54 protein-coding genes (1 of these 54 only partly in view) are annotated in these 52,015 nt (G+C 60.3%); 39 read left to right on the forward strand and 15 right to left on the reverse strand.

What is annotated here, in order from left to right; genetic code table 11:
- The 4 genes from PMI16_RS04795 to PMI16_RS04810 form a co-directional block, all read right to left on the reverse strand.
- A protein-coding gene (locus PMI16_RS04795; protein ID WP_007876920.1) for a sulfite reductase flavoprotein subunit alpha crosses the window boundary here: on the reverse strand, positions 1-1,774 show its 5' portion. The gene continues 863 nt to the left of window position 1, outside the view; the window shows 1,774 of its 2,637 coding nt (coding positions 1-1,774); it begins with the start codon at positions 1,772-1,774; its stop codon lies beyond the left edge, outside the window.
- A gap of 131 nt (positions 1,775-1,905) precedes the next feature.
- Positions 1,906-3,063: an MFS transporter gene (locus PMI16_RS04800; protein WP_007876921.1), complete on the reverse strand. Its 1,158-nt coding sequence runs from the start codon at positions 3,061-3,063 to the stop codon at positions 1,906-1,908.
- A gap of 191 nt (positions 3,064-3,254) precedes the next feature.
- A complete protein-coding gene (locus PMI16_RS04805) occupies positions 3,255-4,118 on the reverse strand; it encodes an alpha/beta hydrolase (protein ID WP_007876922.1) in 864 nt (287 codons plus the stop codon).
- A gap of 19 nt (positions 4,119-4,137) precedes the next feature.
- Complete coding sequence (locus PMI16_RS04810) at positions 4,138-5,049, reverse strand: LysR family transcriptional regulator (RefSeq protein ID WP_034379143.1); 912 nt, start codon at positions 5,047-5,049, stop codon at positions 4,138-4,140.
- A 152-nt stretch (positions 5,050-5,201) separates the two neighbouring features.
- On the opposite strand from PMI16_RS04810, the gene PMI16_RS04815 reads away from it, so the two are divergent.
- From PMI16_RS04815 to PMI16_RS04835, 5 genes are all read left to right on the forward strand, one after another.
- Positions 5,202-6,518: an MFS transporter gene (locus PMI16_RS04815; protein WP_007876926.1), complete on the forward strand. Its 1,317-nt coding sequence runs from the start codon at positions 5,202-5,204 to the stop codon at positions 6,516-6,518.
- Positions 6,519-6,549: 31 nt separating this feature from the next.
- Positions 6,550-7,902 (forward strand): homogentisate 1,2-dioxygenase, encoded by a 1,353-nt coding sequence (hmgA, locus tag PMI16_RS04820; RefSeq protein WP_007876928.1) that lies wholly within the window; start codon positions 6,550-6,552, stop codon positions 7,900-7,902.
- Complete coding sequence (gene fahA / locus PMI16_RS04825) at positions 7,899-9,233, forward strand: fumarylacetoacetase (RefSeq protein ID WP_007876930.1); 1,335 nt, start codon at positions 7,899-7,901, stop codon at positions 9,231-9,233. The genes hmgA and fahA overlap by 4 nt, the downstream gene beginning before the upstream one ends.
- 36 nt (positions 9,234-9,269) lie before the next feature.
- A complete protein-coding gene (maiA, locus tag PMI16_RS04830; protein WP_007876932.1) occupies positions 9,270-9,920 on the forward strand; it encodes a maleylacetoacetate isomerase in 651 nt (216 codons plus the stop codon).
- 473 nt (positions 9,921-10,393) lie between these two features.
- Positions 10,394-12,313: a putative bifunctional diguanylate cyclase/phosphodiesterase gene (locus PMI16_RS04835; RefSeq protein ID WP_034379145.1), complete on the forward strand. Its 1,920-nt coding sequence runs from the start codon at positions 10,394-10,396 to the stop codon at positions 12,311-12,313.
- Here the strand turns inward: PMI16_RS04835 and PMI16_RS04840 are convergent.
- Positions 12,310-12,777, reverse strand: coding sequence for a MaoC family dehydratase (locus PMI16_RS04840; RefSeq protein WP_007876936.1), 468 nt, complete (start codon positions 12,775-12,777; stop codon positions 12,310-12,312). The genes PMI16_RS04835 and PMI16_RS04840 overlap by 4 nt on opposite strands.
- Before the next feature lie 91 nt (positions 12,778-12,868).
- On the opposite strand from PMI16_RS04840, the gene PMI16_RS04845 reads away from it, so the two are divergent.
- The 3 genes from PMI16_RS04845 (at position 12,869) to PMI16_RS04855 (ending at position 15,452) form a co-directional block, all read left to right on the forward strand.
- On the forward strand, positions 12,869-13,465 hold the full coding sequence (locus PMI16_RS04845; protein WP_007876938.1) for a winged helix-turn-helix transcriptional regulator: 597 nt from the start codon (positions 12,869-12,871) through the stop codon (positions 13,463-13,465).
- Positions 13,466-13,619: 154 nt separating this feature from the next.
- Positions 13,620-14,054 (forward strand): MarR family winged helix-turn-helix transcriptional regulator, encoded by a 435-nt coding sequence (locus PMI16_RS04850; RefSeq protein WP_007876940.1) that lies wholly within the window; start codon positions 13,620-13,622, stop codon positions 14,052-14,054.
- A gap of 99 nt (positions 14,055-14,153) precedes the next feature.
- Positions 14,154-15,452: an MFS transporter gene (locus tag PMI16_RS04855; protein ID WP_007876942.1), complete on the forward strand. Its 1,299-nt coding sequence runs from the start codon at positions 14,154-14,156 to the stop codon at positions 15,450-15,452.
- 81 nt (positions 15,453-15,533) lie between these two features.
- Here PMI16_RS04855 and PMI16_RS04860 read toward each other — a convergent pair whose 3' ends face one another.
- Both PMI16_RS04860 and dkgB read right to left on the reverse strand, forming a co-directional pair.
- Entirely contained in the window at positions 15,534-16,559 is a 1,026-nt protein-coding gene (locus PMI16_RS04860) for an alpha/beta hydrolase (protein WP_007876944.1), read from the reverse strand.
- 341 nt (positions 16,560-16,900) lie between these two features.
- A complete protein-coding gene (gene dkgB / locus PMI16_RS04865) occupies positions 16,901-17,704 on the reverse strand; it encodes a 2,5-didehydrogluconate reductase DkgB (protein ID WP_007876946.1) in 804 nt (267 codons plus the stop codon).
- Between the two features lie 345 nt (positions 17,705-18,049).
- Here dkgB and PMI16_RS04870 point away from each other — a divergent pair, with 345 nt between their 5' ends.
- The 12 genes from PMI16_RS04870 to PMI16_RS04920 all read left to right on the forward strand — a co-directional run bounded on the left by PMI16_RS04870 (position 18,050) and on the right by PMI16_RS04920 (position 28,542).
- Complete coding sequence (locus PMI16_RS04870) at positions 18,050-18,703, forward strand: hydrolase (RefSeq protein ID WP_007876948.1); 654 nt, start codon at positions 18,050-18,052, stop codon at positions 18,701-18,703.
- Positions 18,704-18,805: 102 nt separating this feature from the next.
- Entirely contained in the window at positions 18,806-20,665 is a 1,860-nt protein-coding gene (locus tag PMI16_RS04875) for an amidohydrolase (RefSeq protein WP_007876950.1), read from the forward strand.
- 10 nt (positions 20,666-20,675) lie between these two features.
- Positions 20,676-20,873 carry a DUF1427 family protein gene (locus tag PMI16_RS04880; RefSeq protein WP_007876952.1) on the forward strand — a complete coding sequence of 66 codons (198 nt, stop codon included), beginning with the start codon at positions 20,676-20,678 and terminating at the stop codon, positions 20,871-20,873.
- Positions 20,870-21,037, forward strand: a complete 168-nt coding sequence (locus tag PMI16_RS04885) for a DUF1427 family protein (protein ID WP_007876954.1) — start codon at positions 20,870-20,872, stop codon at positions 21,035-21,037. The genes PMI16_RS04880 and PMI16_RS04885 overlap by 4 nt, the downstream gene beginning before the upstream one ends.
- Before the next feature lie 285 nt (positions 21,038-21,322).
- Complete coding sequence (locus PMI16_RS04890) at positions 21,323-22,078, forward strand: IclR family transcriptional regulator (protein ID WP_007876956.1); 756 nt, start codon at positions 21,323-21,325, stop codon at positions 22,076-22,078.
- A 168-nt stretch (positions 22,079-22,246) separates the two neighbouring features.
- Positions 22,247-23,401 carry an MFS transporter gene (locus tag PMI16_RS04895; RefSeq protein WP_443134885.1) on the forward strand — a complete coding sequence of 385 codons (1,155 nt, stop codon included), beginning with the start codon at positions 22,247-22,249 and terminating at the stop codon, positions 23,399-23,401.
- 34 nt (positions 23,402-23,435) lie between these two features.
- Positions 23,436-24,461, forward strand: a complete 1,026-nt coding sequence (locus tag PMI16_RS04900) for an amidohydrolase family protein (RefSeq protein ID WP_007876966.1) — start codon at positions 23,436-23,438, stop codon at positions 24,459-24,461.
- Between the two features lie 17 nt (positions 24,462-24,478).
- Positions 24,479-25,162: a 4-carboxy-4-hydroxy-2-oxoadipate aldolase/oxaloacetate decarboxylase gene (gene ligK / locus PMI16_RS04905; RefSeq protein WP_034379269.1), complete on the forward strand. Its 684-nt coding sequence runs from the start codon at positions 24,479-24,481 to the stop codon at positions 25,160-25,162.
- A 311-nt stretch (positions 25,163-25,473) separates the two neighbouring features.
- Positions 25,474-25,818 carry a hypothetical protein gene (locus PMI16_RS25720; protein ID WP_157212522.1) on the forward strand — a complete coding sequence of 115 codons (345 nt, stop codon included), beginning with the start codon at positions 25,474-25,476 and terminating at the stop codon, positions 25,816-25,818.
- Between the two features lie 28 nt (positions 25,819-25,846).
- Entirely contained in the window at positions 25,847-26,557 is a 711-nt protein-coding gene (locus PMI16_RS04910; RefSeq protein ID WP_051994581.1) for a YoaK family protein, read from the forward strand.
- An 85-nt stretch (positions 26,558-26,642) separates the two neighbouring features.
- Entirely contained in the window at positions 26,643-27,566 is a 924-nt protein-coding gene (locus tag PMI16_RS04915; protein WP_007876975.1) for a DedA family protein/thiosulfate sulfurtransferase GlpE, read from the forward strand.
- Between the two features lie 49 nt (positions 27,567-27,615).
- A complete protein-coding gene (locus PMI16_RS04920; RefSeq protein ID WP_007876977.1) occupies positions 27,616-28,542 on the forward strand; it encodes a LysR substrate-binding domain-containing protein in 927 nt (308 codons plus the stop codon).
- A 94-nt stretch (positions 28,543-28,636) separates the two neighbouring features.
- Here PMI16_RS04920 and PMI16_RS04925 read toward each other — a convergent pair whose 3' ends face one another.
- From PMI16_RS04925 to xseA, 5 genes are all read right to left on the reverse strand, one after another.
- Positions 28,637-29,251: an FMN-dependent NADH-azoreductase gene (locus PMI16_RS04925; RefSeq protein ID WP_007876979.1), complete on the reverse strand. Its 615-nt coding sequence runs from the start codon at positions 29,249-29,251 to the stop codon at positions 28,637-28,639.
- 88 nt (positions 29,252-29,339) lie between these two features.
- Positions 29,340-30,041: a pirin family protein gene (locus tag PMI16_RS04930; RefSeq protein WP_007876981.1), complete on the reverse strand. Its 702-nt coding sequence runs from the start codon at positions 30,039-30,041 to the stop codon at positions 29,340-29,342.
- A gap of 274 nt (positions 30,042-30,315) precedes the next feature.
- Positions 30,316-30,702 carry an OsmC family protein gene (locus PMI16_RS04935; RefSeq protein ID WP_007876982.1) on the reverse strand — a complete coding sequence of 129 codons (387 nt, stop codon included), beginning with the start codon at positions 30,700-30,702 and terminating at the stop codon, positions 30,316-30,318.
- 126 nt (positions 30,703-30,828) lie between these two features.
- A complete protein-coding gene (sodB, locus tag PMI16_RS04940; RefSeq protein ID WP_007876983.1) occupies positions 30,829-31,407 on the reverse strand; it encodes a superoxide dismutase [Fe] in 579 nt (192 codons plus the stop codon).
- A gap of 167 nt (positions 31,408-31,574) precedes the next feature.
- The gene (xseA, locus tag PMI16_RS04945) at positions 31,575-32,957 is read right to left on the reverse strand and encodes an exodeoxyribonuclease VII large subunit (protein WP_007876984.1); all 1,383 of its coding nucleotides are present in this window, start codon (positions 32,955-32,957) and stop codon (positions 31,575-31,577) included.
- A gap of 336 nt (positions 32,958-33,293) precedes the next feature.
- Between xseA and PMI16_RS04950 the strand changes: the two genes are divergently transcribed.
- The 17 genes from PMI16_RS04950 (at position 33,294) to PMI16_RS05030 (ending at position 48,559) form a co-directional block, all read left to right on the forward strand.
- Positions 33,294-33,899 carry a MotA/TolQ/ExbB proton channel family protein gene (locus PMI16_RS04950; RefSeq protein ID WP_007876985.1) on the forward strand — a complete coding sequence of 202 codons (606 nt, stop codon included), beginning with the start codon at positions 33,294-33,296 and terminating at the stop codon, positions 33,897-33,899.
- A 12-nt stretch (positions 33,900-33,911) separates the two neighbouring features.
- Entirely contained in the window at positions 33,912-34,364 is a 453-nt protein-coding gene (locus PMI16_RS04955) for an ExbD/TolR family protein (protein ID WP_007876986.1), read from the forward strand.
- A 53-nt stretch (positions 34,365-34,417) separates the two neighbouring features.
- Complete coding sequence (gene lpxK / locus PMI16_RS04960; RefSeq protein WP_007876990.1) at positions 34,418-35,449, forward strand: tetraacyldisaccharide 4'-kinase; 1,032 nt, start codon at positions 34,418-34,420, stop codon at positions 35,447-35,449.
- The gene (locus tag PMI16_RS04965) at positions 35,430-35,639 is read left to right on the forward strand and encodes a Trm112 family protein (protein WP_007876991.1); all 210 of its coding nucleotides are present in this window, start codon (positions 35,430-35,432) and stop codon (positions 35,637-35,639) included. The genes lpxK and PMI16_RS04965 overlap by 20 nt, the downstream gene beginning before the upstream one ends.
- 57 nt (positions 35,640-35,696) lie before the next feature.
- Complete coding sequence (gene kdsB, locus PMI16_RS04970) at positions 35,697-36,500, forward strand: 3-deoxy-manno-octulosonate cytidylyltransferase (protein WP_007876992.1); 804 nt, start codon at positions 35,697-35,699, stop codon at positions 36,498-36,500.
- Between the two features lie 288 nt (positions 36,501-36,788).
- Positions 36,789-37,445, forward strand: coding sequence for an adenylate kinase (gene adk / locus PMI16_RS04975; protein ID WP_007876994.1), 657 nt, complete (start codon positions 36,789-36,791; stop codon positions 37,443-37,445).
- Between the two features lie 235 nt (positions 37,446-37,680).
- Positions 37,681-39,798, forward strand: coding sequence for a sodium-translocating pyrophosphatase (locus PMI16_RS04980; protein WP_034379273.1), 2,118 nt, complete (start codon positions 37,681-37,683; stop codon positions 39,796-39,798).
- 80 nt (positions 39,799-39,878) lie between these two features.
- Positions 39,879-40,637 (forward strand): 3-hydroxyacyl-CoA dehydrogenase, encoded by a 759-nt coding sequence (locus PMI16_RS04985; protein ID WP_007876998.1) that lies wholly within the window; start codon positions 39,879-39,881, stop codon positions 40,635-40,637.
- 99 nt (positions 40,638-40,736) lie between these two features.
- On the forward strand, positions 40,737-41,933 hold the full coding sequence (locus PMI16_RS04990; protein WP_007877000.1) for a patatin-like phospholipase family protein: 1,197 nt from the start codon (positions 40,737-40,739) through the stop codon (positions 41,931-41,933).
- A 124-nt stretch (positions 41,934-42,057) separates the two neighbouring features.
- Positions 42,058-42,438 carry a ribonuclease domain-containing protein gene (locus tag PMI16_RS04995; RefSeq protein ID WP_007877002.1) on the forward strand — a complete coding sequence of 127 codons (381 nt, stop codon included), beginning with the start codon at positions 42,058-42,060 and terminating at the stop codon, positions 42,436-42,438.
- Complete coding sequence (locus tag PMI16_RS05000) at positions 42,417-42,884, forward strand: barstar family protein (RefSeq protein ID WP_443134886.1); 468 nt, start codon at positions 42,417-42,419, stop codon at positions 42,882-42,884. Before PMI16_RS04995 ends, PMI16_RS05000 begins: the two co-directional genes overlap by 22 nt.
- A 75-nt stretch (positions 42,885-42,959) precedes the next feature.
- On the forward strand, positions 42,960-43,580 hold the full coding sequence (gene purN / locus PMI16_RS05005; RefSeq protein ID WP_034379275.1) for a phosphoribosylglycinamide formyltransferase: 621 nt from the start codon (positions 42,960-42,962) through the stop codon (positions 43,578-43,580).
- A 23-nt stretch (positions 43,581-43,603) separates the two neighbouring features.
- Positions 43,604-44,860 carry an RsmB/NOP family class I SAM-dependent RNA methyltransferase gene (locus PMI16_RS05010; protein WP_007877017.1) on the forward strand — a complete coding sequence of 419 codons (1,257 nt, stop codon included), beginning with the start codon at positions 43,604-43,606 and terminating at the stop codon, positions 44,858-44,860.
- A gap of 11 nt (positions 44,861-44,871) precedes the next feature.
- Positions 44,872-45,441 (forward strand): phospholipase D family nuclease, encoded by a 570-nt coding sequence (locus PMI16_RS05015; RefSeq protein ID WP_007877018.1) that lies wholly within the window; start codon positions 44,872-44,874, stop codon positions 45,439-45,441.
- Between the two features lie 38 nt (positions 45,442-45,479).
- Positions 45,480-46,817: a mechanosensitive ion channel family protein gene (locus PMI16_RS05020; RefSeq protein ID WP_007877019.1), complete on the forward strand. Its 1,338-nt coding sequence runs from the start codon at positions 45,480-45,482 to the stop codon at positions 46,815-46,817.
- Positions 46,818-46,965: 148 nt separating this feature from the next.
- Positions 46,966-48,162: a DesA family fatty acid desaturase gene (locus PMI16_RS05025; protein ID WP_007877020.1), complete on the forward strand. Its 1,197-nt coding sequence runs from the start codon at positions 46,966-46,968 to the stop codon at positions 48,160-48,162.
- A gap of 16 nt (positions 48,163-48,178) precedes the next feature.
- A complete protein-coding gene (locus PMI16_RS05030) occupies positions 48,179-48,559 on the forward strand; it encodes an MliC family protein (RefSeq protein WP_007877022.1) in 381 nt (126 codons plus the stop codon).
- Between the two features lie 138 nt (positions 48,560-48,697).
- Here the strand turns inward: PMI16_RS05030 and rpmG are convergent, their stop codons facing one another.
- From rpmG to radC, 3 genes are all read right to left on the reverse strand, one after another.
- Positions 48,698-48,865, reverse strand: a complete 168-nt coding sequence (rpmG, locus tag PMI16_RS05035) for a 50S ribosomal protein L33 (RefSeq protein ID WP_007877024.1) — start codon at positions 48,863-48,865, stop codon at positions 48,698-48,700.
- Between the two features lie 24 nt (positions 48,866-48,889).
- Positions 48,890-49,126 (reverse strand): 50S ribosomal protein L28, encoded by a 237-nt coding sequence (rpmB, locus tag PMI16_RS05040; RefSeq protein WP_007877026.1) that lies wholly within the window; start codon positions 49,124-49,126, stop codon positions 48,890-48,892.
- A 160-nt stretch (positions 49,127-49,286) separates the two neighbouring features.
- On the reverse strand, positions 49,287-49,961 hold the full coding sequence (gene radC, locus PMI16_RS05045) for a RadC family protein (protein ID WP_007877028.1): 675 nt from the start codon (positions 49,959-49,961) through the stop codon (positions 49,287-49,289).
- Positions 49,962-50,059: 98 nt separating this feature from the next.
- Here radC and PMI16_RS05050 point away from each other — a divergent pair, with 98 nt between their 5' ends.
- Both PMI16_RS05050 and ispH read left to right on the forward strand, forming a co-directional pair.
- A complete protein-coding gene (locus tag PMI16_RS05050; RefSeq protein ID WP_007877030.1) occupies positions 50,060-50,515 on the forward strand; it encodes an FKBP-type peptidyl-prolyl cis-trans isomerase in 456 nt (151 codons plus the stop codon).
- A gap of 10 nt (positions 50,516-50,525) precedes the next feature.
- The gene (gene ispH / locus PMI16_RS05055) at positions 50,526-51,488 is read left to right on the forward strand and encodes a 4-hydroxy-3-methylbut-2-enyl diphosphate reductase (protein WP_007877031.1); all 963 of its coding nucleotides are present in this window, start codon (positions 50,526-50,528) and stop codon (positions 51,486-51,488) included.
- The last annotated feature ends 527 nt before the right edge of the window (positions 51,489-52,015 follow it).

Raw genomic sequence — 52,015 nt, forward strand, 5'->3', positions numbered from 1 at the left:
CGTGGCCGCAGCTGCCGGCGTTGAGCAGCGTGCGTGTGCGCAGCGTCCAGGCGCCGTAGGCGGCATCCGTTGCCGGTGCGGCGATTTCCTCTTCCAGCGGCGCGCCGCCGGTCAGTGCGCTCAACTCGTGCTGCCACTTGGCCATGCCGGCTGCGGCGTTGTCGTCGACTTCGATCATCGGGAAGAACGCCTCGGCGCCCTGGTTGCGCAGCCAGTGATCGAGCGTGTGGCCGAAGCCGCAGAATTTTTCATAGTGACGATCGCCCAGCGCCAGCATGCCGTATCTGACATGGCCCAGGGTGCTGCCTTGCTGGTGCGCCAGTTGTTTGGCAAAGCGGCGCGCACTGTCGGGCGGTTCGCCTTCGCCGAAGGTACTGACCACGAACAGCACGCGGTGGAAATGGCGCAGCCGTTCGGGGTCCAGCGTCGCCAGCGATTGCACGACGACGGCGACGCCGGCTTTTTGCAATGCGGCTGCCGTGTGCAGGGCGATGCGTTCGGCCTGGCCGGCTTGCGTGGCGTAGGCCAGCAGGACGGCTTCCTTGTTGTCGTTTTGCGCACCGGTTGAAGCGGCAGTCTTGCTCTGGTCGAGCAGCGCGCGTTCGGCGCGGACGGCGCGCTTTTTGCGGCGGCGGTCGAGGTATAGCATCCAGCCGGTGATGCCGAACAGCGGCATGATCAGCGCGGCGATCGTCATGACGATGCGGCCCGGCAAGCCGAAGTAGGTGCCCATGTGCAGCGGATAGATCGCGCCGATGAAGAGGCCGCCCGTACTCTTGTCGGCGAAGCGCTCGTTGAGCTTGATCTCGCCGGTCTGCGGCAATACGTTCAGGCGATTGCGCGCGCGTTCGTGCGAGGCGTCGGGCAACAGGTAGTTGAACTGGACCGGCTGCGTGGCTTTTTCAGGCAGACGCATGCTGACCAGCGTGTAGTTGCCGGCTTCGCCCAGGAAGGTGGTCCAGGCCAGCGTAACGTCGAGCGGTGCAGATTCGCTCTTTTCGGCCTGGTCTTTTTCCTTGTCCTTCTCCATGTTCATGCCCATGCCTTTGGGCTTGTCGCGTTTGGCGCCTTTGGGTTGCTGCGCACGCACCGGCGTCTCCTGTCCGGCCAGGCTGTTGACGCCGGACTTGAACCAGTCGAACGCCCAATACATGCCGGTGGTCGTGAAGATCACGTACATCACCAGCGCCCAGGTGCCGATTACCGAGTGCAGGTTCCACAGGAAAGAGCGGCCGGTGAGGCCGAAATCGAGCCTGAACCAGGCGCGCCAGTTCAGCGCGCGGCGCGGCCAGCGCATGTACAGGCCCGACAGCGCCAGCACCAGCAGGCACATCGACAGACTGCCGGCGACGATCTTGCCGTTGTCGACCGGCAGCAGCAGCCAGCGGTGGAAGCGTTCGATGAACTCGAAGAAATCGTTGCCCGACAACGGCGGCAGCAAGGCGCCGGTATAAGGATCGGCGTAACGCATTTCGCCGCGGCGCACGCCCGGCGGCGGTGCAAAGTTGATGCGGGCGGAAGCGCCCGGTTCGGTGAACAGCGTCAGGTTGGCGACGCGCTCATGCGGGACGTCGGCGCGCAGGCGTTCCAGAATCTGTTGCGGCGCCAGCACCGCTTGCTGACGTACGGCAACATGGACGATGCCGGGATTGAGCCAGTCGGTAATTTCTTCACGGAAAGACAGGATGGCGCCGGACACGCCGATCGCCATCAGAACAGTACCGGCGGTAATGCCGATGAACCAGTGCACCTGGAACCAGATTTTCTTGAACATGTTTTTTCTCTTATTGGCCGGCAGCGAGGAAACCAGCGAGCGGAAGGCGTTTTGCTAAAGCGCTCTATTATAAATGATCAAGGGAATGAGAATTATTCCTGAATGTATCCGGTAGGTTGCAAATGGCCGTTTCAGGCGCGTGCCGTGTCTTTTTGCAACACCATGCTGGCCAGAATCATGGCGGCGACCAGCAAAGCCACCGGCAGCAGCCCGTCATGCAGGAGGAAGCCGGCGATCTGCGTGCCGATGCCCGACAGCGTCAACGCGAGGAACATCAGGAATCCCGACGCCAGGCTGGTCAGCGACTTCGGCACCGACAGCGCACGCGTGACGGTCGAGGGGCCGCGCAGGCCGAGACCGCCGCAGAACAGCATCCAGCACGCGATCAGCGGAGCGACGTGGCGCACGTCCAGCAGGCCCAGCGCGATCAGTCCGGCCACCGAGAACAGTTGGACGATGGCGCCCGCTTTCATCAGTTTGTAGGTGCCGCAACGATGCGCCATGGCGCCGGCGCGCGAGGCGGCGACGATGAAGGACGAGACGCCGCAGACTTGCATCAATGCAAAGATGGCGGGACCGCGTCCGCTCCATTGTTCGATCAGATGCGGCGCGCTGGCGACGAAGGTCACCAGCGCGCCGAAGGTCAGCCCGTAGACCGTGGCGTCGCGCAGGAAGGCGCGGTTTTGCAACAGGGCGGGGTAGCTGACGGTTTCATCGGGCGCATGCAGCACTTGCCGCCCCGGCACCAGCGCCAGGATGAACGGCAGCAGGATCAGCGCCAGCACCGCCACCAGCCAGAAGTTGCCGCGCCAGCCCGACACCAGCAGGATGCCGGTGCCGATGACCGGCGCAATCGCCGGGATGATGGACTCTGCAATGCTGACCCACGAAATCGCGCGCACCGCGTCGGCGTCGGTGAAGCGCCGCCGCAACAACACCGGCACCACCACCGTCGCCGCGCCTGCGCCGACACCCTGGATGGTGCGATAGACGATCAGCGCGTCGACATCCGCAGCCAAGGCGCAGGCCACGCCGGTCGCCGCCAGCAAGGCGATTCCGGCCAGCAGGGTATTGCGCATGCCGAGTTTGTCGGCGACGGCGCCCCAGAACAATTGCGACAAGGCCAGCGCGATCATGAAAGAAGAAATCGTCGCCTGCACGGTCGGCACGTCGCTGCCGAGATCGTGGGCGAGATGCGGCAGTGCAGGGAGGTACAGGTCGGTCGCGAGCATGCCGACGCCGGTCAGCGCGGCCAGAGGGATGATTTGCAGCAAGGGAGGACGGGACATCAATGAAACTCAATCAGGCATCAGGCTCTTGGCATGGAAACATGCAGAGCGCATAACAAGGTGAAAAAAGCGGAGTGCGGTCCCTGATCGTGCAAGTGTTTTGCCATGACAGGCGGATATTGCGGGAGACGCGACTCGAAGAAGGCAGATGATACCACCTGCCTTCTTTTACTCTTGCCGTTCGGGAGGACTCACTTGCCGATCATGGCGATGATGGTGCGCGCCAGATCGCAGTTGCCGTCGGCCAGCTTGTCGATGACATCCAAGTGATGGCCGTCCGCCAGCTTCACTTGCTGCACCGGAAAACCGGCGGCGTGCAGGGCCAGCGCGTAGGCGTTTTTTTGCCGGTGGAACTCCGCCGATTCCGCGCCTCCCGCCGTCAGGATCACGCGCATCGGCGCCGTCGGCAAATGGTGCAGCGGACTGTACTGGCCGACCTGTGTCGCATCCAGCTGCAGGGTCTCGTTGAGATAACACAGGCGTATCGGTTCCAGGTCGTAAAGACCGCTGACGCCGCACAGGCCTTTGATCGCGTCCGCGGGAAGACCGGCGCGGTGCCAGTCGGTGCTTGCCAGCTCCGCCGCCAGGTGGCCGCCGGCGGAATGCCCCACCACGTGAATGCGCTCGGCATCGAAGCCGAACGCCGCCGCTTGCCGGTACAGCCAGCCGAAGGCCGCACGCACGTCGGCGACGATTTCAGGGATGTCGACTTCCGGCGCCAGGCGATAGTTGATCATGGCCACGGCGATGCCGGCTTGCCGGTAAGCCTCGGCGAGATGGCTGAAGTCGTTCTTGTCGAGCGAGCGCCAGTAGCCGCCGTGCACGAAAACGAGCAGCGGCGCATCGGCCTCGGCGACCGGGAAATAATCCAGGGTTTGCAGCCGGTGCGTGCCGTAGTGCAGATTGCTGCGCATGGGCGGCAGGCGGCTCAGTTGTCGGCGATAGTCGCCTGCCTGCTGGTTCCAGCGGTCGAAGATGTCCTGAAAACGCGGTATGCCGGCGCGCACATTGTATTGACGGTCGAGTTGTTCGCGGTCGTAGTGGAGGTAATGCATCGTTGCGTCTCCTATATTCTCATTCGGCAAAATGCTCCGAGATGAAGCCGCGCAGCCATTGATTGCCTTCGTCCTGATTGAAGCGGCGGTGCCAGAAGATGTTGGTTTGCAAGGACGGCAGTCGCAGCGGCGGACGAATGTATTGTAGGTTGAACGGCTGCGCGGCGCTTTCGGCCAGCTTTTGCGGGACAGTGACGATCAGGTCGGTGGTGCTGACGATGTAAGGCACGGCGGTGAAGTGCGGCACGCGAAAGTGCACGTTCGGTCGGATGCCGGCTTTTTCCAGGTTCTGGTTGATGCGGTCGTAGGGACTTTCCAGCGAGGACACCACCAGATGCCGTGCCGCCAGGAATTCCCTGATGGTGGTTTTTTTGTCTGCCAGCGGATGCCCTTGCCGAAACATGCTGACGTAGTTCTGGCGAAACAGGCGGCGCTGATACAAGGCGCCGGACACATTGTCGAAAGCGCCGATGGCGAGATCGACGCGACCCGATTCCATCTCGGTCTTCAGGTCGATCGCGCCGGCGCGCACCGTGCTGATCTGGATGCCCGGCGCCAGGCGGCTGCATTGTTCGATCAGCACCGGCATGAAGTACACCTCGCCGACGTCGGTCATGGCGATCGTGAAATGGCGCTCGCTGGTCTCCGGCGAAAAGGCTTCCTGCCGGTTCAGCGCCTTGGACACATGGATCAGCGCCGACGCCACCGGCTCGGCCAGTTGCTGGGCGAACGGCGTCGGCTGCATGCCTTGCGCCGTGCGTACGAAGAGTGCATCGCCGAAGGTGCGGCGCAGGCGCGCCAGCGCATTGCTGACCGCCGGCTGCGACAGGTTGAGGCGGCGCGCCACGGAAGAGATCTGGCGGTCCTGGAAGACTTCCTGAAACACCACCAGCAAATTGAGGTCGATATCTTTGGGCTCGATCATGCTCATCCAACCATTATTCATATTATCAATGAGCTACATTTTCCCATTTATATCGTAAAAGTCGGATCATTGCATCATTCATAAAAAACGCGGCGTCGCTCGACAAGTTGTCATGCCGGCAAGCCGCGTAAATCCACAACCAATCAGGAGGAGCACAGATGCAATCTGACGTGATCAATGTCGACCAGGTCGTCGAGCAGAGCCGTTTCGGCACGTTTCAATTCGGGCTGTTGCTGTTGTGCGGCCTGTGCCTGATCATCGACGGTTTCGATATCCAGGCCATGGGCTATGTCGCGCCGGCCATCATCGGCGACTGGCATGTCAACAAGGCCAGCCTCGGTCCGGTGTTCGGCGCGGGTCTGTTCGGCATGTTGCTCGGCTCGCTGGTGCTCACGCCCGTGGGCGACAAGTACGGGCGCCGTCCTGTCCTGATCGTTTCCACTTTCTTCTTTGCCATCTGCATGCTGCTGACCACGCGCGTGCAGAGCATCGACGAGTTGCTGGTGCTGCGCTTCATCACCGGCTTCGGCCTCGGCAGCATCATGCCCAATGCGATGGCGCTGGTCGGCGAGTTCAGTCCCAACAGCAAACGCGTGACGCGCATGATGCTGGTGTCGTGCGGATTCACGGTCGGCGCGGCGGTGGGCGGCTTCGTCAGTGCAGCGCTGATCCCGGCTTTCGGCTGGCGCTCGGTGTTTCTGGTCGGCGGCCTGATTCCGGCGGCGCTCGGCGTGGCGATGCTGCTCTGGTTGCCGGAATCGATACAGTTCCTGGTGCTGCGCAAACGGCCGATGTCGCAGGTCGCGCGCTGGCTCAACAAGGTACAGCCGGGTTTGCACGTCAATGACGCCAGCACCGTGGTGGTCAAGGAAACCAGGAACGACGGCATGCCGGTGGCGGAGCTGTTCCGCGATGGCCGCGCCGGCGTCACCGTGCTGCTGTGGCTGATCAGCTTCATGAATCTGATCAACCTGTATTTTTTGTCCAACTGGCTGCCGACGCTGATCAAGGATGCGGGTTATTCGACCGGCACCGCGGTGCTGATCGGTACTTCGCTGCAAGTCGGCGGCATCGTCGGCACGCTGACGCTGGGCTGGTTCATCAATCGCTTCGGTTTTACCAAAGTGCTGGGCAGCTGCTTCGTTGTCGCCTGCGTGTTCATTGCATTGATCGGCCATGTGGCGACGATGCCGGTGCTGCTGTTCGTCAGCGTGGTGGTGGCCGGTTTCTGCGTGGTGGGCGGTCAGCCGGCGGTCAATGCGCTGGCCGGGACTTTCTATCCGACCCAGTTGCGCTCGACCGGCATCGGCTGGGCGCTGGGTATCGGTCGCATCGGTTCGGTGCTGGGACCGGTGATCGGCGGCCAACTGATTGCCATGCAATGGGCCAACAGTTCCTTGTTCGTGGCGGCAGCCGTGCCGGCGATCATTTCGGCGCTGATGGTGGCGCGCCTGCATTGGTATCGGCCGCAGTAATTTTCAGATTTTGTTTTGAGAAGGGCTCATCATGAATACGCTTGCAGAATCTTCCCTCGCCAAAGCGGCCGTCAATACGGTGCGCTATCAGTCCGGCTTCGGCAACGAGTTTGCAACGGAGGCGTTGCCGGGCGCCTTGCCGGTCAATCAGAATTCGCCGCAGCAAGTTGCTTATGGTTTGTACGCCGAGCAGCTTTCCGGCACGGCCTTCACGGCGCCGCGCGGACACAACCGCCGCTCGTGGCTGTACCGGATTCGCCCGGCGGCGATGCATGAGCCGTTCGCGCGCATCGACAACGGCCTGGTCGCGCGCTTCGACGATGTCGAGACGCCGCCGGATCAGCTGCGCTGGGATCCTCATCCTATGCCCTTGCCTGCGGTGCCGACCGATTTCGTCGCGGGGCTGATCACCATGGCCGGCAACGGTTCGCCCGATGCGCAGACCGGTTGCGCGATTCATTTGTACGCCGCGAATCAGTCGATGACGGACAACTTTTTCTACTCGGCGGACGGCGAGCTGCTGATCGTGCCGCAGGCCGGTCGCCTGCAATTGTTGACCGAGCTGGGCGTGATCGATATCGAGCCGCAAGAGATCGCGGTGATTCCGCGCGGCGTGCGGTTTCAGGTGAAGCTGCCGGACGGCCAGGCGCAAGGCTATGTCTGCGAGAACTTCGGCGCGCTGTTGCGCTTGCCTGACCTCGGGCCGCTCGGTTCCAACGGCCTTGCCAATCCGCGCGACTTCCTCACGCCGCATGCCCGGTATGAAGACCGCGAGGGCGATTTTCGCCTGATTGCGAAATTCGGCGGCAACCTGTGGCAGGCGAAGATCGGCCACTCGCCGCTGGACGTGGTGGCATGGCACGGCAACTACGCGCCGTACAAATACGATCTGCGCCGTTTCAACACGATCGGTTCGATCAGCTACGACCATCCCGATCCGTCGATCTTCCTCGTGCTGCAGGCGCAGAGCGATACGCCGGGCGTGGATACGCTGGATTTCGTGATTTTCCCGCCGCGCTGGCTGGCGGCCGAACACACCTTCCGTCCACCCTGGTTCCATCGCAACGTGGCGAGCGAATTCATGGGATTGATCCACGGCGAGTACGACGCCAAGGCCGAGGGCTTTCGTCCCGGCGGCGCCAGCCTGCACAATTGCATGACCGGCCACGGCCCGGACGGCGCGACTTTCGAGAAGGCCAGCCGCAGCGATACCAGCAAGCCGGACAAGGTGGCCGATACCATGGCCTTCATGTTCGAGACGCGCAACATCATCAAGCCGACGCGCCACGCGCTGACCTCGCCGACGCTGCAAAAAAATTATTACCAGTGCTGGATGGATATCCGCAAGCACTTCAATCCACAACAACGCCCGGAGCAACAATGAGCATCTCTTTGAACGAAACCCACGACGTCGCGCTACGCAGCTGGGTTGCCTCGGCCAATCTTGCCGGCAGCGATTTCCCGATCCAGAATTTGCCGTACGGCGTATTCCGCAGCAAGAACAACGGTGAAGCATTTCGCGCCGGCGTCGCCATCGGCGACCGGATCCTCGATTTGCGTGCCGCCTTCGAAAGCGGCGCATTCGGCGGCTTCGGCGAAGTCGTGCACAAAGCCATCGTCGCGGCGACCGCGGGCAGCAATCTGAATCCCCTGATGGAACTCGACGCCGCGGCGTGGTCGGCCTTGCGCATGGCCTTGTCGACGCTGCTGCGCGAAGGCTCGGTGCATCAGTCACAGCTGGAATCCGCATTGGTGCGGCAAACCGAAGCAGAGCACGCCTTGCCGGCGCAGATCGGCGACTACACCGATTTCTATACCTCGATCCATCACGCGACGACGATCGGTAAATTGTTCCGCCCCGACAATCCCTTGCTGCCCAACTACAAATGGGTGCCGATCGGCTATCACGGCCGTTCGTCGTCGATCGCGGTGTCGGGCCAGCAGTTCCGCCGTCCGGTCGGGCAGACCAAGCCGCCGACTTCGGACACGCCGGTGTTCGGTCCGTGCAAGCGCCTCGATTATGAAATGGAAGTCGGCGTTTTCATGGGGCAGGGTAATGCCATCGGCGACGCCATCGGCATCGGCCAGGCCGAGTCGCATGTGTTCGGCCTGTGCCTGTTGAACGACTGGTCGGCGCGCGACGTGCAGGCGTGGGAATACCAGCCGCTCGGTCCTTTCCTGTCGAAGAATTTCGCCTCGACGATTTCACCGTGGGTCGTCACCATCGAAGCGCTGGCGCCGTACCGCTCCGCATGGACGCGCGACGCCGCCGATCCGCAGCCGATGGACTATCTGGATTGCGCCGACCTGCGCGACAGCGGCGCTTTCGACGTGCAACTGGAGGTGCTGTTGCAGACCAAGTCCATGCGCGCGGCAGGCATGGCGCCGCAGCGTCTGTCGCTGGGCAATTTCCGCGATGCCTACTGGACGGTTTCGCAACTGGTGGCGCATCACACCGTCGGCGGCTGCAACCTGCGCGCCGGCGATTTGCTGGGATCGGGCACCTTGTCTGGCCCGACGCCGGAGTCGGCCGGCTCGTTGCTGGAACTGACCGCCGGCGGCAAGCAAGCCATCAGCCTGGCCAGCGGCGAGACGCGCATCTTCATCGAAGACGGCGACACCGTCGTCATGCGCGGTTGGGCCGGGGGCGACGGTTTGCCGCGCATCGGCTTCGGCGAGGTGGCGGGCACGGTCTTGCCGGCGCGTTCGCTGTAGTCGTTCCCGTCGATCAATATTTTCAGGAGACAGCGCATGTCTATCCGTCTTTACAGTTACTTCCGCAGTTCGGCGTCGTATCGGGTGCGTATCGCCCTGCATCTGAAAGGCCAGTCCTACGACACCTTGCCGGTGCATTTGGTCAACAATGGCGGCGAGCAATTCGCGCCGGCCTTCAGCGCCATGAATCCGCAATCGCTGGTGCCGGTGATGGAAGAGGAAGGGCGGCACATCACGCAATCGCTGGCGATCCTGGAGTATCTGGAAGAACGCTTCCCGACGCCGGCGCTGCTGCCGTCCGGCCTGCTCGATCGCGCCCACGTGCGTGAAATCTCGCAGGCGATCGCCTGCGACATCCATCCGCTCAACAACCTGCGCGTGCTGCGCATGCTCAAGCAGGAGCTGGGCGTGAGCGACGAGGTCAAGCAGCAGTGGATACAACACTGGGTCAAGCTCGGTTTTGCCGCGCTGGAACAACAACTGGCAGCCAGTCCGCAGCGCGGGCGCTTCTGTTTCGGCGATACGCCGACGATGGCGGACTGTTGCCTGATTCCGCAGATCTTCAATGCGCGCCGTTTTGAGGTCGACATGACGCCTTATCCGACGCTGGCGGCCATCGACGAAGCCTGCTTTCAACTCAAGGCATTCCAGCTGGCCCAGCCGTCGGCGCAGCCAGACGCCGCCTAGGGCCTGTTTTGAACTTGTTCAGCCGGTAAGACCTTTCGGGCGGTCTTCCAGGCCGGGGTGCCCCAAAACCGGGCGTCGTTTTGGCTCGCCGAAAATTCTTGTTGGAAATTTGCCAAATATCTCCTCTATTCATGCGCCGGTCCCCCCGGAATTGCGGTTGCCCACAGTATTGCCGGTATAATTTTCCTCGCTAAGCTATTGAATCAAAATAACAAGACGCTTCGACAAGCGCTGTGGATAAAAGCAATGATGCAGGGGCCGAAGGGTTCAGTCCAAGGCGGCGCCTGCCAATAATGATCAAGTCTGACTCAGGGAAATACAGTTTCGCCGTTCATGGAGAGCAAGGAGTGCTGTCGTGCATCGCTGCGCCGCCGGCAGGCGCGATGTGATGCAAGGCAGATATCGTTTATGCTCGTCTTCTGTCGGCTGCGATGCTGTTTCCGGGGGTGGGTCTCTTCGCTGGGGTTCTTTTTATGCAAGTAGTCAGCCGACGTTATCGCTGGGCTATCTACGGTTTGCTGGTGGTCGTGATTGCCGCCGGCATCGCGCTGTTTTTTGCCATGGCGCGCACGGCCAACGATATTCGCGCCTCGACCACGCCGCTGTTGAAGGAAAACATTCCGACCTTGCGCCATCTGTCGGATTTTGAAAGCGCCTTGCTGCGCTATCAACTGGCGCTGAACAAATATTACGTCGCCTCGATCGGCCGTGATCGCTTCGATCACGTGGAAGCCGCTGCCGCCGAGCAGATGCGCGCCAATTTCGATTTCATCCGCCGCGACCTGCGGCAGACAGCCCAGATGTCGGCGCTGGTCAGTAACTATGACGCGGTGCTGGCGATGGGGCCGGCGCTGGAAAAACTGCTGCTGGCGCCCACCGTCAATCGCGATCAGGCGCGCGCGCTGCTCGGCGACCTCAACGTCAAGACCAATATGATTCGCGACCTGCTCGACCAGGCCAAGAAGGATGTCGAGGGATCGGTGTATCGCGTCGGCGAGATGGCCAACAGCGGCGTCGACCACATCTCGTGGCTGGTGCACGTCTATAGCGTGGGGATGTTGCTGGCGGCGCTGTTCATGCTGTATCACGTATGGGCGCGCTTCCGCTCGGAGAATGCGCTGGCCTTCGCCGCGGCGCACGATCCTTTGACCGGCCTGGCGCACCGCGGCTCGTTCGAGCGTCGCCTCAAGACCATGGAAGATCAGCCGCATACGGTGGTGCTGGGCATGATCGACCGTTTCGAACGCGTCGTCGGCGGCCTTGGCCATGCGTTCGGCGACCGCCTGATGCAGGAAATGGCGGGTCGTATCAAGCGCGCGGCGGAGCGCCACGGCGGCGAAGTGTTTCGTCTCAACGGCGCCAATGTCGCGATCCTCTACAAATCCAAGGGCGACCATCTGAATTTTCAGGAAGCCTTGTCGAGCCTGCAGGAATACATGCGCCAGCCGTTCGAGTTCGGCCAGCACGAGATTTTTTCCAGCATGAGCATGGGCGGCGCCGAATATCCGCGCGACGGCGCCGAGCCGGCGCACCTGCTGCAGAATGCCGATGCTGCCTTGCAGGCGGCGCGCGACGCCGGCGGCGATTGTTTCGTGCAGTATTCGAATGCGCTCAACACGCGCGCGCAAGAGCGTCTGGCGTTGGAGGCGCAGTTGCGCCACGCGATCGAACGCAATGAGCTGGAGTTGCATTTCCAGCCGCAACAAGGCTTGACCGACGACCGGCTGGTCGGTTTCGAGGCGCTGGTGCGCTGGCGTCGCAACGGCGAACTGATTTCGCCGGCCGACTTCATCCCGCTGGCGGAAGAGTCCGGCCTGATCGTGCCGATCGGCGACTGGGTGTTGGCGGAAGCCTGCCGCCAGGCCAAGATCTGGAGCCTGGAGACGCCGCGCAAGTTCGTCATCGCGGTCAATATTTCGCCGCGCCAGTTCCACCATCCATCCTTCCTGCGCCGCGTCACCGAGACGCTGAGCGAAAGCCAGATCGATCCATCCTTCATCGAGTTGGAAATCACCGAAGGCATCGTCATGCGCGACGTCGAACGCACCATCGAATTGCTGGAAGACTTGCGCAAGCGCGGCCTGACGCTGGCGATCGACGACTTCGGTACGGGTTATTCATCGCTGGCTTATCTCAAGCGTTTTTCCATCGACAAGCTCAAGATCGACCAGTCCTTCATCCGCCACCTGCGTCCCAACAGCGAAGACGCGGCGATCGTGCAGGCGGTCATCAACCTCGGCCACCATCTCGGCTTGTCGGTCATCGCCGAAGGCGTCGAAACCGCCAGCCAGCGCGAGTTGCTGCGCGCCTGGGGGTGTGACGAGATTCAGGGCTATTTCTATGGCCGGCCGTTGTCAGCCGACAAGGCTACTCAATTCATCTTCGAAAATTAATTCTGTGGGCGGCGTGGCACCAGCAGGTTGCCGGTCATGACCAGCACCGGTTCATCGTGTTGATTGAAGGTGGTGACGCGATGCTTGAGGAAACCCTGCTGCGGTTTCGACTGCGAGAATTTCAACTCCAGCACCTCGACTTCGACGCGCAGGACGTCGCCCGGACGGGTAGGGCGCGGCCAGCGGAATTCTTCAAAACCCGCGCCGATGACGCCGCCCTTGATCGGCAGCGTCTTCACCAGCAAGCGCATGGTGAGCGCCGCCGTATGCCAGCCGCTGGCGGCCAGCCCGCCGAAAAAACTCTGCGCCGCCGCCGCTTCATCCAGATGGAAAGGCTGCGGGTCGTAGCTGGCGGCAAAGGCCTTGATGTCGTCGGCACTCAGCGTTTCGGTGGCGGCAACCTTGAATTTCTGGCCGGCGGCAAAATCTTCCAGGCACATTGGCAGGTTGGACGTGATGGACATGGCAGTCTCCCTTGAGTTGTTCTATAATGTTAATTGCAAAATGATAGTGAGTAGTTCAATCGAATGATAGTCAGCTTGGTGGGACTTGTCCATGGAACGTAAAAGCTTTGGCAACATGCAATGCCCGGTCGCCCGCACGCTCGAACGCGTGGGTGAATGGTGGAGCATTCTGATCCTGCGCGATGCAATGCACGGGCTGACCCGTTTCGACCAGTTTCAGAAGAGCCTGGACATTGCGCCCAACATGCTCACGCGTCGCCTCAACTCGCTGGTGGAATCCGGCCTGCTGGAGCGCCGCCAGTACAGCGAACGGCCGCCGCGCCATGAATACGTGCTGACCGACCTGGGACGCGATTTCCGTTCCATTCTGGTCGCGCTCAACAGCTGGGGCAACAAGCATTTCGCGCCGGAAGGCCCGAGCGTGCTGCTGGTCGATTCGACTTCCGGCGAAGTGGCCGAACCGATCATGGTCGACCGCAAGAGCGGCAAGCCGTTGAGCTTGCCGGAGTTTGTTTTTGCTCCCGGCCCGCAAGCCAATGAAAGCATGATCCGGCGCATCAACTTTGCGCGCGAACGTGCTGCCGCAGCCAATGACGGCGCCGAGAATGCCGTCGGGCAAGCGGAGGCGATCGAGCCGGCGGCGCCCGTCAAGGCGCCGCGCAAGAAGGCAGCGAAGAAAAGCGCCTGAATTTCTGTTGCCGTTTCGTCTATCCATGGCGCCGTTGTTACGGCGCCATTTTTTTGAACTCGCATTCAAGTCGGCTTGACAGCCGTCATTTCTATCACTACTATGCACATACATCAATGCATATGCATTGATTTGTTTCGAAGGCAAATTGATCATGTTTAACCAGTGCACCTGTACCCGCTTGCGCAGGCTTACCCGCCGCATCACGTCGATTTATGACCGGCATTTGCTGCCGGACGGGCTGACCATCAGCCAGTACTCGCTGCTGAGCCGGGTGGGCAAGCACGGCGCCATCGCCAATCTTCGCCTGGCGGCGGAAATGGGGATGGATCGCAGCACCCTGAGCCGCAACATCAAGCCGCTGATGACGGCCGGATGGATCGCCACCGTCGATATGCCGCCGGACGAGCACGTCGACAAGCGGTCCTTCGGCTTGGCTTTGAGCGAGGCGGGCAAGATCAAGCTGGATGCCGCGCGTCCGAACTGGGCCAGCGCGCAGCAGGAGATCAACGGCTTGCTGGGTGAAGACATGCACGAGGCGCTGTCCGACATGATCGACAATGCCTACGACAGATTGCAGGAAGCCTGATCCGGCCGAGAGCCGGATTCAGATTGAGTCATTCGTTATGAGCACCATCAATGCGCCCATCGCATTGATGGTTTTTTATTCTTTTTTTAATCGACCGTCATGAATAAAATCACGCAAGCCATCGCCACGCGCACCTCGCACCGGTTCAGTTACGCCTGGGTCGTGGTCGCGGTCATCTTCCTCGTCCTGCTGACTTCGGCCGGCATCCGCGCCACGCCGTCGGTCATGATCCTGCCGCTGGAGCATGAGTTCGGCTGGAACCGTTCCACCATCTCGCTGGCGATTTCCTTCAACATCGCTCTGTACGGCCTGATCGGGCCGTTCGCGGCGGCGGCGATGCAGCGTTTCGGCATCCGTCCCGTGGTGATGGGCGCGCTGGTGCTGCTGTCGGTCGGCACCGCTTTGAGTACGCTGATGCAAATGCCGTGGCACATGGTCATGACCTGGGGCCTGCTGGTCGGCTCGGGCACAGGCGTGGCGGCCAACACGCTGGGTGCGACGATTGTCAGCCGTTGGTTCGAAATGCGCCGCGGTCTGGCCATGGGTTTGCTCACCGCCAGCGCGGCGACCGGCCAGATGGTGTTCCTGCCGCTGATGGCGTCGATGGTCGAGCATTATGGCTGGCGTTCGGTGGCTTTCCTGGTCGCCATCGTGGCTGCCGTGGCGGTGCCGCTGGTGGCGCTGTTCCTGCCGGAGCGTCCGTCCGACGTCGGCCTGCGCCGCTACGGCCAGGCCGCCGACGCGCCTGCCGATGCCGAGGTGAAGCAGCGCAATCCGCTGGCGATCGCCTTCGATGCGTTGCGCCAGGCGATGAAGGTGCGCGATTTCTGGCTGCTGTTTTTCAGTTTCTTCGTCTGCGGCATGAGCACCAACGGCTACATCGGCACGCAATTCATCGCCATGTGCAACGACTACGGCATTTCCGAAGTCGGCGGCGCCAGCATCCTGGCGGCGATGGGCATGCTCGACCTGGTCGGCACCACCTTGTCGGGCTGGCTGTCGGATCGCTTCAATCCGCGCGTGCTGCTGTTCTGGTATTACGGCCTGCGCGGCATTGCGCTGATCTTCCTGCCTTATGCATTCGGTCTGGACTACTTCGGCCTGACCGTGTTCGCGATCTTTTACGGACTCGACTGGATCGCCACCGTGCCGCCGACCGTGCGTCTGGCCAACGATGTGTTCGGCCGCCTGGCGGCGCCCATCGTGTTCGGTTGGATCGTCGCCGGTCACCAGCTGGGGGCGGCAACGGCAACCACGATCGCTGGTTTCCTGCGTGCCAGCCTCGGCAACTACACCTTGTCTTCGGTGATCATGGGCGTTGCCTGTCTGATCGGCGCGGTCATGGTGTTGCGCATCAAGGGTGAGCAGCACGGCAAGCCGGTGGCGGTCGCAGCGTAAGGTCGAGTAAGCTCGCAACAGCCGATAAAAACCGCCCGCGTTCTGAAAAGGAGCGGGCGGTTTTTTATTTCCTGGCCGTGACTATTTCGCCAGCGCCTTGCGCAGGCTGGCCGTCGCCAGATCGACAGCGCTCCTGGCTGCCGGGGTATCGCCCAGCGCATTGAGCATCACGAAGTCATGGATGGTGCCGAGATAGCGCACTTGCGTCACCGGCACGCCGGCCTTGGCCAGTTTGGCGGCGTAGGCTTCGCCTTCGTCGCGCAGCACGTCGTTTTCATCGGTGATGACCAGTGCCGGCGGCAAATCCTTCAACTGTTCCAGCGTCGCGTTCAGCGGTGCGATGTGCGGATCCTTGCGGTTGGCGCCGGCCGGCAGGTAGGCGTTCCAGAACCACTTCATCGCTTCCCTGGTCAGCCATGGGCCGTCGGCAAACTGTTTGTATGAAGCGTTTTCAAAATTGGTATCGGTCACCGGGTAGAACAGCACCTGATACTTGATCGCCGGACCCTTGCGTTCCTTCGCCAGCAGGCTTACGACGGCAGTCATGTTGCCGCCCACGCTGTCGCCGGCAATTGCCAGGCGGCTCGCATCGACGTTGAATTCGGCGGCGTGCTCGGCGACGTATTTGGTCGCGGCATAGTCTTGCTCGATGGCGATCGGGTAGCGCGCTTCCGGAGAGCGATCGTAATCGACGAACACCACGGCGACCTTGGCGCCGTCAACGATCTGGCGCACCAGGCGGTCATGCGTATTGACGTCGCCCATCACCCAGCCCGCGCCGTGGAAGTACATCACCACCGGCAGCGTTTCCTTGTTGCCTTGTGGGCGCAGGATGCGGATGCGTGTGCTGCCGGTCGGACCGACCGGGATCACGCGGTCTTCGATATCGGCGGCCGGCTTGGCGACCTTGCCTGCTTGTGCGCCGGACAGCAGGTTGCGGGCTTGTTCGGGCGTCAGCGTGTAGATCGGAGGACCGCCGGCGGCCGAGAGCACGTCAAGGAAACCCTGGGTTTGCGGTTCTACCGAAGCGGCAGTCGCGCTTTGCATGACGGAGGTTGCAGCCAGTGCAACGGCGCTGAGGGCGAGGAGTTGTTTGATCGATTTCATGATGTTTCCTTTCGGCGGTCGGGAGTAGTTTTTAAATCGGACAATTAAATTGTGTGCAATATATTTGAGGCTTTTGTATCTCAAATGCATGCGGCATGCGCCGTCCTCTTCGTGGAGCCGCCATATCGCTGGCGGCCGGTTCGTTGGGGTTGGTGCATGGATCGAATATTAAATTGCAAGCAATTTAAAAATAAAAATACGACACGCTCAATTTTTTGGAAGACGGGGAGGCGTAAAAACGCCGGTGCCGCAAAGACAGAACCTCGCCTGCATGGTCGATGCGGACGAGGTTTCGTGTCGTTTGCTTCCTCGCGTCACGGGGAGAAAACTCAGTGTTCAACTCAATCCCATTGCGGCGCGAAGTCGGGATTGGCAAGGCGGTCGTTGCGATCGAGCCTGCCGATGGCGTCCATCTCCGCATCCGACAGGAGGATGTCGCGTGCCGCCAGGTTGCTTTCCAGGTTGGCGCGTTTGGTCGATGAAGGGATGGTGGCAAAGCCTTGTTGCAGCGACCACGCCAGCGCGATCTGCGCCGGATTGGCCTGATGCGCCCCGGCGATTTCGACGATGACCGGGTCTGTCATCACCTTGCCATACGCCAATGGCATGTAGGCAGTCAGGTGGATGCCCTGGCTGCGTGCGAAATCCACGACCTTGCGGTTTTGCAGGAAAGGATGGATCTCGATCTGTTGCGTCGCGATTTCCCCGGTGCCGACGGCGTCGATGGCTTGCTTCAGATGCGCGATGGTGAAGTTCGACACGCCGATCAGTTTGGTCAGGCCCTGCGCCTTGGCTTCGGCCAGCGCTTCCATGTAGGTCGCGACGGCGATGCTGTCGTTGGGCGCCGGCCAGTGGATCAGCGTCAGGTCGACCCGGTCCATCTGCAGTTTGGCGAGGCTTTCCTTCAGGCTGGCGATGAGCTTGTCCTTGGACAGATTCTCGGTCCAGATCTTGGTGGTGACGAACAATTCCTGGCGCGCCACTTTGGCGGCAGCGATGGCCTTGCCGACGTCGGCTTCATTGCCGTAGATCTGCGCGGTGTCGATATGGCGGTAACCGAGTTCGAGGCCGTTGGTCACGGAATCGATGACTTGCCGGTCTTTCAGGCGGAAGGTGCCGAGGCCGAAAGCGGGAATGTTGTTCATGATTTTCCTTTGTAGAGATGAGGCGCGGGCAGGGGCCGGCGCAATGGCGGAGGCAGGGGACATGTTTGGGTAGGCCCCTGCATGGACTGAAGTATGCGGCCAAAGCGCTGTTGCAAAAATAGGGTGGAAAGCAAAACTTTATTGCCTCAAAAGCAAAGATGAGCATCCTGAGCGTTTTTAAATTAATTATCGAATATTTCGATAATTGATACTCAATCTTTCCGTTTTTCTTTCATTCCTTGTTCGCCCATACTTCGCTCCATGGTGAACGACACAGAGAAAGACGGACGCCAAACGAAGCACTCACCCTTATCGAATTAATCGCACATACTTCAGGAGAACATCATGGCAATCGCAAAAGCACAACCTGGCAAGGCACTGTTGAACCCAGTCAACCACACCCTGATCATGATCGACCATCAATCGCAAATGTCGTTTGCTACCCATTCGATCGATGCCGTCACCCTGCGCAACAACGTCGCACTGGTCGCCAAGGCCGCCAAGGAATTCAAGGTATCGACAATTTTGACAACCGTCGCCGAGAAATCCTTCTCCGGTCCGATGTTCGATGAAATCAAATCGGTGTTCCCGAACGAAGAAGTGATCGACCGCTCCAGCATGAACACGTGGGAAGACCCGCGCATCGCCGACCGCGTCAACGCCATCGGCAAGGACAAGATCGTGCTGGCCGGCCTGTGGACATCGGTGTGCATCGTCGGCCCGGCACTGTCGGCGCTGGATCAGGGCTTTGAGGTCTACGTGATCACCGACGCCAGCGGCGACGTCTCGAATGAAGCGCACCAACGCGCCATCGAACGCATGATCCAGCTGGGCGCACGTCCGATGACATCGCTGCAATATCTGCTCGAACTGCAACGCGACTGGGCGCGCACCGAGACTTACAATGAAACCGTCGCAACGGCCATCGCCAACGGCGGCGCATACGGCCTTGGTTTGATCTACGCAAAGACCATGTTCAACGCCTCGGAAGGTCATTAATCCTTAGTGAGTTTTGAAGCGGGATCCTGACTCCATCAATACCAGGATCCCGAAGTTGTAGAAATCCCTGATAAAACATCACCGACATCCCCAGGAGTGAACATGAGCGCCGACCTGATTCTGCTGAACGGAAATTTCCACACCATCGACAAAGAACAACCGCTGGCTTCCGCCGTGGCGATCAGGGACGGCAAGTTCCTCGCCGTCGGCGATGCCGAAGCCGCCATGCGCCATCGCGGCGCCAGGACGCAAGTGGTCGACCTCAACGGTCGCAGCGTCGTGCCTGGCCTCAACGATTCGCACATCCACCTGATCCGCGGCGGCCTGAACTACAACCTCGAACTGCGCTGGGAAGGCGTTCCCTCGCTGGCAGACGCATTGCGCATGTTGCGCGAACAGGCGCTGCGCACGCCGCATCCGCAATGGGTGCGGGTGGTCGGCGGTTGGACCGAATTCCAGTTTGCCGAACGCCGCATGCCGACGCTCGACGAAATCAATGCCGCTGCGCCCGACACGCCTGTTTTCATCCTGCACCTGTATGACCGCGCCTTGCTCAACCGCGCCGCCTTGCGCGCGGTCGGTTACACCAAGGACACGCCGAATCCGCCGGGCGGCGAAATCCAGCGCGATGCCAGCGGCAATCCGACCGGCATGCTGATCGCCCGTCCCAACGCCATGATCCTGTATGCGACGCTGGCCAAGGGGCCGTCGCTGCCGCTCGACCAGCAAGTCAATTCGACGCGCCAGTTCATGCGCGAACTCAATCGCCTCGGCGTCACCAGCGCCATCGACGCCGGCGGCGGTTTCCAGAATTATCCGGAAGACTACGCCATCATCGACCAGCTGGCGCGCGAGCAGCAGCTGACGATTCGCATCGCCTACAACCTGTTCACCCAGAATAAAGGAAAGGAGCTGGACGACTTCCAGCGCTGGACCGACATGATCACGCCGGGGCAGGGCGACGATTTCTTCCGCCACAACGGCGCCGGCGAGATGCTGGTGTTCTCGGCGGCCGACTTTGAAGACTTCCTCGAACCGCGTCCCGAACTGGCCGCCGGCATGGAAGACGAACTCGAAAAGGTGGTGCGCCATCTGGTGTCGAACCGCTGGCCGTTCCGCCTGCATGCGACCTATGACGAATCGATCAGCCGCATGCTCGACGTGTTCGAAAAAGTGAACCGCGAAATTCCCTTCAACGGTCTGCACTGGATGTTCGACCACGCCGAAACCATCTCGCCGCGCAATATCGAGCGCGTGCGCGAACTCGGCGGCGGTCTGGCGATCCAGCATCGCATGGCCTTCCAGGGCGAATACTTCGTCGACCGTTACGGCAAGGAAGCCGCCAAGGCGACACCGCCGGTGGCGCGCATGCTCGACATGGGCGTGCCCGTCGGCGCCGGCACCGACGCCACTCGCGTGGCCAGCTACAACCCGTGGACCGCGCTGTACTGGCTGGTGTCCGGCAAGACCGTCGGCGGCCTGCAATTGGCCGAGGCCGGTTTGCCGCGTGAAACCGCACTCGAATTGTGGACCGCCGGCAGCGCCTGGTTCTCCAGCGAGCAAGGCAAGAAGGGCCGCATCAAGGAAGGCCAGCTAGCCGACCTCGCCGTGCTGTCGACGGATTTCTTCAGCGTACCGGAAGAAGACATCAAGGCCATCGAATCGGTGATGACGGTGGTCGGCGGCAAGATCGTCTACGGCGCCGCCGAGTTCGATCCGCTGGCGCCGCCGCCGATCCCGGTCTTGCCTGACTGGTCGCCGGTGAAGACCGTGCCGGGCCACTATCGCCCGGTGGCAAAGTCTTCCGCCACTCAACAAAAACAATCCGTGATGCCGCATCAATGCGCGGGGGCCTGCAACGTGCACGCTCACTCGCACGACGTCGCCCGCCGCTCGTCGGTGCCCGCCTCGAATTTCTCGGGTTTCTGGGGCGCGCTCGGTTGCAGCTGCTTCGCTTTCTGAGGAGAGGGACATGACGTATTCCAAAGTGATCTGGGGACTCGTGCTCTCCTTCGTGGTCGGCTTCTGCTGCCATCTGGCGCAGATTCCCGTGCCTTCGCCGCCGGTGCTGAGCGGTGCGCTGCTGGTCTTTACGATGAGCAGCGGTTACTGGCTGGTGGATCGTTATCTGGCCGCCCGCGCCGCCAGGACCGAGCAGGTGCCGGCATGAGCGCGCTGGTCATCGGCGCCGTGCTGGGGGCGCTGGTCGGCGCGGTCTGCCGCTGGTTCGGTTTGCCGTCGCCGACGCCGCCGACGCCGGTCGGCGCGTCGCTGGTGGTGGCGATGACCCTGGGTTATGTAGTTGCCGGCTTCGTGCAGGCCGGTCATTTTTGATTTCGTTCGTGCCAAGGTACAAGTTGCTTTGCCTCTATTTGAGCATCGATTGCAAAACACCCGCAAATGCGGGTGTTTTTCTTTGCGAGTGTTTTTCTTTCGTGCTCAATGCCGCTGCTGACAGCGGATTGTTCCCATTATCTTCACCGACTTGCTTGAGGATCGGTAATTCGGCGCAAAGCCGTATCACGACCGCCGCCGGGGTTGCAGCATATTGCCGGTTTAGGTAAGCTTGTTCTATCAGATAAATCAGTGTTCTATCAGATAGAACTGGAGACAAGCAACATGGCAAGAACCCGTGAAACTGCGCAGCCGCCTCTCGGCATTGAACCCAGCGGAGTTGACGTGCTGGATCGCGCAGCGGCCATCCTCTTCGCTTTCAAGCGCGACGAAGTGCCTTTGACATTGACGGAAATATCAAATCGCACCGGCTTGTACAAAAGCACCGCACTGAGATTGCTGGGGGCGCTTTGCCATCACCGCCTGCTGATGCGCGTGGAGGACGGGCGATATTTGCTGGGCGCGGCCACGCTCAACCTGGCGGCGACCTACGAATCCACGCTGGACCTGGCCGATGTGTTGTTGCCGCTCATGCGCCAGCTTAACGAGAACTCCGGAGAGTCGGTGTCATTCCACGTGCGTGACGGCAACCAGCGCGTGTGTCTCTATCGCATCAGTTCCAGGCACGCGCTGCGGGCGGAGGTCCAACCCGGGGATGTGTTGCCACTGGATCGCGGCGCCAGCGGTCGAGTCCTGTCGGCCTTCTCGGGCGCCGACGGAGAACCCTACGAAACCGTGCGCATCACGCTCCACTACATGTCGATGGGGGAGCGCGACGCCGAGACGGCGGGAATCTCCGCACCGGTATTTGGCGCGGGCGGTTCCTTGGTCGGCGCCATCGGCCTGGTCGGCCCGGTGAGCCGCCTGAACGAAGCCGCTATGCATCGCTTCCGGCCACTATTGTTGAGCTATGCCGCGCAAGCCACCAACCAGCTCGGCGGCGATCCCAAGGCGCTACTGGCTGCCGCAACCAACGAATGAACGACACCGGCCTGCATTGATGCGCACCGGAAGGAAATGAAGCACCACTCAGCAAATTCAGATTGATTTAACAAGGAGATACGTCAAATGATTCCGTGGTACAAACAACTGACAAAACCTGAAAAACGGACCTTTTGGGCCTGTTTCAGCGGATGGGGACTGGACGCGATGGACACGCAGATGTATGCGCTGACCATCCCCACCCTGATCGCCTTGTGGGGCATGACCAAAGGTGAAGCCGGCATCCTCGGCACAGCGGTCCTCATCATGGCGGCGCTGGGAGGATGGGTCGCGGGCATCCTGTCCGATCGTTACGGACGGGTTCGAATTCTCCAGGTGACCATCGCATGGTTCTCTCTCTTCACCTTCCTCTCCGCATTCACAGATTCGTTCTGGCAGTTGCTGATCACGCGCAGCCTGCAGGGTATCGGGTTCGGCGGCGAATGGGCCGTGGGTGCGGTGCTGATCAGCGAGACCATTAATCCTCAGCTACGCGGCCGCGTCGTGGGCGCGTTGCAAGCGGGCTGGGCGATCGGCTACGGTATCGCGGTGCTGCTGACTACGCTGCTGTTCAACTATATGGAGCCGGACACGGCGTGGCGCGTGCTGTTCGCCATGGGTCTGTTGCCCGCGCTGCTGGTCCTGTGGATCCGCCGCAATATCGAGGAAGCGCCGGTGTATGCGCGTGAACGCGCCAAGGCGCAGGTCGAGAGGGTCAGCATCTGGGAAGTGTTCAGCGGCCCCAGCCGCGCCACCACCTTCAAGGCTATCCTGCTGACCTTCGGCATCTATGGCGGCAACTACGTCATGATCACCTGGTTGCCGGCCTACCTGAAGTTGGTTCTGAACCTGTCGATCAACAACGTCGGTGGCTACCTGGCGGTCAATATCCTCGGATCCTTTACCGGCGCATTCCTCAATGGCTGGATGGCGGATGCCTTCGGCCGCCGCAAGACCTTCATGATCATTGCCTGTCTGCAGGCGATTGCTGTCTGCATCTACACAATGGCGCCGATCAACCTGGCCGTTACGCTGGTACTCGGTTTTGTGCTCGGTACGTTGCAATCGGGTACGGCGGCCGGCACCGGCGCTTACCTGGCCGAACTGTTTCCGACCCGCATCCGAGGTGCTGCGCAAGGCCTGTGCGGCAACGCCGGTCGTGCCATCGGCGCCGTGATGCCGACGCTGGTCGGCGTGATCGGCGCCAAGACCGAACTGGGCCTCGCCATGGGCATCTGCGCCGGCATCGCCTACATGGTCGTCGTCGTGGCGGCACTGATGCTGCCCGAGACCCGCGGCCGCGACCTGTCCAAAGTCGAGTAAGCGCGACCAATACTTTCACTTCATAGGAAATGACATGATCATCGATTGCCACGGCCACTACACCACCGCACCAAAGGCGCTGGAAGAGTGGCGCAACCGGCAGATCGCCAACCTGAAGACTCCGGCGCTGGGCCCCAAGCCGTCCGAGCTGAAGATCAGCGACGACGAGCTGCGCGAGTCGATTGAAGGCAACCAGGTGCGCCTGATGGAGGAACGCGGCGCCGACCTGACCATCTTCTCGCCGCGCGCGTCCTTCATGGCGCACCACATCGGCGACCTGCACACCAGCCAGACTTGGGCGGCGATCTGCAATGAACTCTGCTATCGCGTCTCGCAGCTGTTCCCCGAGCACTTCATCGGCGCAGCCATGCTGCCGCAGTCGCCGGGTGCGGATATCCGCACCTCCATTGCCGAGCTGGAAAAGTGCGTGAAGGAGTACGGCTTCGTCGGCGTCAACCTGAATCCGGATCCTTCCGGCGGCCACTGGACGTCGCCGCCGCTGTCGGACAAGGCGTGGTATCCGCTGTACGAGAAGATGGTGGAGCTGGACGTGCCGGCCATGATCCATGTGAGCACCAGCTGCAACGCCTGCTTTCACACCACGGGAGCGCACTACCTGAATGCCGACACCACGGCCTTCATGCAATGCCTGACCTCGGACCTGTTCAAGGATTTCCCGACGCTGAAGTTCCTGATTCCGCACGGCGGCGGCGCGGTGCCTTACCACTGGGGGCGCTTCCGCGGGCTGGCGCAGGAGATGAAGAAGCCGCTGCTGAAGGACCACCTGCTGAACAACATCTTCTTCGACACCTGCGTCTACCATCAGCCAGGCATCGACCTGCTGACCAAGGTCATCCCGATCGAGAACGTGCTGTTCGCCTCCGAAATGATCGGCGCGGTACGCGGCATCGATCCGGAGACCGGCCATCACTACGACGACACCAAGCGTTACATCCAGGCCGCCGCGTTGACCGACGAAGAACGCGGCAAGATCTTCGAGGGCAACGCGCGCCGCGTATACCCGCGCCTGGATGCCGCATTGACAGCGAAAGGACGATAAGCATGAGCACACCCCTGATCAACCAACTGGGCGTCGTCAAACGTCACATCGAGCGTGCCGATGCCGTCGCCGTCGGCCACCTCGGCAAGCTCGGCGTGGCCACCGTACACGAGGCGCAGGGCCGCACCGGACTGCTGAAGCCCTATATGCGTCCGATCTGGCCCGGTGCGGCCGTGGCGGGCACTGCGGTCACCGTGCTGCTGCATCCTGGCGACAACTGGATGATGCATGTCGTGGCCGAGCAGATCCAGCCGGGCGACATCGTGGTCGCCGCGATCACGGCTGAATGCACCGACGGCTACTTTGGCGACCTGCTGGCGACCAGCTTCATGGCGCGCGGCGCGAAGGCGCTGATCATCGATGCAGGCGTGCGCGACGTGAAGGTCCTGAAGGCCATGGGTTTCCCGGTGTGGAGCCGCGCCATCAGCGCCAAGGGCACGATCAAGGCCACGCTGGGCTCGGTCAACGTGCCGGTCATCTGCGCGGGGGCGCTGGTCAATCCGGGCGACGCCATCGTGGCCGATGACGACGGCGTGGTGGTAGTGCCGGCCTCCGACGCCACGCGCGTGGCGCAGGCCGCGCAAAAGCGCGAAGACCTGGAAGGCGAGAAACGCGACAAGCTGGCCGCCGGCGTGCTGGGGCTGGATATGTATAACATGCGCGGTCCGCTGGAAGCGGCAGGGCTGAAATACATCGACTGAATCTCTTTTCTCAAGGGGCGGAGCATGCGATGCGCATTTGCCAGCGTCAGGTAAGGGCGTGATGCGAATGGAAACTTTGGCGCGAATGTCCGGTAATTATTGAATGTGAATTGTCGGTAGCCGCCATTCCGCGCAAATGTTTCCGGTCGTGTCAATGCCTGTCGGATCAATACCTGGATCCGGGCGTTGTGCAACCAACGCAAGGCCGGCGTCTTCACTTGGTACGTCGACGGCTTCTTCCCGATATTCGTTGCAGAACGTGTTTCGCAAAATATGCGGATGGAGACCGATCTCTTCGTCGGGGAATGCTATTGGCGATCGACTTGTATTTGGCCGGCATCTTGTTGATACTGTCGAGGGACAGTGGCTTGCCGTTCCGTGGGTTGATAAGAAGAAACGGATGGGCAGGTTTTTGTTACCTTTCCATTTATCATCAATGCTTTTTACACATGTGGAGATCATGCCATCGCATTCGTTTTCTTCTTGTTTTTATGGACATGAAAGGCTGCTCTGCAAAATCGCCGAAGCATCCAGGCGGGAGCGTTGCCGAAGGTCGGTTCGGCTGGTTGCTGATGTTCGTCTTCGGCAGCATTGCACTGATGGGCGCGGGCCGTTTTTCGATCGACGCCGCATTGAGCCGGAAAGCCGGGGCCTGAGATGAGCTCAATCGGCAGCCTCGCTGTTATGCCCAGGATTCCTCGCGCCACCTGTCAGGGCGTCGCCATGAGTTTCCTGGCGGGTTATGTGGACACGGTCGGTTTTGTCGCCTTGTTCGGATTGTTCACGGCGCACGTCACCGGCAACTTCGTCCTGATCGGCAGCGAGCTGGCCAATCCTTCGCATGGCGTGCTGATCAAGTTCCTGGCGTTTCCCGCCTTCATCGGATCGGTGATCCTGACGCGGATGGCGGTGATCTGGCTGGAACGCAGCAACAAACCGGTACTGCCGTATGTGCTGATGCTGCAACTGTTGTTCCTGCTGGCGTTCATGGTGTTGGGGCAAAGCATTGCGCCCGTCGGCGTGGCCGATGCGAGAGCGACGACAGCCTTGCTGGCAGGCATGTTCGGCGCGGCGGCAATGGGTGTGCAGAACGCTGCCGCGCGCTTGATTTTGCCGCAATCGGCGCCAAGTACGGTCATGACCGGCAACGTCACGCAACTGGTGATCGACGTCGTGGATATCGTGCGCGGCGCAGCAGATCAGAGCGTGCGTCAGCGCTGCGTCAAGTTTTTCTGGCCTATCGTCGCCTTCGGCGTGGGCGCCGTCAGCGGGGCATTTGCTTACCGTTATGCCTTGTTCCTGGCCTTGTTGTTGCCTGCGGCGATTCTGGTGGCCATGATCTGGACGGAGTATCCGGGGCGAAAGTCGGGAGCGGCAACGTCTTCAACCCTATAATGAGCGCCTGGGCTGAATTCGGGCATCAAAAATAGGGATCTGCAGATCACGCTGCAGATCGACAGACAAGGGTAGTGGTGCGGCGATGACTTATTTGTATCACCTGATTGAACAGTACGGTCTGATCATCGTATTTCTGAATGTGCTGACCGAACAACTCGGCGCGCCCATCCCTGCCTACCCGACGCTGGTCATCACCGGCGCGTTGGCCTACCGCGGCCAGTATCCCGTTGCACTGCTGTTGCTGGTGGCGGTGGTGGCCGCACTGATCGCCGATTATGTCTGGTATCTCGCCGGCAGGCGCTACGGTCGTCGCATCATGTCGACGCTGTGCCGCATTTCCCTTTCTCCCGATTCCTGCGTGCGCCAGACCGAGTCCATCTATTCGCGCTGGGGTGCGCGCTCGCTGCTGGTGGCCAAGTTCATTCCCGGTTTCGCTTCGATTGCCAGTGCGCTGGCTGGCACCGTCGGCACCTCGCGCGGCAAGTTCATTTTGTATGACGGCCTCGGCGCCGCCTTGTGGGCCGGCGTGGCGATCTTCCTCGGCGGCCTGTTCAACACGGCCATCGACGACGTGCTTAACGTGCTGGCCGAACTCGGTCAGTACGGCATGATGCTGGTGGCGATCGGATTCGCCGTCTTCGTCGCCAGCAAGTGGTGGCAACGCCGGCGCTTCCGCAAGTCGCTGGAGATGGCGCGCATCTCCGTCGGCGAACTGGACGGCCTGCTCAAGAGCGGCGTGCGTCCGACCATCGTCGACGTGCGCTCGCCGGCGTCGCAACAGGCCGGGCGCATTCCCGGCGCGCTGACGATTTCCAATCAGGAGATCCAGACTTTTGCCTTCGACGCGCCGATGGAGGATGAAGTCATCGTCTATTGCGCCTGTCCCAACGAGGCCTCGGCCGCGCTGGTCGCCAAGCAGCTCATGCGGCGCGGCTACAAGCGCGTGCGGCCGCTGACCGGCGGCATCGACGCCTGGGTCGCCGCCGGTTACTCGGTCGAAGCCTGATCGGCTTTTTCATTTCGCTTTTTTATTTCATCCTTCTCCGGAAGTCTTCATGTTCAGAATCAGTCTCGACGCCTTGTTGATTCTCGATGCCATCGATCGGCGCGGTTCGTTCTCGGCGGCCGGTCTTGAGTTGCATCGCGTGCCTTCGACAATCTCTTACACCGTGTCGAAGCTGGAGCAAGACCTCGGCGTGCAGGTGTTCGAACGGCAAGGGCCGAAAGTCGTGCTCACGCGCGCCGGTGAAGAGTTGCTGAAAGAAGGGCGCTATCTGCTCAAGGCCGCCGAAGATCTCGAACATCGCGTGCGCCGCGTCGCTTCGGGCTGGGAGACCGAATTCACGATCGGTCTCGATTCCTTGTATTCCGCCGCGTCGCTGGAACCCGACATCGTCGCCTTTTATCAGGTCGCCGACCGCACGCGTTTGCGTATTGCACGCGAGTCGCTGGCCGGCACCTGGGAAGCCTTGCTCGATCGCCGCGTCGATCTGCTGATCGCGGCGCCAGGCGAAGGTCCGGCGGGCGGCGGTTATGTCGCGGAGCAGATCGGCACGGTGAAATTTGTTTTCGTGGTGGCGCCGCATCATCCGCTGGCGAAGATGAACAAGGTCCTGAGCAAGGCCGACCTGCACCCGTATCGCGCCATCAGCGTGGCGGACTCGGCACGCAAGATGCCGCCGCGTACCGTCGGCCTGCTGTTCGGTCAGGATACGCTGACCGTGCCCGACATGCGCAGCAAATACGCTTTGCAGCTGGCCGGGGTGGGCTTCGGATTCTTGCCGGAGCCGTGCGTGCAAAAGTCGATCGCATCCGGCGCGCTGATCGTGAAGGAAGTGGAAGAGCCGCGTGCGGAAGAAAGCTTCTCGCTGGCCTGGCGTGTGGGGGAAGATGGTGCTGCGCTGACATGGTGGCTCAAGCGCATGCGCGAAACCGATATCCTCAAGCGGATGCTGTCGCAGATCGCTGACGGCGGTTTGTAGATTTCATTTAACAAATGTTAAAAAAGCGCGACAGCTTGTGGCTGTCGCGCTTTTTTTTTATGGATGCCTGTCGGATCGATCAGGCAGCAAGCAATCAGGCTGCAATCAAGGCGCCGATCGTTTCGCGAGTTTGTGCGACAGCTTTTTCAACAGCCGCTTCGCCCATGCCCAAGCCTTCGCTGTGCACGAAGGTGACGTCGGTCATGCCGATGAAGCCCAGCACGGCGCGCAGGTAGGTTTCATGGAAGTCCATGACCTTGGCCGGGCCTTCGCTGTAGACGCCGCCACGCGAGGTGAAGACGTAAACCTTCTTGCCCTGGATCAAGCCGACCGGGCCGGTTTCGGTGTACTTGAACGTCACGCCGGCACGCGCCACGTGGTCGATCCAGGTCTTCAGCGTCGAGGTGATCGAGAAGTTGTACATCGGTGCGCCGATGACGATGATGTCGGCGGCGTTGACTTCGGCGATCAGTTCTTCGGAGACCTTCACCAGCGCCTGTTGCTCGGCGCTGCGCTTGTCGGCAGGCGTGAAGAAGGCGCCCAGCTTTTGCTCGTCCAGATGGGGAATCGGGTTGGCGGCGACGTCGCGTTCGACCACGACGCTGCCAGGCTGGGAAGCTTGCAGCTTGGCGACGAATTCGCCGGCGACCTGGCGCGAGATGGAGCCGGTGCTGCGTGCGCTGCTGTTGATGAAGAGGATGTTTGCCATGATTTTTCCTTGAGTGTGCGTTGTGTTTGGGTGTGAGAAGCCATGCACCGCCGCAGTGGCGGTGCAATGACTTGTTTGCGTTGATGGATTAGTAAGGCAGGTCGAAGAGCAGGAATTCAGCCGCTTCGGCCTTCTCGAAGGTGATCAGGCTTTCTGCGCTGATCTTGATCGCATCGCCGCCGGACAATTGCTTGCCGTTGACGGTGAGCTGGCCGCGGATCAGGTGCACGTAGCCCAGGCGTTTGGCGCCCAGCGCGTGTTCCAGTTTGGCGTCGCCGTTCAGGATCGAGGCAAAGATCGATGCATCCTGATGGATCAGCACCGAGTTGTCGCGACCGTCGGACGAAGCGATCAGGCGCAGCTGGCCTTGCTTTTGCTCCGGAGTGAAATTCTTCTCTTCGTAGCTTGGCGCAATGCCCTTCACGTTCGGCTGGATCCAGATCTGCAGGAAGTGCACCGGTTCCGTCTTCGAGTGGTTGAACTCGCTGTGGCGCACGCCGCTGCCGGCGCTCATGCGCTGGACGTCGCCGTAATGCAGGACCGAACCCGTGCCCATGCTGTCCTTGTGTTCCAGCGCGCCGTCGAGGACATAGGAGATGATTTCCATGTCGCTGTGGCCGTGCGTGCCGAAACCCATGCCCGGCGTGACGCGGTCTTCATTGATGACTTGCAGCGGACCGAAGCCCAGGTGTTCCGGATCGTAGTAATGACCGAACGAAAATGTATGGTGCGAATTCAACCAACCGTGATCGGCGACACCGCGTTCGTTGTTTTTGCGAATTTGAAGCATGATTTTCTCCGTCGGTTAGTGCGAACAAGGGCGTTTTCCACCTTGGAAAAGTGCCTTCTGTTTGCATGATTAAGTGGACAGAACGGAGTATGCGCGGGGCGAAATGAAAAGAAAAACGGAAAGATTTGTGATCTATCATCGAATTATTCGATGATTTAAATAAGTCATTGATAAATAAGTACTTATTTTATTTTTAATATGTGTTTATAGTGAGTTTTTACGAATTTTTAACGTTTATTTTCAATAAAAATCGAAAATATGCCCAGCAAGCGATCTACACGAAGGCCGTGCGTATCGGCGTGCCTTCGCGCAGCGTTTTGGTAACCGGCGTCTTTTCGCAGATTTCGCCGAGACGCGTGATCTGTTCCGGCGTCAGCGCATTGCCGAAGGTGACCGTGCGCTCGATGTTTTCCAGGCCGCAGTCGTCGCGGGAAAAGCGCGCGTCGATGTGGATGGTGCCGAGGTCCCAGCCCTTGCGGTCGGCATACATGCGCAGCGTCAGCGAAGTGCATGCGGCCAGCGCGGCCAGCAGCAACTCGTATGGCGCCGCGCCGGTATCGGTGCCGCCGTTGTTGGCCGGTTCATCCGCTTGCAGCTGATGGGTGCGGGCGCGAATGCGCTGCGCGTAGCCGGCGTCGTTGTGCAGGTGGACGGTCGCCATGATGTTCTCCTTCAATGCAGGGATGAGGATGACTGATTGTTGCACATTCCATTTTCAAGTTTCCACCCGGCGTAAAAAAAGCCTGCACGCAGGCAGGCTTTTTCCAAGAGCAAAAACCGGATTTGCTTATGCGAAATTCTTCGCTGCGAAATCCCAGTTCACGATGCCCCAGAATGCTTCTGCATACTTCGCGCGTGCATTGCGATAGTCGATGTAGTAGGCGTGTTCCCAGACGTCGATGGTCAGCAATGCCTTGCTGTCGGTGGTCAGCGGTGTGCCGGCGCCGGTGGTGTTGACGATGTCCAGCGTGCCGTCGGCTTTCTTGACCAGCCATGTCCAGCCCGAACCGAAGTTGGCCAGGCCTTGCTTGGTGAACTCTGCCTTGAAGGCGTCGAAAGTACCCCACTTGGCGTTGATGGCGTCAGCCAGTGCGCCGCTTGGAGCGCCCGCGCCCTTTGGCGTCAGGCCGTTCCAGTAGAAAGTGTGGTTCCAGATTTGCGCTGCGTTGTTGAACACGCCGCCGGAGGACTTCTTGATGATGTCTTCGAGCGACAGGTTTTCGAATTCGGTGCCGGGGATCAGGTTGTTCAAATTGGTCACATAGGTCTGATGGTGCTTGCCGTAGTGGTATTCGAGCGTTTCCTTGGAAATGGTCGGCGCCAGTGCGTCCAGTTCATAAGGCAGTGCCGGGAGGGTATGTGCCATGGTGAATCCTTTCGGGTTTGTTGATTAAAACAAGGTTTTTATTCTGAGTCTGTGATTCTAAAGCGGATAGCGATTCTTTGCACTCCCGGAAGCGGCTTCCCGAGGTGTCGGAAGTCTGAATCCCGTGTAGGAAATTCGCGCACCCGGCACGCAAAACGTGATGATTCTCAATCAAGCGTCGGCTGCACGCTGGCGATGCCGACTTCGGCGCTGCCTTCGGCCAGCCGCAGCGTCACATTGCTGCGCGGCTGCAACTCCGATGGCGCGCGCAAGACTTTGCCTTTGCCGTCGGTGACGATGGCGTAACCGCGCTCCAGCGTACGCTGCGGATTGAGCAGTTCAAGCTGGGCGTTCTGCGCCGCCAGCAACTGGCGCTTGTGCTGACTGAGCAGGGCAACGGCGTTGCCGATGCGGCGCTGCCGGTCGTTCAGCACGAGGCGCGCAGGGCGCGTGTCGGGCAGCCGGTTCTGCAGCCGCATCTGCAAATGCTGGAGCTGGTAGCGCGCCTTCGTGACCGGCGTGCGGGTGGCGTGCTCCAGCCGGGCTTGCAGCGCATTGAGCTTGACGCGCTCATGCGTGATGTAGGCAGTCGGGCTGACCAGGCGGCGCGACATCCAGTCGACGGTCTGGCTGCGTTCGGTCAGCTGGCGCTTGAAGGCGCGCGTCAGGTCGAGCGCGTGGCTGTGCAGTTCGGCCAGCCATTCGTTGCGCGGCGTGGCGCACAGTTCGGCGGCGGCGGTCGGCGTCGGCGCGCGCAGGTCGGCGGCGAAATCGGCAATCGTGAAATCGGTCTCGTGGCCCACGCCGGCAATCACCGGCACCGGGCAAGCCACGATGGCGCGCGCGACGGCTTCGTCATTGAAAGCCCACAGGTCTTCCATGCTGCCGCCGCCGCGGCCGACCAGCAGCACGTCGCATTCGGCGCGCTGCGAGGCGATCTGGAGGGCGCGCGCAATCTTGGCGCCGGCGCCTTCTCCCTGCACCGGCGTCGGATACAGGATCACCCGCACATGCGGGGCGCGGCGGCGCAGCGCGGTCAGGATGTCATGCAACGCCGCTGCCTGCGGGCTGGTGACGATGCCGATGCAGCGCGGGAAAACCGGCAGGGGACGCTTGCGATCGGGAGCGAACAGGCCTTCGTTTTCCAGCTTTTCTTTCAGGCGCAGGAAGGCTTCGTAGAGATTGCCGACGCCGGCACGGCGGATCGCTTCGACATTGAGCTGATAGTCGCCGCGCGGCGCATAGAGCGTGACCAGCGTGCGCACCTCGACCTTGTCGCCTTCGCGCGGCGAGAAGCCGGCATGCTGGGCGCGGCCCTTGAACATCACGGCGCGCACCTGGGCGGCATCGTCTTTCAGCGTGAAATACCAATGGCCCGATGCCGCGCGGGTAAAATTGGATATTTCACCGGATACCCAGACCAGCGGAAATGTCCGTTCCAGCACGCGCGCGACCGCCTGATTGAGCGCCGAGACGGCGAGTACCGGTGGGCCGGCCGGTGTGGTAGCTGCGGCAGAGTGCGGCGGGCTGGAAAAATCGTCGAGGGCCATGTGTCTGTGATGAAGCCAGGTGAAGGTCGGAGGGTATTGCCTGTTCTGTGCACGTTTTCTGCTCAGACAGGAAAAATGCTTTGAAATCAAAGGCTTTGTTTGTTGCCAAGGCCGTTGTTCACAAAGTTATGCACAGAAAATGTGGGTAAAGTGCACAGGCTTTGCCAACATTGCCAAGCATGCTTGCAAGGCGCGATTTTAAAGCTGTTTTGCGGCTACGTCCGGCCAAATGCATCTTGGCCTTGCCGGGCAGGGGGCAACGCGTTACATTCTGCACCGGAAAATTAATCCGTATTTGTTCGATATTCGTTCCATCAGTCATCAAAGGAGTCCCTCTTGTTCGCAATCATCCAAGCCGCAGGCTGGCCGATCTGGCCGTTGTTGATCGCCTCCGTCATCGGCCTTGCGCTGATCATCGAAAGACTCTTGTACCTGCGTCGCTCGCGCATCCTGCCCGAAGACCTGCTGCCGGAAGTGGTGCGCGTCTATGAAAGCGGCCGCGTCAACGAGGATGTGATCGACAAGCTGGAACAGAATTCGCCGCTGGGCCAGGTGCTCGCTGCCGGTTTGCGCAACGTCGACGCGCCGCGCGAAGTCATGAAGGAAGCCATCGAAGAAGCCGGCCAGGCCGCCGCGCACCGTCTGGAGCGCTATCTCACCACGCTGGGCACGATTGCTTCGCTGGCGCCGCTGATGGGCCTGTTCGGCACGGTCATCGGCATGATCGAAATTTTCGCCTCGCAAAACGCCGCCGGCACCAATCCCGCGCAGCTGGCGCACGGTATTTCGATTGCCTTGTACAACACCGGTTTCGGCCTGGCGATCGCGATGCCGGCGCTGGTGTTTTACCGCCACTTCCGCGCGCTGGTCGACGGTTTCGTGGTCGATATGGAGCAGCAGGCGGTGAAATTCGTCGACGTAGTGCACGGCGCGCGTCAGTAAAAAGGGAATGCCATGAATTTTCGCAAAGGCCGCGCACGGGAAGACCTGGAAATCAACCTGATTCCCTTCATCGACGTCCTGCTGGTGATCGTGATCTTCCTGATGGTGACCACGACCTACAGCAAGTTCACCGCCTTGCAGATCACGCTGCCGACCGCCGATGCGGAGAAGGCGCTGGAGCAGCCGTTTGAACTGAATGTCGCCGTCGACGCGCAAGGACATTACGCCATCAACAACGTGCAGATCGCCGCGCGCGACGTCAACGGCATCGCCCGGGAATTGCAGAGCGCGGTCCAGGCCAACGAGGCCAATGTTGCCGCCGGCACCGCGAAAGTCGATCCGGTGGTCATTATCAATGCCGATGCGCTGGCGGCGCATCAGACCGTGATCAATGTGCTGGAAGCGGCGCGCACGGCGGGTTTTTCGCGGGTGACATTTGCTGCGCAAAGCAGCAGCGGCAAGTGAGTAATAGCAAGTAATTGCGGACGCTGTTTTCGTTTCTCTGACCAGGCCCACTTTTGTCCGATCACACTACCTTTGCATCCGCCTTGACGCGCGCCTGGATGCGGCGCGGCTGGCTGGCGTGCCTGTTGTGGCCGCTGTCGCTGCTGTTCGGGGGAATTGCACTCGCGCGGCGCGTCTTGTATCGCGTCGGCATCAGACAGGCGACGCGTTTGCCGGTGCCTGTCATCGTGGTCGGCAACATCTTTGTCGGCGGCACCGGCAAGACGCCGCTGACGATCTGGCTGGTGCAGGCCTTGCGTCAGGCCGGCTATACGCCGGGCGTGATTTCGCGTGGCTATGGCTCCAGATCGGGCGAGGTGCGTGAAGTGACATCGGCATCGCTGGCGCAGGACGTCGGAGATGAGCCCTTGTTGATTGCTGAACGTGGCGCTTGCCCGGTGATGGTGGGACGCGCCCGCGTCGCAGTTGCCGAAGCCTTGCTGGCAGCGCATCCAGAGGTCGATGTGATTGTGTCGGACGATGGTTTGCAGCATTACGCCATGGCGCGCGATGTCGAGATCGTCTTGTCGGATGCGCGCGGCAACGGTAACGGTTGGCTGTTGCCGGCAGGGCCTCTGCGCGAACCGGTGTCGCGCCGTCGCGATTTCAGCGTGTGCAATGTCGGCAGTGACGGCAGCGTTGCCATTGCGCCGGCCGGCACTGTTGCCATGCAGTTGACAACCGATCAGGTGGAGCTGTTGAAGGACAGGGCCTGCAAACAGCCGCTGGAGGCGCTGAGCCAGGCCGAGGGTATCGCCGCCGTCGCCGGCATCGGCAATCCCTCGCGTTTTTTTGCGACGCTGAGCCAGGCCGGCCTGAACTTTGAAGCAGTGGCGTTGCCGGATCATTATGATTTCGCGCAGAACCCTTTCGCCGGCCTGTCGGCCGCGCTGATCCTGATCACCGAGAAGGATGCAGTAAAATGCAGGGCAATTGAGGCCATCAAAAACGACCCGCGCATCTGGGTCGTGCCCGTGACGGCGCGCATAGACGGCGCGCTGGTTGAACATATAGTGGAGAAACTCCGTGAACGCCCGACTGCTTGATATTCTCGTATGCCCGATTTGCAAGGGGCCGCTCGAGTTCGACAAAAAAGCCCAGGAACTGATTTGCAACGGCGACAAGCTGGCTTATCCGATTCGCGACGGCATTCCCATCATGTGGGCCGACGAAGCGCGCGATCTCGCTGTTGTACCGGCAGCGCCTGCGGCTCCTGGTACATCGGCGGCCGAATAAGCTTCCGTCCGTCATCGACCCGTTCCCGTTTTTGCTGACCGTCTGATTGCACCCGCCATGTCCTTTACCGTCATCATTCCCGCCCGTCTTGCTTCCACCCGCTTGCCGAACAAGCCTCTGGCCGACCTCGGCGGCAAGCCGATGATCGTGCGCGTGGCGGAACGGGCAGCCTTGTCGGGCGCGGCGCGCATCGTGGTGGCGACCGATCACCGCGATATCTATGCCGCCTGCGAGCAGCACGGCATCGATGTCGCCATGACGCGCGCCGACCATCCTTCCGGCACCGACCGCATCGCCGAAGTGGCGGCCGCGCTGGATCTGGCCGACGACGCCGTGGTGGTGAACGTGCAGGGCGACGAGCCTTTGATCGATCCGGGCCTGATCGCGGCCACCGCTGGTCATATCAAGTCGGACGTACCGATGGCGACTGCTGCGCACAGCATCGAGCTGCTGCCGGAGATGTTCAATCCGAATGTCGTCAAGGTGGTGCTGAACAAGGAAGGCCGCGCCATGTATTTTTCTCGCGCGGCGGTTCCCTGGCATCGCGACGGTTTTGCTCAGTCGAAAGAACGCCTGTCCGAGCTGCACAGCCATGAATTTGCGCCGTTGCGGCATATCGGCATGTACGCCTACACCAACAAATTCCTGCAGATCTACCCGACGCTGACGGCGTCGCCGCTGGAGCGCATCGAGGCGCTTGAGCAATTGCGCGTGCTCTGGCACGGCTATTCGATTGCGGTGCACGTGACGTCGCTGCTGCCGGAAGCCGGGGTCGATACGCCCGAAGACCTGGAGCGCGTGCGCAAGCATTTCGAAGCGCCGCCGGACAGTCCGCTGATCACGGCAATTTCCGCTTTGTAATTTTTATTCCTGAAGATGTTGATCCGATGCGAACCATATCGTTATCGAATATGCATCGGCGCCCGCTTTGTAAGTCTGCTGTCATTCTCGCCAGCGATAATTCAGTAAACCGGGCTGCCTAAAAAATAGGCGTTTGTCATGATCCGGTAAGATTTTGTGGTAAGTTTCGTACAGAGCAGAGATACACGGCGTCAACAGAGACAATCGCCTTCGATGGCAACAATTGGATAAGTTGGTACGTTCAGTGGCCATCGCAACAGAATTCAAAACTTCAATTTAGGAAAAAATATGCGCCTCATCCTTCTAGGAGCGCCTGGTGCCGGTAAAGGTACGCAAGCCACTTTTATCAAGGAAAAATACAATATTCCGCAGATTTCGACCGGCGACATGCTGCGCGCCGCCGTCGCTGCCGGCACGGAACTGGGCATCGCCGCCAAGAAGGTCATGGACGCAGGTGGCCTGGTGTCCGACGACATCATCATCGGTCTGGTCAAGGATCGCCTGAAGCAGGCTGATTGCGCCAACGGTTACCTGTTCGACGGTTTCCCGCGCACCGTGCCACAGGCCGACGCCATGAAGGATGCCGGCGTCAAGATCGACTACGTACTGGAAATCGACGTTCCCGACAGCGCCATCGTCGAGCGCATGAGCGGCCGTCGCGTGCACCAGCCTTCGGGCCGCACCTACCACGTCAAGTTTAATCCGCCGAAGGTCGAAGGCAAGGACGACGTCACCGGCGAAGCGTTGATCCAGCGCGACGACGACAAGGAAGAAACCGTCAAGAAGCGTCTGTCGGTGTATCACGAACAGACCGAAGTGCTGGTCGGCTATTACGGCAAATGGGCGGAGTCGGGTCAACCGGGCGCGCCGCAGTATCGCAAGATCGCCGGGGTCGGACCGGTGGAGCAAATCAGAGAGAGTGCATTTGCGGCACTGTCGTCATAAAATGAAGCGGACCATGTGTCCGCTTTTTTTATGCCCGTCATCGGGACGCAGCGGTAATATCGGCAGGAATGGCAGGTGAAAGGCAGCGAAGGGGTATAGCCCGGCATCACATAAAAGATCCATAAGAAAAAGGGCGACGTAAAGTTTTGCAGTACGCAGTGTCTGCACCGGTTGACGAGACCAGCGCAGAAGGTCGTGATTGTTTACTTTGTCGTGATAACAAGGAGGAGACATGATGGCAGGAGCCTTATGGTTTGCCGTAGCATGCGGCGTCGTCGCAGTGATCTACGGTCTCATTTCCCGCAGTTGGATTCTCAAGCAGGACCCCGGCAACCAGCGCATGCAGGACATCGCAGCCGCAATTCAGCAAGGCGCCGCAGCTTACCTGGCGCGTCAATATCGCACCATCGCGCTGGTCGGCGTGGTGCTCCTCATCGTCATCGCATTGATTCCCGGCCTCGGCTGGATTACGGCGCTCGGTTTCCTGATCGGCGCGGTGTTGTCGGGCGCGTGCGGTTTCATCGGCATGAACGTCTCGGTGCGCGCCAATGTGCGCACCGCGCAGGCGGCGACCAAAGGCATGAACGAAGCGCTCAACGTGGCGTTTCGCGGCGGCGCCATCACCGGCATGCTGGTGGTTGGGCTGGGTTTGCTGGGCGTAGTGCTGTTTTTCTGGTGGCTGTTCCTGCGCGGCGTCGGCAACGCGCCGTCGCTGCATGACGCCATCCAACCCTTGATCGGCCTGGCGTTCGGCGCTTCGCTGATTTCCATCTTTGCGCGTCTGGGCGGCGGCATCTTCACCAAGGGCGCGGACGTTGGCGCCGATCTGGTCGGCAAAGTCGAAGCCGGGATTCCCGAGGACGACCCGCGCAATCCCGCGGTGATCGCCGATAACGTGGGCGACAACGTCGGCGACTGCGCCGGCATGGCGGCGGACTTGTTCGAGACTTACGTGGTTACGCTGATTGCCACCATGTTGCTGGGCAGCCTGATGATCAAGGGCGCCGAGGTTCTTGCGGTGCTTTATCCCTTGCTGCTGGGCGGGGTGTCCATCCTGGCGTCGATCATCGGCTGCACCATGGTCAAGGTCGCGCCCGGCAAGAAAATCATGTCGGCCTTGTACACCGGCTTGTGGTGGTCGGCGGGCTTGAGTCTTGTTGGCTTTGCCATCGTGACCTGGACCGTGTTGCCGCCGGAATTGCGCGTGCCGCTGATGGGTTCCGCCGTCATCGGCATCGTGCTGACCGGCCTCATGGTCTACATCACCGAGTACTACACCGGCACCGACTTCAAACCGGTCAAGCATATCGCCGAAGCCTCCACCACCGGTCACGGCACCAACATCATCGCCGGCCTCGGCGTGTCGATGAAGTCGACCGCGTATCCGGTGCTGGCGGTGTGCGCGGCGATCCTGGCGTCGTACTGGCTGGCCGGTTTGTACGGCATTGCGATTGCGGCAACCTCGATGCTGTCGATGGCCGGCATCATCGTGGCGCTGGATGCTTACGGTCCGATCACCGACAATGCCGGCGGCATCGCCGAAATGTCGGGCATGCCGGAATCGGTGCGCGCCATTACCGATCCGCTCGATGCCGTCGGCAATACCACCAAGGCGGTGACCAAAGGCTACGCCATCGGTTCGGCCGGCCTGGCGGCGTTGGTGCTGTTCGCCGATTACACGCATGCGCTGGATTCGGTGGGCAAGAGCACGTCCTTCGACTTGTCCAATCCGATGGTGATCGTCGGCCTGTTCATCGGCGGCCTGATTCCCTACCTGTTCGGCGCCATGGCGATGGAAGCAGTGGGGCGTGCAGCCGGCGCGGTGGTGATCGAAGTGCGCCGCCAGTTCAGCGAAATCAAGGGCATCATGGATGGCAGCGGCAAGCCTGAATACGACAAGGCCGTCGACATGCTGACTTCGTCGGCGATCAAGGAAATGATCATCCCATCCTTGCTGCCGGTAGTCGTGCCGATCATCGTCGGTTTGCTGCTCGGGCCGGCGGCGCTGGGCGGTTTGCTGATGGGGACCATCGTGACCGGTTTGTTTGTCGCGATTTCGATGACCACCGGCGGCGGCGCCTGGGACAACGCCAAGAAATACATCGAAGACGGCCATCACGGCGGCAAGGGTTCCGATGCGCACAAGGCAGCCGTCACCGGGGATACGGTGGGCGATCCCTACAAGGATACGGCCGGTCCCGCAGTCAATCCGCTGATCAAGATCATCAATATCGTGGCCTTGCTGCTGGTGCCGCTGCTACCGGCGCCAGCATTGACCGCGGCATCGGCGGTCGTGCCTGCTGCGGTAACCGAGACAACTGCTGTTGTTGTGACCGTCCCCGTGGGAAAATAGCCTTCCCCATCCCACAAGGATGATCACAAGACGACCGGCATGGGTACTCCATGCCGGTCTTTATTATTGGAGAACGAGACATGCAGATTGCTGGACAGGTGTTTGTAGTAACGGGCGCGGCATCGGGATTGGGCGCGGCAACCGCGCGCATGCTGGCGGAAAACGGCGGCAAAGTGGTGCTGGCCGATTTGCAGGAAGAAGCCGGCGCAAAGCTCGCCGCCGAGTTGCAAGGCAAGTTTGTGCGCTGCGACGTGACGACGGAAGAAGACGGTCTCAAGGCGATCGAAGCCGCAAAGCAACTGGGCACGCTGCGCGGCCTGGTCAATTGCGCCGGCATCGCGCCGGGCGCCAAGCTGATCGGCAAGGATGGTCCGCACGCCATGGCCCTGTTCCAGAAAACGCTGAACATCAACCTGGTGGGTACCTTCAACATGGCCCGTCTGGCGGCTGACGCCATGAGCAAACTCGAGCCTGCGGAGCAGGGCGAGCGCGGCGTGATCATCAACACCGCCTCGGTAGCGGCCTTCGACGGCCAGATCGGGCAGACGGCGTATTCGGCATCCAAGGCGGCGATCGTCGGCATGACGCTGCCGATGGCGCGCGACCTGGCGCGCAGCGGCATTCGCGTGATGACGATTGCGCCGGGGATTTTCGAGACGCCGATGATGATGTCCATGCCGCAGGAAGTACTGGATTCGCTCGGCGGCGCAGTGCCGTTTCCGCCGCGCCTGGGCAAGGCGACCGAGTATGCCCACCTGGCCAAAACTATCATCGAGAACCTCATGCTCAACGGCGAAACCATCCGTCTCGACGGCGCCATTCGCATGCCGCCAAAATAGAATAGTTACGTAATTTTTCTTTGCGTATTTTTGGCAACACCTCGTATTTTTGCTGGTTAAATTGCACCTGAAGCGCGTACGCCCTGCTAAGCTGTTGGCATGGAGTCAACAGATAAAAAAACGGGACTGATCCTGACTGGCGGCGGCGCACGCGCGGCTTATCAAGTCGGCGTGCTGAATGCTTTGTCCATGATTTTGATGGAGTCCGGCTGGCCGGCCCATCGGAATCCTTTCCAGATCATCTGCGGCACCTCGGCCGGCGCCATCAATGCGACCGCGCTGGCGTGTCGCGCCGACGATTTCGGCGAAGGCGTGCGCGAGCTGATGAGCGTCTGGTCGAACTTCCGCGTCGAGCAGGTCTACCGCGCCGATTCTCTCGGCGTGATCCGTTCGGGCGCGCGCTGGCTGTCGCTGTTTTCCTTCGGCTGGCTGCTGCGCAAATGGCGCGCCAACCCACCCAATTCCCTATTGGACAACACGCCGCTGGTCACCATGTTGCATCGCCTGCTGGATTTGCCGCGGCTGGACGACGCGCTGTCCAACGGCACCTTGCATGCGCTGGCGGTGACGGCTTCGTCCTATACCGGCGGCCAGCATCTGACCTTTTATCAATCGATGCAGGAAATCGAGCCGTGGCGGCGCACCCAGCGCGGGGCCATCCGCGACCAGATCGGCGTCGAGCATTTGCTGGCGTCGTCGGCGATTCCGTTCATCTTTCCGGCGATCCCGATTTTTTACGAAGGCCGGCGCGAATATTTCGGCGATGGTTCGATGCGCCAGATCGCGCCGATTTCTCCGGCAATTCACCTGGGCTCCAGCAAGATCCTGGTGATCGGCGCCGGCCGCATGGGCGAGCGCTCCGAAGCGCCGACCGAGCTGGCGCAGTATCCGAGCCTGGCGCAGGTGGCCGGTCATGCCCTGTCGAGCATCTTCCTCGACGGACTGGCCGCCGACATCGAGCGCACCAACCGCGTCAATCAAACCTTGTCCATACTCACTCCCGAGCAACGCGCCAAGATGCCTTTGCGGCCGATCGAGGTGCTGGTCATTTCGCCGTCCGAACGCATCGACGAAATCGCCAGCCGCCACGTCAACAGCCTGCCGCGCCCGGTCCGGGTGATGCTCGGCGGCATCGGCGCCACCGAAGTGCGTGGCGCCGCGCTGGCTTCCTATCTCCTGTTTGAACAGAGCTTCACGCGCGAGCTGATCAGCCTCGGCGAACGCGATACCTACGCCATGCGCGACCAGGTTCTTGCATTTTTTGAACCAGATCGGGCACTGGCGCTCCAAGCCTGAGCTTCAGGCTCCTGCTTTGCAGAACGCAGATACGGGTTGCTTGGTTTGAAGCAAAACGTTACTCTACGCAATGGTATTGCGAAAAATTAATACTTGTGCAACATAAAATAATGCGAGCCTGCTCTTGAAGACAACCTTTCTGAAACAGTGGTGTGTATTTCTCGCAGCGCTGCTGTTATCGTTTTCCGTATTCGCCAAAGGCTCGCCTGGCGCTGATGTCGGCGACGTCGCAGCGGGCAGTCTGCCGCAGGAAGCGCAGCAGACGCTGGCCCTGATCAAGCAAGGCGGCCCTTATCCGTATGCCAAGGACGGCGTCGTGTTCGGCAACTATGAAGGGGTTTTACCCAGGCAGAAGCGCGGGTATTATCACGAATTCACCGTGAAAACGCCGAAAGCGCGCAATCGCGGCGCCCGCCGGATCATCTCCGGCGGCAATCCGCAAACGTCGGGTGAGTACTATTACACCAAGGATCACTATCAGACATTCCAGCGCATCAGGGAATGAACAAGCAGATTCTGGTTGCAGCATCCATTGCAAAATCTGAGGGAGAAATGAGTTTATTTAAAACGGTGCCGCCAAATGTTGTGCAGTCTATCCGCGCCTTTCGCGTGAGCGACTTGCAGGAAGAGGCTGCTCGTCTTGGCCAGCACTTTCTGTACGCCTATTGCGCCGAGGCAATGACGAAGCAGCAGGTCCTGGCGATCATTGCCGGCGCTTTTCATTTTCCCCGCCATTTCGGCAAGAACTTCGATGCGCTGGGAGACTGCCTGACCGACCTGACGCACAAGTCCGGTCCGCAGCCAGGCTTCATCGTTGTCCTGGAGCAATTGCCGAATACGCAGAAATTCGACAAGGAAGCCCGGGAAACCTTGCTGGACGTATTCCGCGATGCCGCGGACTTCTGGGCCGACAAGAAAATTGCTTTCCGCGTTTTTTACTCATTTCAGTAACATCCACCCGCCCGTCGTCGCATTTTTGGGGATTTTTCGCCAAATTGGTCCCGGGCAGCGGTTACAATGCCGACCATGAGAAGCATTGTTATCCTGATTTCCGGACGCGGCAGCAACATGGAAGCCATCGTCCGGGCCGCACAGGCTGAAAGCTGGCCTGTTTCCATCGCAGCAGTCATCAGCAACCGGGCCGATTCGGCCGGTCTCGATTTCGCCCGGCAGCGTGGTATTGCGACCGCGGTCGTCGCCAACAAGGACTATCCCACACGCGAGCAGTTCGATAGCGCTTTGCGTGCAGTCATCGACGGTTTTACTCCCGATCTGGTGGTGCTGGCCGGTTTCATGCGTATCCTGACGGCACCCTTTGTCCAGCACTACGCCGGACGGATGCTGAATATCCATCCGTCGCTGCTGCCGTCCTTTCCCGGATTGGCAACGCACCGGCAGGCGCTGGCAGTGGGCGTCAAGTTGCATGGCGCAACGGTGCATTTCGTCACGCCCGACCTGGATCACGGCCCCATCGTGATACAGGCGGCGGTGCCGGTGCTGAGCACCGACAGCGAAGAAGTGCTGGCCGAGCGCGTGCTGCAACAGGAACATCTAATTTACCCGCGCGCTGTGCGCTGGTTCGTCGAAGGCAAGCTGCGCCTGGACCATGGTCGTGTTCATATCGACCCGTCCGCCGAGCAAGCCTGAATCATCACTTTGAAGGAAGCAGTATGAGATTGCCACCCGCAATCGTTCCCCACACGGAAGAAGTCTTGCGTGAAATTTTACGTTTTACCGGTCCTGCCGACGTGACGCTGTCGCGCTATTTTCGCGAGAATCCCAAGCTGGGCGGTCGTGAACGCGGCGTGATCGCGGAAGCGGTCTACGGCTTGTTGCGCAACAAGTCGGTTTACACCAATTTCGCCGAATCCGGCGTCGGCCCGATGATGCGTCGCATGGCGCTGCTGGGCCTGACGGATACCGTCAGCATTGAATCGATCGCCGGTTTGTCGGCGGAAGAAGTCGAATGGCTGACGCGCACCGCGCAAATCGACCGCAATAAATTACCGCTGGCCATGCGCGCCAACTTGCCGCCCTGGCTGCTGGACAAGCTGATCGCGCGCGACGGCGAAGCTGCCGCGATGGAACTGGCCGATGCCATGAATCAGCCAGCGCCGCTGGATCTGCGCGTCAACGCCATCAAGGCCAATCGCGACGACGTCGCGGCGGAACTGGCGGCAGCGCCGATTCTGTGCGAGCCGACTCCCTATTCGCCGCTGGGTTTGCGCGTCATCAAAAAACCGGCGCTGCAGAATCTGCCCCTGTTCAAGGATGGCGCGATCGAAGTGCAGGACGAAGGCAGCCAGTTGCTGGCGCAGATCGTCGGCGCCAAGCGCGGCGAGATGGTCGCCGATTTCTGCGCGGGCGCGGGCGGCAAGACATTGGCGCTCGGCGCCAGCATGCGCAACACCGGCCGTTTGTATGCCTTCGACGTGTCCGAAAAGCGCCTGGCCAAGCTGAAGCCGCGCCTGGCGCGCAGCGGCCTGTCGAACGTGCATCCGGTCATGATCGCGCACGAGAACGACGCCAAGGTCAAACGCCTGGCCGGCAAGATCGACCGGGTTCTGGTCGATGCGCCTTGCAGCGGTCTGGGCACCTTGCGCCGCAATCCCGACATGAAGTGGCGGCAGACGGTGGAAACCATCGCCGAGATGCATGCCAAGCAGGTCAGCATCCTGACCAGCGCAGCGCGTCTGGTGAAAGCAGGCGGTCGCCTGGTCTACGGCACCTGCAGTTTTCTCAACGAAGAAAACGAAGACGTCGTGACCGAGTTCATGCAAAACAATCCCGACTTCACGCTGGTGCCGATGGGCGCCGTGCTGGAAGAACAAAAGATCGCGCTGGAAATGGGAGACTACCTGAAGCTGCTGCCGAATCTGCATCAGACCGACGGTTTCTTCGCTGCCGTATTGGAACGCAAGAAATAATGCGGACAGGGATGTTGCCCGTGCGCCGGGCTGTCTGGCTGTCGCTGGCGTTGTTGTCCGTCGGCGGCGCAGCGCAGGCTTTCGATGCCGGGTCGCAAGCGAAGCCGATGGCGGCGCAGGGCACCCTGCAAGTCGCGTTTGCACCGGGCGACGACATCGAAGGACTGATCGCCGAGACGCTCGACCAGGCTCGCAAGCAGGTGTTGGTGCAAGCTTATATCCTGACGAGCAAGCCGCTGACCGCTGCATTGATCGCCGCGCGCAAACGCGGTATCGACGTGCGCGTGCTGGTCGATGCAGAGCAGCTCAACAAGTCGGGCCGCGATCGCATTGCGGAGATGCAGCATGCCGGCATCACGGTCCGGCAAGAAACGAAATACAAGAACGCGCACAATAAAGTCATCGTCATTGACGCCGACAACGCCGACGCGACGGTGATTACCGGCAGCTATAATTTCACTTGGACTGCGCAGAACAAGAACGCAGAAAATATCCTGGTCGCTCGCAAAAATCCGCCTCTCGCCGCCAGATATGCCGCCAACTGGATGCGCCATTTCCAGGATGCAGAGGCTTACCAATAAGATTGACTACATAGCGCGCCTGTCTCGCTACAAGGACCATGTCGACTTTGTTATCCGATTTCTACGAATACCTGTTTGGCGATCTGGCTCCGCTGGAACTGGCGCGCCAGTTCATCGTCATTCTCCTGTGCGTGCTGGCGGGCCTGGGTTTGTCGCGCTGGGTGCGCAAGCTGTTCACGCTGTCAGGCAGCGAGGACAGCGTCGTCAACATCGGCGTCAAGAGTTTCGTGCGGGTGTTGTCGCCGCTGCTGATCCTGATCCTGCTGGCGCTGGCGCGGCTGGTGCTGATCCGGCTGAAGCTGCCGGTGACGCTGTGGCAGGTCATGCTGCCGCTGATGATTTCGCAGGTGGCGATGCGCTTCGTGTTTTACGTGCTGCGCCGGATTTTCATCAAGGACGCGACGGCCGGCGCCTTCCTCCAGCTGTTCGAAAAAGTCTTCGCGGCGCTGGTCTGGATCTGCGTGCTGCTGTACATCACCGGCCTGTGGCCCGAGCTGGTCGACTATCTCGACGAGACCATGCTGCCGCTGGGCCGCCACAAGACCTCGTTGCTGACCATTTTGCAGGCTACGGCGTCGGTATTGGTGACATTGATCATCGCCATGTGGGCCGGCGCCATGCTGGAAGACCGGCTGATGAAGCTCAACACCATGCACTCGTCGCTGCGCACCGTGGTGGCGCGGCTGGTACGGGCGATCCTGATCCTGGTGGCGATTCTGGTCAGCTTGTCGCTGGTCGGCATTGATCTGACGGTGCTGTCGGTGTTCGGCGGCGCCCTGGGCGTCGGCCTCGGCCTGGGTTTGCAAAAGATCGCCAGCAGCTATGTATCGGGCTTCGTGATCCTGCTGGAGCGCAGCCTGGCCATTGGCGACATGGTCAACGTCGACCGCTATTTCGGCAAGGTCACGCAGATCAATACGCGCTACACTATTCTCGAAGGTCTGGACGGCATCGAATCGGTGTTGCCGAACGAAATGTTCATGTCCAGCCCGGTGCAAAACTACTCGCTGAATCGAAAAATTATACGTCTGGCAACACAAGTTACCATTTTGTATCAGGACGATATCGAAACGGTCTTGTCTATGCTGGAGCAGGCCACGATTGCCGTGGAGCGGGTTTCCGACCAGATCCTGCCGCAAGCCTTGCTGCTCAAGATCGGCGAGGACGGTTTGCAGTTGGAAATAGGTTTTTGGATCACCGATCCCGAAAACGGTCGGCTGAATGTGCTGTCGGACGTTAACAGGGCTATCTGGCGGGTATTCAAAACCCAGGGAATCCAGGTGGCGCATCCAAAACGCGACATTCGCGTGATGGATCAGCGCAGTTTTGAACAAAGTATTGTCAGTCAGGCATCTTCCGCGCACAAGGATGCATAATCAGCGTACAATGCCGGAAAATACAAGAATATAAGTGGTAGATAGTTGCAACTTCGGATTGCAACTCAAGTTTCAATCCGGTCGCCTCTCCGCTGGCGACTCAGCTTGGCAAGTTCAATTGCCGTGAAGTATTTCTTTTGGAGTGGTAATGACTGTAGATTCGATCCTGGACTTTCTTTCGAACGGTTTGCTGCATGCGACCGGTTGGCAGATTTTCTTTTATACCCTGATCATGACGCACATCACGATTGCGGGTGTGACCATTTACCTGCATCGTTGCCAGGCGCACCGTGCGCTGGATCTGCACGCCATTCCAAGCCATTTCTTCCGCCTCTGGCTGTGGATGACCACCGGCATGGTCACCAAGGAATGGGCTGCGATTCACCGCAAGCACCACGCCAAGTGCGAAACCGAAGAAGATCCGCACAGCCCGCAAGTGCGCGGCATCAAGAAAGTGCTGCTGGAAGGCGCCGAACTGTATCGCGCCGAGTCCAAGAACGCCGAAACCATGGAAAAGTACGGCCATGGCACGCCGGACGACTGGGTCGAGCACAACATCTACAGCAAATACGGCTGGCAAGGCGTTGGCCTGATGCTGATCATCAACGTCATGCTGTTCGGCGTCATCGGTCTGACCGTGTGGGCCGTGCAGATGCTGTGGATCCCGATCACCGCCGCCGGCATCATCAACGGCATCGGTCACTACTGGGGCTACCGCAACTACGATTGCAACGACGCTGCGACCAACGTGTTCCCATGGGGCATCATCATCGGCGGCGAAGAACTGCACAACAACCATCACACTTTCGGCACATCGGCCAAGCTGTCGTCCAAGTGGTATGAGTTCGACATCGGCTGGATGTACATCCGCATCCTGGAAATGATGGGTTTGGCCAAGGTCAAGAAGGTTGCTCCGGCGCCGAAGTTCGATCGCCAGAAGCTGGTCGCCGACTTCGACACGCTGCAATCCGTGATCGCCAACCGCTACGACGTCATGTCCAAGTATGCCAAGTCGCTGAAGCGCGCCTGGGCTGACGAACTGGAACATCTGGCCGAGAAGGCCAAGCTGGAATCGCGTTTCCTCAAATCGTCCAAGAAGCTGCTGCAACGCGAGCCGGCCAAACTGGAAGACGGTCAGAAGCAACAATTGTCCGAACTCTTCACCCACAGCAAGGCGCTGCAAACCATGCACGAAATGCGTGTGGAACTGGGCTCGATCTGGGGTCGCTCCAACTCGACGCGCGAACAGCTGCTGCATCAGTTGCAAGACTGGTGCGTGCGCGCCGAAGCCTCCGGCATCCATGCCTTGCGCGACTTCGCGCAGCGCTTGCGTAGCTACGCTTAATTTGTCACGGTCGGCTGTGGGTAAAATCTTTTCTTCGGTTTTGCTCGCGGCCGTCGCCGCTTCGGCGGCATTTCCCGGCGCAACGCTGGCGAAAACTTCCACGCTTACTCTTCCCGGCATCAAACTTCAAAGCCAGCAACGCGTGATTTATCGCTGTGCGGGCGATGTCCGTCTGCCGGTGCGTTACCTGAACACCGACGCCGGCTCCATGGCCTATCTGCCGGCGGGAGGCAAGAAGCTTCTGTTCGTCAGCGTGATGGCGGCTTCCGGCGTGAAATATGTTGCCGGCAACTACACCTGGTGGACCAGGGGTAATGAGGGATTTCTGACGGATGAAACGCAAGGGGACGACGCCGATCCGGTCCTGAAGGATTGCCGGCAGATTGAGCAGTGGTAGTGCTTTATCGTCGTGTGTCGCCGGCGATGCGTGCAGAGGAGTGCAATATAATCCCGACGAAAATTTTGCCAGCCGCACAGGCATAAAAAAGCCCCGCAGATAATATCGCGGGGCTTTTTTTCTACAAGAGGGGATCAATTACTTGATCTTGGTCTCTTTGTATTCGACGTGCTTGCGTGCCTTGGGATCGAACTTCATGATCGCCAGTTTTTCAGGCGTTGTACGCTTGTTCTTTGTCGTGGTGTAGAAGTGACCTGTACCTGCGGTCGACTCCAGCTTGATTTTGTCGCGGCCGGATTTAGCCATGATAGATTTCCTTTACTCTGCTAGTTAGACTTTTTCGCCGCGAGCACGCATGTCGGCCAAAACGGCATCAATGCCGACTTTGTCGATTACGCGCAAACCAGCGTTGGACAAGCGCAGGGAAACCCAGCGGTTTTCCGACTCAACGAAAATGCGACGGTTTTGCAGGTTAGGCAAAAAGCGACGCTTGGTCTTGTTGTTCGCATGGGAAACGTTGTTGCCGACCATCGGCCCCTTCCCGGTGACTTGGCAGACACGTGCCATGTTAGTACTCCTTAAAAATTCCAGAAATTGGAAAAAAGGAGAGTATATAGAGAAAACTCTGATTTTTCAATGACTTGCGAAAAACAATTGTGTCGTTGATTGTTTTTAAATTTAACAATTGGACTTGGGCCTCTGAATCTCGTCTATTCACGACCAGTTCTCACAGTTGCCCGTGTTCCGCAAAAGAGTAGGTCTGTCGCCCGGCCACCACAATATGGTCGAGAACCTTGATGTCGACCAGGCCCAGGGCTTGTTTGAGATTAGTGGTCAGGTGCAGGTCGGCCTCACTCGGATCGGCTTCGCCGGACGGATGGTTATGCGCCAGGATCAGGCCGGCCGCATTGTGCGCCAGCGCCGCCTTGACGATTTCGCGCGGATAGACGCTGGCATGCGTCAGGGTGCCGCGAAACAGCTCTTCCGACGCGATCAGACGATTTTTGACGTCGAGGAAGAGGACGACGAAGGCCTCGTAGGCTTTTCCCTGCAAGAGCAGTTGCAGATACTGCTTCACGGCCTGCGGGGAACTGAGCGTTGCGCCGGTGCGCAGCTCCTCCGACAGCGCGCGCCGTGCCAGTTCCAGCACGGCCTGCAATTGCGCATACTTGGCCGGTCCCAGTCCGTTGATGCGGGAAAAATCGGCCAGCCTGGCGGCGAACATGGCTTGCAGCGAGCCGAAGTGTCCCACCATGTCGCGCCCCAGATCGACGGCGCTTTTGCCGGCCACGCCGACGCGCAGGAACACCGCCAGCAATTCGGCGTCAGACAGCGCATGAGCGCCTTGCTTGATCAGCCGCTCGCGCGGGCGCTGGTCTTCCGGCCAGTCGGTAATCGCCATGGGGTCCTTTGTTAGCTGGTTTAAGTCGGGGCTTGTTTTTACGGAGTCGGGCAAGGTGGCTTACAATAGCGGGCTGTCACGCTTACTGAATATTCTTCATGTCCAACCCATCTGTCCCGGTCGTCACCGAAAACGCCTACCTCACGTTGCACTATCGCCTGGCATCCATGGCCGGCGAAAACATCGTCAGCACCTTTGAGGAAAAGCCCGCCACGCTGCAATTCGGTCAGGGCCAACTGGCGCCGTTTCTTGAGGCTTGCCTGCTTGGATTGGAGGAAGGCGTGCATCAGACGTTTGAGCTGTCGCCCGAGAAGGCCTTTGGACCGCGCAACCCGGAATTGATTCAGCGCATCTCGCGCGCGACGCTGGAAGAAAACTCGTCCATGGACGAAGACTATCGCGTCGGCGACCTCGTCGATTTTGCCGCACCCGGCGGCGGACGCTTTGCCGGCGTGCTGCGCGAGATTGACGAGCAGGGCGCGCTGTTCGATTTCAACCATCCGTTGGCCGGACAAACGCTGAAATTTGAAGTAAAAATCATCGGGATTCTGTAAGGTGCTCGATATGGATAAGCAAGAACCTGAAATTCTATTGGCCCAACCGCGCGGTTTCTGTGCCGGCGTCGATCGCGCGATTGAAATCGTCGAGCGCGCGCTGACGCAATTCGGCGCGCCGATCTACGTGCGCCATGAGATCGTGCACAACGCCTACGTCGTTGCCGACCTGCGCAGCAAGGGCGCCATCTTCATCGAAGAGTTGGCCGACGTCCCGGCCGGCAACACCGTCATTTTTTCTGCGCACGGCGTTTCCAAGGCCGTGCAGGCCGAAGCGCTGGAGCGCGGCCTGGCCGTGTTCGACGCCACCTGCCCGTTGGTCACCAAGGTCCACATGGAAGTGGCCAAGATGCGTCGCGAAGGCCGTGAGATCATCATGATCGGCCACGAAGGCCATCCCGAAGTCGAAGGCACCATGGGCCAGACCGAAGCCGGCATGTATCTGGTGGAGACCGTCGACGATGTCATGAAACTCGCGGTTACCGATCCTGATCTGCTGGCCTACGTATCGCAGACCACGCTGTCGGTGGACGACACCACCGACATCATCGCCGCGCTGAAGAGCAAATTCCCCAACATCGCCGAGCCGAAAAAAGGCGACATCTGCTACGCCACCACCAATCGTCAGGAAGCCGTCAAGTTCATGGCGCCGCAAGTCGACGTCGTGATCGTGGTCGGCAGCCCCAACAGCTCCAACTCCAATCGCCTGCGCGAAGTGGCCGAGAAAAAGGGCGTGCCGGCCTACATGGTCGACAACGCCGATCTGATCAATGCCGACTGGCTGGTCGGCAAGAAACGCATCGGCGTCACCGCCGGCGCGTCGGCTCCCGAAGTGCTGGTGCAGGCCGTCATCGACAGGCTCAAGGAAGGCGCAACACGCAGTGTTCGCATTCTCGACGGGATTGAAGAAAATGTGACCTTTCCCATGCCCAAAGGCCTGGGTGGCGGGCGCTCCATCGTCAGCAACGGGTAAGCATTCCGGCGGCGGAATACGCCGCTTGCTCTGCAAGCGCAACAGATCAAAGCGTACTCCGGTGCGCTTTTTTTACGCCTTCAATTGAGCGGACGCTCAGTCCTGACGCGGATTTGCGTCTGTTCTCGTATTACGGGATCGGCTTAGGTATAATCCCGCTCCAACCGGCGAGCCCCCACAAGGGATGCTCGTCTTCTCGATATCATCAGACCTTTCGACCAAGAAGGAGCGCAACCGATCATGAGCATCCGCATGAGCACTTTCAATTATCCGCCCCAGCTTGCCCGTGCACGCTCCATCTTGACGCGTTTCTCCGACTTCTCGTCTTATCTGCATTCATAGCATTCAGCGCTGAATGCCTTGTCCGGCATGGCCATCGGCCATTTTCAACGATTCTCCGATCGGGAACGGTTTTTGCTCTACAGCTCGCATGCAATCGTAGATGTTCAGGCATCTTGCATCGACATATCTCATTGACGTTACGAATTTAGGAAGCAGGTATTCTTATGGACATATTCATCCAGCAA

This window comes from Herbaspirillum sp. CF444 (assembly GCF_000282135.1).
Taxonomy (GTDB): Bacteria; Pseudomonadota; Gammaproteobacteria; order Burkholderiales; family Burkholderiaceae_D; genus Herbaspirillum.

Bases quoted from the DNA above. Each gene is read 5' to 3' on its own strand.
- PMI16_RS04860 (WP_007876944.1), bottom strand. From the start codon at position 16,559: ATGAAATCGATCAAACAACTCCTCGCCCTCAGCGCCGTTGCACTGGCT.
- PMI16_RS04955 (WP_007876986.1), top strand. From the start codon at position 33,912: ATGAATTTTCGCAAAGGCCGCGCACGGGAAGACCTGGAAATCAACCTG.
- PMI16_RS04990 (WP_007877000.1), top strand. From the start codon at position 40,737: ATGGAGTCAACAGATAAAAAAACGGGACTGATCCTGACTGGCGGCGGC.
- rpmG (WP_007877024.1), bottom strand. From the start codon at position 48,865: ATGGCTAAATCCGGCCGCGACAAAATCAAGCTGGAGTCGACCGCAGGT.
- purN (WP_034379275.1), top strand. From the start codon at position 42,960: ATGAGAAGCATTGTTATCCTGATTTCCGGACGCGGCAGCAACATGGAA.
- PMI16_RS04920 (WP_007876977.1), top strand. From the start codon at position 27,616: ATGTTCAGAATCAGTCTCGACGCCTTGTTGATTCTCGATGCCATCGAT.
- PMI16_RS04935 (WP_007876982.1), bottom strand. From the start codon at position 30,702: ATGGCGACCGTCCACCTGCACAACGACGCCGGCTACGCGCAGCGCATT.
- PMI16_RS04885 (WP_007876954.1), top strand. From the start codon at position 20,870: ATGAGCGCGCTGGTCATCGGCGCCGTGCTGGGGGCGCTGGTCGGCGCG.
- PMI16_RS05015 (WP_007877018.1), top strand. From the start codon at position 44,872: ATGTTGCCCGTGCGCCGGGCTGTCTGGCTGTCGCTGGCGTTGTTGTCC.
- PMI16_RS04985 (WP_007876998.1), top strand. From the start codon at position 39,879: ATGCAGATTGCTGGACAGGTGTTTGTAGTAACGGGCGCGGCATCGGGA.
- PMI16_RS04855 (WP_007876942.1), top strand. From the start codon at position 14,154: ATGAATAAAATCACGCAAGCCATCGCCACGCGCACCTCGCACCGGTTC.
- PMI16_RS05020 (WP_007877019.1), top strand. From the start codon at position 45,480: ATGTCGACTTTGTTATCCGATTTCTACGAATACCTGTTTGGCGATCTG.
- PMI16_RS04845 (WP_007876938.1), top strand. From the start codon at position 12,869: ATGGAACGTAAAAGCTTTGGCAACATGCAATGCCCGGTCGCCCGCACG.
- hmgA (WP_007876928.1), top strand. From the start codon at position 6,550: ATGAATACGCTTGCAGAATCTTCCCTCGCCAAAGCGGCCGTCAATACG.
- PMI16_RS04840 (WP_007876936.1), bottom strand. From the start codon at position 12,777: ATGTCCATCACGTCCAACCTGCCAATGTGCCTGGAAGATTTTGCCGCC.
- xseA (WP_007876984.1), bottom strand. From the start codon at position 32,957: ATGGCCCTCGACGATTTTTCCAGCCCGCCGCACTCTGCCGCAGCTACC.
- PMI16_RS04800 (WP_007876921.1), bottom strand. From the start codon at position 3,063: ATGTCCCGTCCTCCCTTGCTGCAAATCATCCCTCTGGCCGCGCTGACC.
- PMI16_RS04915 (WP_007876975.1), top strand. From the start codon at position 26,643: ATGACTTATTTGTATCACCTGATTGAACAGTACGGTCTGATCATCGTA.
- PMI16_RS04890 (WP_007876956.1), top strand. From the start codon at position 21,323: ATGGCAAGAACCCGTGAAACTGCGCAGCCGCCTCTCGGCATTGAACCC.
- rpmB (WP_007877026.1), bottom strand. From the start codon at position 49,126: ATGGCACGTGTCTGCCAAGTCACCGGGAAGGGGCCGATGGTCGGCAAC.
- PMI16_RS05050 (WP_007877030.1), top strand. From the start codon at position 50,060: ATGTCCAACCCATCTGTCCCGGTCGTCACCGAAAACGCCTACCTCACG.
- dkgB (WP_007876946.1), bottom strand. From the start codon at position 17,704: ATGAACAACATTCCCGCTTTCGGCCTCGGCACCTTCCGCCTGAAAGAC.
- PMI16_RS05025 (WP_007877020.1), top strand. From the start codon at position 46,966: ATGACTGTAGATTCGATCCTGGACTTTCTTTCGAACGGTTTGCTGCAT.
- PMI16_RS04850 (WP_007876940.1), top strand. From the start codon at position 13,620: ATGTTTAACCAGTGCACCTGTACCCGCTTGCGCAGGCTTACCCGCCGC.
- PMI16_RS04895 (WP_443134885.1), top strand. From the start codon at position 22,247: ATGGACACGCAGATGTATGCGCTGACCATCCCCACCCTGATCGCCTTG.
- PMI16_RS04875 (WP_007876950.1), top strand. From the start codon at position 18,806: ATGAGCGCCGACCTGATTCTGCTGAACGGAAATTTCCACACCATCGAC.
- maiA (WP_007876932.1), top strand. From the start codon at position 9,270: ATGTCTATCCGTCTTTACAGTTACTTCCGCAGTTCGGCGTCGTATCGG.
- sodB (WP_007876983.1), bottom strand. From the start codon at position 31,407: ATGGCACATACCCTCCCGGCACTGCCTTATGAACTGGACGCACTGGCG.
- PMI16_RS04880 (WP_007876952.1), top strand. From the start codon at position 20,676: ATGACGTATTCCAAAGTGATCTGGGGACTCGTGCTCTCCTTCGTGGTC.
- PMI16_RS04815 (WP_007876926.1), top strand. From the start codon at position 5,202: ATGCAATCTGACGTGATCAATGTCGACCAGGTCGTCGAGCAGAGCCGT.
- PMI16_RS04870 (WP_007876948.1), top strand. From the start codon at position 18,050: ATGGCAATCGCAAAAGCACAACCTGGCAAGGCACTGTTGAACCCAGTC.
- PMI16_RS04805 (WP_007876922.1), bottom strand. From the start codon at position 4,118: ATGCATTACCTCCACTACGACCGCGAACAACTCGACCGTCAATACAAT.
- PMI16_RS05010 (WP_007877017.1), top strand. From the start codon at position 43,604: ATGAGATTGCCACCCGCAATCGTTCCCCACACGGAAGAAGTCTTGCGT.
- PMI16_RS04930 (WP_007876981.1), bottom strand. From the start codon at position 30,041: ATGCTTCAAATTCGCAAAAACAACGAACGCGGTGTCGCCGATCACGGT.
- PMI16_RS04810 (WP_034379143.1), bottom strand. From the start codon at position 5,049: ATGAGCATGATCGAGCCCAAAGATATCGACCTCAATTTGCTGGTGGTG.
- PMI16_RS04980 (WP_034379273.1), top strand. From the start codon at position 37,681: ATGGCAGGAGCCTTATGGTTTGCCGTAGCATGCGGCGTCGTCGCAGTG.
- kdsB (WP_007876992.1), top strand. From the start codon at position 35,697: ATGTCCTTTACCGTCATCATTCCCGCCCGTCTTGCTTCCACCCGCTTG.
- PMI16_RS04900 (WP_007876966.1), top strand. From the start codon at position 23,436: ATGATCATCGATTGCCACGGCCACTACACCACCGCACCAAAGGCGCTG.
- fahA (WP_007876930.1), top strand. From the start codon at position 7,899: ATGAGCATCTCTTTGAACGAAACCCACGACGTCGCGCTACGCAGCTGG.
- adk (WP_007876994.1), top strand. From the start codon at position 36,789: ATGCGCCTCATCCTTCTAGGAGCGCCTGGTGCCGGTAAAGGTACGCAA.
- PMI16_RS04910 (WP_051994581.1), top strand. From the start codon at position 25,847: ATGCCCAGGATTCCTCGCGCCACCTGTCAGGGCGTCGCCATGAGTTTC.
- PMI16_RS04925 (WP_007876979.1), bottom strand. From the start codon at position 29,251: ATGGCAAACATCCTCTTCATCAACAGCAGCGCACGCAGCACCGGCTCC.
- ispH (WP_007877031.1), top strand. From the start codon at position 50,526: ATGGATAAGCAAGAACCTGAAATTCTATTGGCCCAACCGCGCGGTTTC.
- PMI16_RS04835 (WP_034379145.1), top strand. From the start codon at position 10,394: ATGCAAGTAGTCAGCCGACGTTATCGCTGGGCTATCTACGGTTTGCTG.
- radC (WP_007877028.1), bottom strand. From the start codon at position 49,961: ATGGCGATTACCGACTGGCCGGAAGACCAGCGCCCGCGCGAGCGGCTG.